The organism is Litorilinea aerophila, from assembly GCF_006569185.2.
GTDB classification, from domain to species: domain Bacteria; phylum Chloroflexota; class Anaerolineae; order Caldilineales; family Caldilineaceae; genus Litorilinea; species Litorilinea aerophila.
The window spans coordinates 1-57,475 of the sequence record NZ_VIGC02000030.1 but is presented as its reverse complement, the minus strand read 5'-3'; the positions used below and the strand labels follow the sequence as shown (position 1 = coordinate 57,475).

Genomic DNA, 57,475 nt, shown 5'->3' with positions numbered 1-57,475 from the left:
CCTGCTGGCCTTTCGCCGGGAGCTGGGCTACGGCTGGCCCCTCCGGGGGTTCCTGCTGCTGGTGGCCGGGGTGGCGGCCCTCAACATGCTGCCCCCGGCCTGGAGCCCCGGCCTGCTCCTCACGCCCGAGTTTCGCACCCAGACCGCGGCCATGGCGCTGTGCTTCGCGGCGCTGCTCTTCAGCCCCTTCTGGGCCCTCCTCCCCCAGGGGGTGACCGGAAGCCTGGTGGCCATCCTCCAGCTCGCGGCGGTGGTCTGGCCGGTGGCCGGCTTCCTGCGACTCCTGCCCCAGTTCAGCCTGCTGTACAACCATCCCCAAACGCCGGGTTGGGGCATGGGGGCCATGGTGGCGGGTCTGCTAGGCACGCTGGTGCTGACAGTTGTCCCACCGCTGGCGCGCCGGTTCGCCCGGCCTCATCAGATGGATGCAAGGGAAGGAGAGATGGATGCAACTGGGCGCAATGAATGACCCTCGCCGCAACCTGCTGGAGGAGATCCGGTGGATTGGTGAACAGGGCTTCGACTTCGTGGAACTGACCTTCCAGGCGCCGACCGCCGCGGTGGAGAGCCAGGATTGGTCTACGGTGGGGCGGGCCATCGCCGACGCCGGCCTGCAGGTACTGGCCCATGCCGCCCCGTACCTGCCCGTGGAAAACCCTTCGCCCCTGGTACGCCAGGCCGCGCTGGACGAGCTGCGACGGACCATCGACGCGGCCCAACGGGTGGGCGCCCGGCTCTGCACCGTCGGCTTCCGGGGTTGGCCGGCCTACATGTCCGAGGCCACCGGCTACGAGTACTGCCGGCAGCTCTTCAGCATCCTGGTGCGGCACGGCGCCGAGCAGGGGGTTCAGGTGGCCCTGGAGAACAGCCCCCAGAACCGCCATCAGCTCAAATATTTCCGGGAGATCTTCAGCCGGGTGCCGGACCTGGGCCTGACCTACGACATCGGCCATGGCAATGTGGAGACGGCCCGCAGTATGACCCGGGACTACCTCTTCGCCCTGGCAGACCGGCTCCGACACGTCCACCTGAGCGACAACGACGGCAGCGCCGACGACCACCTGCCCGTGGGCGCGCCCCGGGCCGGCGGCATCCACCTGGAGCGAGAACTGCAACACCTGCGCAGCTTCCGCTACGACGGCACCATCACCCTCCAGATCTTCGGTGACCGCCGCTGGCTGCTGGCCAGCGTGGCCCAGGTGCGGGAGGCCTGGGCAGCGGCAGAGTAGTACAGTATAGCGCCAATGCACCCGGTCGTAGGTCCGGCCTCCCGGCCGGACATGGGTGCCAAAAGAGCGTTCCTTGCACCTTTGCGCCTTTGCGTTCAAAAATGCCCTTTTTGCAGGGGAGTCATGCGTGACCTACGTACTGAGGGAGATCAGCCCCCGCCGGTGTCGAGCTGGCCCTCGGCGCCGATGGTCTCGTTGTTCTCCTCGCCGTTCTCCCCCCCCGGCACGTCGATGGGCGCTGTATCCGGCACAGGCGTGCTGCCGGGCGTGGGCACCGCCTCCACGGTGACGTTGGGTGGCCCGGTGGGGATGGGCTCGCAGCGCTCGCTGTCCTGCCGGTTGCTGTCCACCATGGCCGGCGCATCCCAGATGTTCTCCACCACAGCCCGGACCTTTTCCGGGTCAGCGATGATGAGCACAGAGGCGCCATTCTCGGTGGTGTAGCTCTGCAGCTCCTTGAGGGTGATACCCGCGGCGCGGACGTTGGCGGGATCCAGGCTGATACCGAAGCGAAGCAGGTCTAGAACTTCCAGCAAGGTGAGGTCGGTGGTGAAGGAATCCCGGAAGGCTAGCCAGAGCTCCGGCACCCGGGGCAGGAGGTTGGTCTGCAGCACCTGGTCCCGCAAGGCCCAGAGGAACTGACGCTGACGCCGGGCCCGGCCGATGTCGCTCTCCCGCAGGCGCAGGCGGACGAACCAGTAGGCTGTGTCGCCGTCCATGTGCACCTCACCCGCGGGCAGGGTGAAGTAGTCCCACGAGTTGGTGGTGAGGTTGAAGATAGGCTCGTAGAAGGGGCAATCCAGGTGGATGGTCACCCCACCTACAGCATCCACCACAGAGACGAAGCCATTCATCTCAAAGCGGATCCAGTGCCCGGTCTGGATACCCAGGGTGTTGCTCAACACGGTGGAGACCAGGGCCGGGCCGCCGCCGTCCACCTTCAGCACCTTCTCGCCGATGTAGTCCACCTGGTTGATGCGTCCCCAGCCGTAGCCGGGGATCTCGATGTAGAGATCCCGGGGGATGCTCAGGACGGCAGCCCGCTGCAGGCGTCGATCCAGGCCCACCACCATGATGGTATCGGTGCGCCAGTTGGTCCACCCATCCCGCCGGTCGGTGCCCAGGATCAGGTAATTGTCCGTCTCGCGCCAGTCGAAGGGCGGGCCGCCACCGGTCTCCAGGGGCGCTGAAGAGCGGCCCACGCCGGACCGGCGCAAGGCCAGGAAGGGGTTCACCGTGCGAGGGCCCACCGGCGGCATGGGGGCATCTTCGGCGTTCACCACGGTGATGGACGCGGCCAGGGCGCTGGTGGGTGTGGGCGTGGGAAAACCGACAAAGACCTTCTGCTGGCAGCCACTGAGCAAAAAAAGGACGCAAAATAGCAGTGACCCCAACAACCATGACGGCCTGTTCACACAAGTGCCTCCACGAATAGTCCACAAATAAAATAACCACAAATAATCGATGCTATTCTGGGTCGGCATCTGAGGATGCCGACCCCCCGTCACCATGGTTGCCTCTGTGCGGAGTGTGGATCACCCCCCTCACCCTCTGGCACGGTCCAGCGCCTCAAAGAGCGCCTGGCTCAGGGGGTAGTGCCACCGATGGCCCTCCCAGAATTCCTGGAGGTGCCGGTGGCCCCGCCGCTGGTAGCAGAGGGCCTGGTGGACCATTTCCAGCTTGTCCGCATCCTGCACCAGGCGGGCTTCCGGCGTGCTGGCTGCGGCGTACTCCTCCCAGAGTTGCAGATAGGCCGAGCCGTTGGGCAGGTCCTGTAAAAGCTCCTGGAAGATCTGGCGCTCGGCCGCCTGTTTGACCGCCGCCCCCAACACCTGGCTGCTGCGCCGGGGCAGGTCGGTCAGGACCGCCTCCGCCAGATCGTGGATCAGGGCCAGGCGCACCACCCGGTCCACCGCCAGGGGTTGGCTGAGCCCCTGGGCCCGCCAATCCGCGTTGATGGATTCGGCCAAAAAGAGGGCCAGGAGCGCGGTGGCATGGCTATGCTCGGCTACCGACTCCGGATCAGCCACGCCAGCCAGCAACCAGCCAGTCCGGGGCAATTGTTTGAGATGATTGGCCTGGTCCAGCAGGGTCAGGATGATGTCCGCAGTTGTTGCCACAGCACCCCCAACGCCTGGTTGCTGATGCGTACCAGGGTGTATTCGTCCTGGCCGCCGAAGGGGACGGAGGCCGTGGTGACGCCCCCGGGACCGGCCACGGCCAGCCAGGTCTTGCCCGGCGTGCGGCCGAAGACGCCTTCATCCGCCCCCGCCGTCCCCAGCCAGAGGAGCCCGTAGGTGGTTCCCGTGGCCTGGCGCAGGGCCTGGGCCACCGACTGGACCTGCGTCTCGCTCAGCTCCTGGGGCGCGGGCAACCCGGCCAGCACGCGCTGCACCGGTTCGGGCGTATCCGGGGCGCCGACCATCCAGGCGGCGCTCACCGGCTGGTAGCTTTCCAACCCGGTGGAGAGCCGACGGGCCAGGATGCCAGGGGGGTCACTCTCCAGCACCGCCACCGTGGCCCCCGCGGCCTGCAACAGGGAGACGACGGCCCGCTCAAAGGGTTCGTCGGGCGTGGTGCTGTAGATGAACTCGCCGATGCGCTCCCGGATGCGGGCCTCCAGGACGTCCAGCATGGCTTCGGCCTCGTCCGCCGTGGCAGCCCGGGCAGTGATGCGCACGTCCGCCTGCCCCATGTGCGCGGCCAGGCCCACCGTGGGATTGGCGCTGTCCATCAGATCCCGCAGCCGACTGTCGATGGCGCTTTCGCCAATGCCCACCGTGCGGAGGATCCGCCGCCGGATGATGCCGGTGTGGCCGCTGCGGGCCCGCAGGTAGGGCAGGACCGTCTCGGTCATGAGGTGCTTCATCTCCCGGGGGACGCCAGGCAGGGCGATGACGGTGCCCCGCTCTGTCTCCACGATGAAGCCGGGCGCGGTGCCCACCGGGTTTTCGATCAAAATGGCGCCGGCCGGGATGAGGGCCTGCTGCCGGTTGTTTTCGGTCATGGGGACGCCGAAACGGGCAAAGCGTTCCTGGAGGGCTGCCAGGGCCCCCTCGTGCAACACCAGGGGGCGCCCGGTGGCGTTGGCGATGGCCTGGCGGGTGATGTCGTCCGCCGTGGGCCCCAGGCCGCCGGTGACCAGGATCACATCGCTGCGGCTGAGGCCCAGCTCAATCACCCCCCGCAGGCGAGGTTCGTTGTCGCCCACGGTGGTCTTGTAGTAGAGGTTGACGCCAGCCTCCCGCAGCTGCTGCGCGATCCAGGCGGCGTTGGTGTCCACGATCTCCCCCAGCAGGATCTCCGTGCCGGTGGTGACGATTTCAGCCGACAGGGGAGCCCCTTCCGGGCGGTCGGCACTTCCGGACCGGGCAGAGGGGGAGTCGGCAGGCGTGGTGGCAGTGGACATACCCAAGTTTCTCGCTTATCTCGTGTCGCCTTACATCATGAGGGCGATCTGGCCCCGGAGGGACTTGATGCGGTCGGCGATGTCGGCCCGACCTTCCTGGCGCATCTCCGCTTCCAGGGGCGCCAGGCTGTCCAGAAACTCCCGGGTCAGGAGGGAGCGCTTTTCCTTGAGCAGACGGCGCACGGTGGCGTCGTCGGGCGCGGTCAACAGGTCGTTGAGGAGCTGGAGCTCCTCCGGCATGTTCTCCTGGAGGATCTCCAGGGCCAGCTCGTAGATCTGGCGCAGGCGGCGTGCGGCGGCCGTGGCCTTGTTGCGCTCCGCGGCCTGCAGGTTGGCGGCCAGAAGGGCCAGGAAGGTCTCATCCACCAGCTCCGCGTTTTCCCGCAGGACGGCCCGGGGATCCTGGGCCTGGAGCACCTCCTGGAGCAAGGCCTGGGCCTGCTGGGCGGCCGATTCCTGGCTTTGCTGCTGCTGGGCGACGATCTGCTGTTGGATCTCCAGGATGAACTGGCGCAGCTCTTCCAGCTGTTTGCGGGCTTCTGGATCCTGGGTGGCGTCGATGCGCTCCGAGAGGGCCATGAGGAACTGATAGTCCAGGAGCTGGCCGCCGGTAGCAAGGGCCAGGCTCCCCACCATCTGCTGGCCGTCGGGCTCCTGCCACGCTTCCAGCACAATGGAGAGCAGCTCGTTCCGGTTTTTCGCCCCCTGGATGCGCTCCAGGAGCTGGCGCACCCGCTGCTGGCGGGCCTTCACCTCCTGGCCAGCCGGGGTGGTCTCCAGCAGTTTTTCCCGCAGCTTCAGCAGGGCATTGGCCTGATCCATCTGCCCCTGGCCGCGCATGAGCAGGGTCAGTTGATCCAGCAGGGAGAAGAAATCCTGGTCGATCAGGTGGGCGCTGCGTTCCAGCGCAATTTCCAGGGCTTTATCGTCGTCCACCAGGCGGGAGAGGCGCTGGAGCAGTTCGGACTGGTCTCGCTGGCGGCGGAGCATCTCCGGGGTGACGCCTTCAAATTCCCACAGCTTCTCCACGAAGCTCTGCCAGTCGAGGAACTGGCGAGGCTGGAGGAGGTAGCCCTTGCGGGCCTCCGGCGGCAGCTTGCGCATGAGCGCCTGGGTGAGGTCGCCGATGGCCTTCTGGAGTTGCATGTCCTGCTGGTTGAGTTCCGCCGGCGCGTAGACACCCAGGAACTGATGTTCCGGGTCGTGGACCAGCAGTGGGGCCCCCAGCGCGCCGCCGGTGCCACAGTTGGGGCAGACGGCCACGTTGATCTGGCCGCTCAACAGGGGGGCCTTCAGCTCCGGGTTGGCGCCCAGGTCGATGATGGAAAAGACGGGTACCACGTACGGGGTGCCGCAAGAGGGACACTGGACCCGTGCGCCCTGGGGTGGAAAGAGCAGCTCGGGGCCACGGCCGGAGGGTTGCCGGCCGGGCTGGCTACCAGGCGAGGCACCTGGGGCCGTGGACCCCTGGGTCCCTGCCTCGGCGGGCTGTGTGTCTGGGGCCGGTGCCTCCGCGGGCTTTTCCTGGGTCCGCCGGCCATATCCCCGGGGTAATTCGATGCCGCCCTGGGGCTTCGGCTCTTTGTCCTGGCCTGGCAAAATAATTCCACTCATGGTCATTCCCTTGCTCTGTGTGATCCATACGCCAACATTCGCCCATTGTACCTTATTTTGCCGCGCCCCCCCAAAGCAGCCCGGGGGTGAATGGAGCAGCACGGCCATGGCCCGCTACAAACCGGATTGACAGGGGCAACTCCCCGCCGATATAATCAAGTGAAGGGGATGGGACTGCTCAGTTACCCAGCCCCATCCGCCGGATACCCCCCACTGCCCAAAGGAGCAAACCATGTCCGAGCAAGTGATCAAGGCCTGCATTGACCGAGCGCTGCCGGTTGAGCTGTTGGTGGATTTTATGCGCCGGTCGGTGGAGGAAAACCCCATCAACGCGCCCCAGATCCCGCCCGCCCGCACCCTGGCACCGACCGTGCGGCCGGACTTCCAGCCGGAGGCCCTGGCCGCGCTGACCGGCAAGCTGTGGAAACCCGGGCGGACGTTGCGGGTGCGTTTCCTGGACGGCGACCCGGTAGTCCAGGAGCGGCTGCAACCCTTCGCCCACATCTGGAGCCAGTACGCCAACATCAAGTTCGAATTTGGCGACGACCCCGACGCGGAGATCCGCATCTCCTTCCAACAAAAGGGCTCCTGGTCCTACATCGGCACCGACGCGCTGAGCATTCCCAAGAACCAGCCCACCATGAACTTTGGCTGGCTGACCCGCTCCACCCCCCTGGACGAATACTCCCGGGTGGTGACCCACGAGTTCGGCCACGCCCTGGGCTGCTACCACGAACACCAGAACCCGGCCACCAACATCCCCTGGAACAAGGAGGTAGTCTATCAGTATTACCAGGGCCCGCCGAACTTCTGGAACCGGCAACAGGTGGACGTGAATCTCTTCACCCGCTACAGCGCCACCATTTCCCAGTTCTCCGAGTTCGATCCCCAGTCCATCATGCTCTACCCCATCCCCAATGAATTCACCATCGGCGACTTCGAGGTGGGCTGGAACAAGGAGCTCTCCCAGACGGACAAGGATTTTGTGGCCATCCTCTATCCCTTCGAGCAAAAGCCAGAAAACGAGCTCACCATCGATGGGCCGGCAGTGGCCGCCGCCATCGGGGCGCCGGGGGAGATCGACACCTTCACCTTTGTGGTGACCGAAGGCGGCCGTTATCGGATGGAAACCGAAGGGCGGACCGATGTGGTGATGAGCCTCTTCGGGCCGGACGACGAAACCCATTTCATCGCCCAGGACGACGACAGCGGCCGCCGTCTCAACGCGCGCATCGTCCAGATGTTGGTGCCAGGCCGGTACACCCTGCGCATCCGCCACTTCAGCGCCCAGCGCACCGGCGAATACAAAGTCGGCGTCTATCGGGAGCCGGCATAGCCCAATGACTACGGACATCTTGAAGGTTTGCGTGGACAGGCGCCTGCCCCCGATTGCCGGGCCGGCGCCTCAAACCCGGGAGGCCCGGCTGGCCGCGGACCGCAACAAGCTCTGGCCTCCCCACCAGCGCACCCTCCACGTCCGCTTCCTGGACGGGGATGATCGGTTACACGAAAAGGTGGCGACCTTCGCCCAGGAATGGTGCAAGTACGCCAACGTTACCCTGGTCTTCGACGACGCCCCCGACGCCGTGCTGCGGGTCTCCTTCACCCCGGGGGGCTCCTGGTCCTTCATCGGCACCGATGCCCTGGATCCCCGCATTGGCCCCAATGATCCCACCATCAACCTGGGCTGGCTGACTCCCGCCACGCCCAACGACGAGGTCTCCCAGCTGGTCCTCCACGAATTCGGCCACGCCCTGGGTCTGATCCACGAGCATCAGAATCCGGCTGGCCGCATCCCCTGGAACCGGGAGGCCGTCTACGCCTTCTACGCGGGCCCGCCGAACTTCTGGAGCCGGGAAGAGGTGGATGTCAACATCTTCCAGGTCTACGACAGCACGGTCACCAACTACTCCCAGTTCGATCCCCAGTCCATCATGCTTTACCCCATTCCGCCCCAGTTTACCGACGGCGTCTTCCAGGTGGGGTGGAACAAGGTGCTCTCACCCATGGACAGGCAGTTCATCGGCGTCATCTACCCCCTCGACCACGCCCCGCCACCTGGCCAGCTGGTGGTGGATGGCCCGCCTGTGGATGCCACCCTGGTCACCCCGGGGGAAATCCACCGCTACACCCTGGTCATCGACCAGGCCGGCCGCTACCTGCTGGAAACCGAAGGCAGCACCGACGTCACCCTGGAGCTCTTGGACCTGGAAGGTCAGCGCCTGGCCCACGACGACGACAGCGGCTGGCTGCTCAACGCGCGCCTGGAGCAACCCCTCTCCCCCGGCACCTACCAGGTGCATGTCCGCCATTTCAGCGAGACAGGCACCGGACCCTATCGCCTGCGAGTACGCCGCCTTTGAAGGGTGTGCATTCCTCCGGCCCACCCCCACGAAAACCGGCACCCCGTCGTAGGCGCAGCTCGTAGCTGCGCTGCCGTCGCCCTCCCTTCACCCACCTGGGTTTGGCGACAGCGGGCGGCCGAGGGCCGCCCCTACGGAAACGGGTATCACGCCGTAGGTCCGGTCTCCTGGCCGGACAGAGCTCCCTGCGCCTCTGTCACGCAAGGATGCGTGACCTGCGCACCATCCACCCCGCCGTAGGTCCGGTCTCCTGGCCGGACAGGGGCCCCCTGCGCCTCTGTCACGCAAGGATGCGTGACCTACGTACCATGCACCCCGCCGTAGGTCCGGTCTCCTGGCCGGACAGGGGCCCCCTGCGCCTCTGTCACGCAAGGATGCGTGACCTGCGCACCATCCACCCCGTCGCAGGTCCGGTCTCCTGGCCGGACAGGGGTCCTTGCGCCTCTGTCACGCAAGGATGCGTGACCTGCGCACCATCCACCCCGTCGCAGGTCCGGTCTCCTGGCCGGACAGGGGCCCCCTGCGCCTCTGTCACGCATCCTGCGTGACCTACGTACCATGCACCCCACCGTAGGTCCGGTCTCCTGGCCGGACAGAGCTCCCTGCGCCTCTGTCACGCAAGGATGCGTGACCTGCGCACCGCGCACGACTTTATTCAGGGGCGGGACGGGCCGCCCTGGCCATGGCCGGCGAGAGGGACCAGAAGCGCACGACCACGGCCAGCAGCGCCACAGCTATGGCCAGGTACATGGTCGGCAGCCCGACCCACGTCCCCCCCGAGTAGGCCAGCAGTGGCCCCAGGGCAGAGCCCGCATCGCCGGTGGTGGTAAAGACGCCGATGAACAGGTGAGGCCGGGGCGCACCTGTGGCCGCGCCCGTCGCGGCCGCACTCATAACAATGTGCAGGGCACCGTCGCCCATGAGCGTCAGCAAGAGGGAAAAGATGGCCAGGGGCAGGGGCAGGAGAACGGCCCCGGCAATCCCCAGCAGCAGCACCCCGGCAATGGTCAACGCGGTGTTGGCCTGGCCAAAGCGGTCAGAGAGGGCCCCCACCCCCGGCCCCAGGGCCAGGTCCGTCAGCCAGCGGGTGCCGTGAAGCAGGCCGGTGACGGTGGCGACGCCCGCCCCCAAGAGCAATGCCCCGCCCTCCAATTCCATGCGACTGGCCAGGAAGAGGGAAGTGGTGGAGATCACCACGCCGCTGAGGAGATACTCGAAAAAGGCGGCCACGATCAGCCATCGCTGGGCCGGCAGCGCCAGGGCAAGCCCCAGGCTGGTCCGGACCTGGGCCAGGCGTCGCCCCAGAGCCGTCCCCGGGCTCACCGGGACAGGAGTAGCTGTCTGGGCGGGCGGCCGCCCCCGGGCCGGGGAAAAAGGCGGCCAGCGGAGCTGATAGGCCAGGGGGACCGCCAGCGCGGTGACGCCCGTGACCACCCACAGGGTGTTTCGATAGCCCACCAGGTCATACAGGTAGCCGCCGCCCAGAACGCTAACCGCGCTGCCCAGGCGCACCAGCCCCCAGAGCAGCCCCGTCAGGCGTCCCTTGGCGCTGGTGGGCCCCGACCAGACGGCCTGGTAGCCCCCCTGGCGCAGGGCCGACCAGGCTATGCCCCAGGCCATGCGCGCGGCCAGAAAGGCGGCGAAGCCCATCCCCAGCCCGTACACCCAGGTGGAGAGAAGGCCCACAGCCACGGCTGCCAGGAAGGGGCGGCGCGGCCCCATCCGCTCGTACAGGGTGCTGGCCCAGGTATTGGACGCCAGACGGACCAGCCGGTTGACGCTGAGGAGCAGGCCCACCAGGGGCAGGCCGATACCCAGGTTGGCCGCTTCCAAGGGCAGGATGCTGTAGAGCAGGGAATCGCCTAAAATGCAAAAGCCGATGGCGCCGCCCACGCCAGCCACCAGCCGTGTCGGGGGCCATGGTTGTTTCCTGTCTTCACCCACCCGTTGCCTCCTATCCATCCTACCTGGCGGACGCCTGTAGCCCTCGTCTCCTGTTCTCCTGTTTTCAGGTGGGCCTTGACATCCTGTCTGTGCTATAATCCGTGAAATCTGTTGACTGCTGACGATCCTGGATCCGTCGGCCAGCTGCGGCCCCAGTACACAAGCGATCTATCCAAAAGATCCCATCCCCAGGGCCGGCTGCAGCTGCCACATTGCGGGCGCCCACCCCACGGGAGGGCCTCCCGCAGGGGACCGGTGGGCGGCGTCTGGAGACGTCCGCACGCCAGAGGGATGCACCCCACACCCACAACCATAGACGAGGACTGAGAGATCCATGAGTAGCCACAGCGTCCTGTTGTTCTGGCGCCAGTTTGTCCACAACCAGACCCAGATCGGCGCCGTCCTACCCAGCTCCGCCGCGCTGGGGAAGGCCGCGACCGAGCGCATCGCCCGACATTCCGGCCCCATCCGGGTCCTGGAGGCCGGCCCCGGCACGGGTTCGTTCACGTGCGAACTGATCCCCCGCCTGCAGCCCGGCGACAGCCTGGACCTGGTGGAGCTGAGTTCACCCCTGACTGCTTTTCTCCACGCCCGGTTACAGCGGGAAGGGCTGCTTTCCCGCCCCGGCGTGGATGTGCGCCTGATCAACGGCAACCTGCTCCACTTTCCCCTGGCCACCCGCTACGACTTCATTGTCTTTAGCCTGCCCCTGAGCAACTTTCCGGCCGCCATGGTAGAATCCCTGCTCACCCTGATGATGGAGCACCTGAAACCCGGCGGTGTGTTCAGCTACGTGAAGTATGCGGTGCTGGGGGAACTAAAACGACGCCTCAGCATGGGCGCCGCCCGGGCAGATATGGACGCCCGCCAGGCCGTCATTGCCTCCTTTGCCGCCCGCTACCAGGTGGGCCGGCGGCTGGTCCTCCGCAACCTGCCGCCTGCCTGGGTTTACTACTGGCAGAAACCGTTAGCCACCCAGGAGACGACCCCATGACCGACCAGGAGAAACTTTCCAGCCCTCATCCGCTACACCTGTTGCTGCCCAGCACAGCCACCCTGGGCTCCCTGTTTCTGGGCATCGCCGCCATCACTGTTCTGGCCGACCAGCGCTTTGTGCTGGGCGCGCTGTTCATCCTGGCTGGTTCGGTGCTGGACGCGGTGGACGGCCAGCTAGCCCACCGGCTGAACGCCACCACCGACATCGGCAAACAGTTGGATTCCCTGGCCGACATGGTGACCTTCGGCGTGGCGCCCACTATCCTCATCTACTACCTGATGTTGGGCGTGGGCGTCCACCCTACCACGGCCATCTTCGCCTCGGTCATCTTTGCCCTGGCCGGCGCCTGTCGCCTGGCCCGCTACAACACCCAGCCCACCTGCCGCAGCGCGTTCTTCACCGGGATGCCCATCCCCGTGGCCAGCATGCTCCTCATCGCGGGCAGCTTCTGGCAACACTGGACCCTGAACCTGTGGTGGACCGTGGTGGTGGCGGTGGTTAGCTTCCTGATGGTGAGCCCCTTTCCCTATCCCAAGTTGAAACATGTGGCCACGGCTCCCATCCCCTGGCTTGCCGTGCCACTCCTGGCCGCAATCTGGGCCTGGATTTGGGGCGGCTGGCAGGTGGTTCCCTTCACCCTCCTTTCTCTGTACGCAGTCATGGGCCCTCTCTACGGTCTCCAGCAACGGGCCGAGAGGCGCCGCCAACAGATGGGGAGGGCCCGGTAATGGGACGGGCAATTCGAACAGCCTGGCGTGAAGTCCGGACCATCTTCCTGGGCCTGGCCATCCTGACAGGCGTGGGCCTGGCGACCCGGCAGAGATGGCTGGCGGCCCTGGGCGGACTGCTCTGGGCCTGGGTCTGCTACTTTTTCCGCGATCCCGACCGTACCCCCCAGGACTCGGACGAGGCGGTCATCCTGGCCGCAGCCGACGGCCGCATCCAGCGGATCGAGGTGGTGGAGGAGCCCCGCTTCTTTCAGGGGCCGGCCCGACGCATTGTCACCTTCCTCAGCCTGCTGGACGTCCACGTGCAGCGCAGCCCCTACACGGGGACGGTGCAGCAGATCCACTACCAGCCCGGCGCTTTTCTCCCGGCCTACCGGCCTGAAGCCGACGCCAATGAGGCCAACTTCATCGGCCTCTCCACCCCGCGTGGCCCCCTGGCCGTGGTTCAGATGACCGGTGTACTGGCCCGGCGCATTGTCTGCTGGCGCCAGCCGGGGGATACTCTGCAGCGGGGGGAACGGTTTGGGCTGATCCGCTTCGGCAGCCGGGTGGATCTCTACCTGCCCCTGGAGGCCGAGGTGTTCGTACAGGTGGGCCAGCAGGTCTATGGCGGCCAGACACCGGTGGCCCGCTGGCCGGGGAGCTGAGGCCGCAGGTCCGTTTCCATGCGGGGCCACCTTCGTGCGGTATGGAAACCGCACCTACCCACTGCGCCGTGCGGGCATCAGGCGGGGGCCATCTCCTCGGCCCATCCCAAACTGATGCGCCCCCGCTCAATTTCCACCCCCAGGATCTCCACCTGGAGCACGTCACCCACCTGCAACAGGGTGCCGAAGGGAATCTGGCTGCGGTGGAGCAGGCCGTCCTGCTTGACGCCGATGTCCACGAACGCGCCGAAGTCCACCACGTTGCGCACGGTGCCGGCCAGGCGCATCCCCGGCTGCAGGTCCTCCATGGTCAGGACGTCGCTGCGCAGGATGGGCTTGGGCAGATCTTCGCGGGGATCCCGGCCGGGTCGCACCAGTTGTTCAAAGATATCTGCCAGGGTGGGCTCACCGGTGCCCAGCTCGGCGGCCAGTTGGGCCAGGGGCACAGCAGACCGCAGCGCCTCGAGCCGCGCAGCCAGGGCGTCCGGCCCCTCCTGGGCCAGGGCGTCCAGGCTCAGGCCAGACCGGGCGAGCAGGGCCTCCGCCACGGGATAGCTTTCCGGATGGATGGCGCTGGCATCCAGGGGATGGCTGCCGGGTGCGCCGTTGGCGCGGATGCGCAGGAAACCGGCCGCCTGCTGGAAGGCCTTGGGGCCCAGGCCGGGCACCTGCAAAAGCGCCTGTCGGTTGGGGAACGGGCCATGCTCATCCCGGTAGGCCACGATGCGTTCAGCCAGCTTCGGGCCGATGCCGGCCACGTAGGTCAGCAGCGCGGGGGACGCGGTGTTGACATCCACGCCCACCTGGTTCACCACGCTCTCCACCACGCCATCCAGCGCCTGGGCCAGCGCCTTCTGGTCCACGTCATGCTGGTACATCCCCACGCCGATGGATTTCGGGTCGATCTTCACTAACTCAGCCAGGGGATCCTGGACCCGGCGGGCCAGGGAGACCGCGCTGCGCATACTCACATCCAGGTCGGGCAGCTCGGCCCGGGCCAGGGGGCTGGCGCTGTAGACGCTGGCGCCCGCCTCGTTGACCATCAGGTACTGGGGCCGGGTATCTCCATCCTCCGGCCAGGAACGGAGGAGCTCGGCCACCAGCAGCTCCGTCTCCCGGGAGGCGGTGCCGTTGCCCACGGCAAAGAGGGTGACCCGGTAGCGTCGGGCCAGCCCTGCCAGGATGGCCAGGGCCTCCTCCCGACGCTGCTGGGGCGGATGGGGATAGATGGTGGTGGTGTCCAGCACCTTGCCCGTGGGATCGACCACGGCCACCTTGCAGCCGGTGCGAAAGCCGGGGTCGATGGCCAGGACGGTCTGGCCGGCCAGGGGTGGCTGGCTGAGCAGGCTGCGGAGGTTGGCGGCGAAGATGCGGATGGCGTGGGCCTCTGCCATTTCGGTCAGGGTGCGCCGCACGTCCCGCTCGATGGCGGGCAGGAGCAGGCGTCGAGCCGCATCCTCGGCCGCAAGGAACAGGTGCTCAGCCAGGGGCGAACGGGGATCCGGGCGAAAGACGGCGGCAATGGCGGCGCGCCAGTCCGGCATTCCCCGAGGCGGGGGCACATCCAGGTTAACCCGCAGCACCTTCTGGGCCTCACCCCGGTTCAGGGCCAGGATCTGGTGGGGTCGCAGGCGATCTACCCGCAACTTGAAGTCGTAGTAGAGCCGATAGACCTCCCGGGGATCGTCGGCGCCGTCCACCTTGCCGGCCTGAAGGGTACCGGAGCGCAGGGCCTGGGCCCGGGTCATGCGGCGCACCTCTGGATGGTCGCTCATCACCTCGGCCACGATGTCCCGGGCCCCGGCCAGGGCCTCTTCCGGATCCGCCACCTGGTCGTTGACGTAGGGGGCAGCCAGTTCCGCAGCGGTGGCGCGACTCCGGGGTTGGGCCAGGATCTGGTCGGCCAGGGGCTGGAGGCCCTTCTCCCGGGCCATGCTGGCCCGGGTCCGGCGTTTGGGCCGGTAGGGCTGGTAGAGATCCTCCAGCGCGGTGAGGGTGTCCGCGGCCAGGAGCTGCTCATGGAGTTCGGGTGTCAACTGGCCCTGCTCCTGGATGGCGGCCACGATGGCGGCCCGGCGCTGCTCCAGCTTGCGCAGCCCGTCCAGCAGCTCGGCGATACGCCGGATCTGTTCTTCGTCCAGGCTGCCGGTGGCCTCCTTGCGGTAGCGGGCAATGAAGGGGAGGGTATTGCCGTCGTCCAGGAGTTGGATGGTCGCGGCCACCTGGGTCGGTTGGATCTTCAACTGGTTGGCGATAGTTTCTGCGAAATCAATCATGTTGCACAGCTTTTCTTGTATGTGTTCAGTCCTTTAACGCGCCGTTGGCGTCTGCCAGACGTCTGGAAATGCGCCCGGTGATCCGGCGGTGCATGGTTCACGCACTGGGTCGCAGGTCCGGTCTCCCGGCCGGACATGGGAGCCGGAGCGTTCCCTGTGCCCTTGTCCCGCAAGGATGCGTGACCTACGTCTGATCAGTTCTAAAAAAGAATCAATCGGCCGCACTCTGGACCGATAATTGGGCCAGGACGATGGCATCGCCCAGGTGGGCGCCGGCCTCATCGAAGACGGGCAGCCGCTCCTCGTTCTGGTCATACATGCCCACCAGCAGGCTGTAAGTACCCGGCGGCGCGTCGGCCGCCACGGCAATGGCGTAGCGATCTACCATGATATCGCCGGGCTGCCAGCGATCCGTGGGGAAACGTTCACAGCCGGGGACACCATCCCGCTGGCCCGCCTTGTGGAGGGTCTCCAGGTCGATGAGCTGGGTGAAAACCTTGTAGGGCTGCTGGGCGGGTCCCGTGGCCTGCCAGTAGAGGGTCAGATCCAGGCGGTCGCCCGGCGCCAGGCGCTCCTGGCTCAGGCTGTAGCCCCGCAGGAGGATGGCGTCGCCCAGGCGCAGGGCCAGGGGATGCTGGATGGCCGGGTTAGCCACAGGGCCGCTCTGCTCGAAGAGGGGACCACTCAGGTTCTGGTCGAAGTAGGCCTCGAAGTCGGCCACGTCGTACGTCTGGGGCGGCGAAGCGGGCGGCTGTCCCCGGCGGTAGATCTCCAGACGGGGCTCGCCGTTGACCGTCACCGTGCCCAACAGATGGTAACCCTCCCCCGCGGATGGCCGGGGCTTGGGCTCCACCAGCCCCCGGTTGGTGGGCTCGTTCTCAGGAGTGTAGATGTAGTAGACGTGATCCCGTTCACAGTCATTGCCGCCCCGGGTATACCAGCCGGCCACGCCCCGTTTGCCGTTGCGCGCGAAGGGACCGTCCAGCACGCCCTGGGCATAGAGCGCGCCCACCACCTTCCAGCCGTTCTTGAAGGGAAAGCCGAAGATGGCGTTCTGGCTGGGCTCGTCGTAGGAGACCCAGTAGCCCCGGGGGCGATTCTCCGCCCAGGTGCGCAACACCTCCACCCGGGTATGGGCAAAGTACCAGTACTCGTAGTTGCCAAACAGCAGGATGATCGCCCCGGCCAGCCCCGCGCCCACCATCTGGGCCGTGGGTTCGCCCAGCCGCCGGGCACTCCAATGCCAGAAGCGGGCCAGCCCCATGCCGGCCACCAGCGCCCAGGGGATGAAGAAGTTGTAGACGTGGGTGCGGGGCTTCTGCACAAAGAAGAGAGAGACCACCAGCGTCACCCCCAGCCAGAGCCAGAGCATCCGCTCCTCATCTTTCAGGCCGGGGGCCAGCCAGGCCAGGAAAAAGGCCACGGCAAAGGGTAGCCAGGTGTGGTCACGGCCGGCCACGGTCAGCCAGGTGGACGACCAGAGGGTCAGCCCCAACCCCAGGAGGACCAGCCCAATGCCGGCCCAACGTATCCAGCTCTGCCGGTAGCGCCAGAGGGCCGCCAGCAAGGAACCGGCGGCGGCGGCCATGAGCAGGGCCAGGTAGTAGGTGGAGCTGTAGATGGTGGTGCGGAAGAAGAAATCGTACAGATTGTTGTAGGGAAAGCCCGTACCCACCCGGTTGAAGAGGATCTCCTGATAGGTACGCTGGAAACGGGGATGCAGGGCAAAGGGCACGAAAAACAGGGCCAGGAGCCCCAGCCCCACCCCGAGGGCCAGCAGAAGGGGCCGCGCTTCCCTGGGCCGGAAGCCTTCCCGCCGCCAGAGGACGGAGAGCAGATAGATGCCGGGTACCACGGCAAAGAGGGCTTCGAAATGGGCCAGGATGCCCGTGGCCAGGCAGAGGGCGGCCAGCACCAGCCCACGACCCTGCAGCCGTCCCGCCTGCACCATGCGGTAGAGGAGCAGGACAGTGAGCACCACCATCAGGAAGACCACGCTCTGATACTGGACGATGCGGCCGAAGCCGATGAAATAGCCATCCAGTGCCAGGAGCATGGCAGCCAGCCACCCGGCCAGGGGCCCGAACAGGCGAGTTCCCAGCAGCATCAGGCCCACCAGGCCCACCACGCCGGCCACGCCAAAGGGCAGCCGGGCCGTGGCCTCGTTGATGCGCTGAACCGGCGCGTAGTGAAGCGCCGTCAACAGGATCTCGGCCGGCCCCTTGTCGTGGACGAAGAGGGCATCCTCTCGCCCCTGGATCATCTCGGCCGCGTGGGTCACCACGGTGACCTCGTCGTCCTGGAATTCGGCATAGCCCACGTCGGCCATGCGCAGGAAGGCGGCCACCGCCACCACCAGGCCCAGCCCCAGCCACCAGCGCCAGGTGACCTGACCGTCCAGGGTGGGGGTGGCATCCAGGTCCCGATGGGGAAGCCGCCATTTAGCCAGAAGGAGCAGCACCAGGAGCAGGTCAAAGGCCAGGAGCACCTGCCAGGGCTGCAGGCCACCGGGCAGATAGCCCAGCAGAAGCATGGTCAGGGTGGCCAGGGCATAGGCAACGCCCAGGCCCAAGACCCACTGCTCCAGCCGGGCGACCGGCCCGGCTGCTGCCCGTCCTTTCAGCCCATCCGCGAGCAGCCAGGCAGGCAACAGAATGGTGAGGGTGTAGGCCGCGGCAAAGCCCAGGGGCAGGGGAACGCTGACAAGGAGCAAACCATGGGTCGCGGCCCAGATGAGACCGAAGAGAGCAACAAACGTCCTGTTCCGAACCGACACGTCCGTTCACTTTCTGCCAACACAAAGGCGAGGCCCTGTGCCCCCTGCCCAGACTGAGGGGCGGGAAGCCGACAGCACGCCTCGCCCGATTATCGAATTGAATGCGCCCCATCCAGGGGCACTGGATAACAACCGCCCACGGGTACGCGCCCTGTCCTCACGGCACAATGAGGGTAGGGCAATAGGTGTTGCGCAACACCGCGGCGCTGACGCTGCCCAGGAGCGCTTCCGCCACATTGGAGCGGGCCAGGGCCCGGCTGCCCATGATGATCAGGTCCGCCTGGTGAACCCGGGCCGCCTCCAGGATCGCAGGGGCCGCCGGCCCGCGACGCACGTCCGCCACCGCGTGGATGCCTGCCTTTTCCAGGGCTTCTACGGCATCGGCGGCCACTTCATTGGCCACCTGTTCGAAGTGCGCCTCCAACTGGGCGTAGCTTTCGGTCCAGTCGTAGACTTCGGGGACCTCGTAGGCGTGCACCACCACGACCTGGGCGTCGCTGCGTCGGGCCATATGCTCGGTGTAGACCAGCAGCCGCTCCACCGCCGGTGAGCCGTCCACTGCCATGAGGATGGTTTTGAACATGGGCTTCTATCTCCGTAGGCCAGAACCATACGCTCGTTCCCTTTGGAAACCATTATAGCAGCAAGCGGGCCGATTGGACGCATGGCAAGGAGCGGTGTGGCCACATTCTCCACTATCGGATTCTCCACCGTTGACCAGGGGCATCTCTACCCCGTCATGAGAACCCCACCGTCGATGTTGATGGCCTGGCCAGTCATGGCCCGGGCGTCGTCGCTGGCCAGGTAGACGGCCAGGGGCGCCACTTCTTCCGGCTCCAGGCGGCGGCCCATGGGCGTCAGAGTGGCTTCCAGTTCCTCCACGGTTTTGCCCAGCCGCCGGGCGTCGTAGGCAATGCGCAGGTCGTTGACCAGGGTATGTACCGGCCCCGGGCAGATGGCGTTGACGGTAATGCCGTCTTTGACCACTTCCATGGCCAGGGTGCGGGTGAGCCCCAAGAGGCCGTGCTTGCTGGCCGCGTAGGCGGCGCCGTGCAGGGAGCCAATCTTGCCGTTGATGGAGGCGATGTTGATGATGCGGCCGTGGCGGCGCTGGAGCATGTCTGGCAGTACCCGCTTGCAAAAGAGGTAGGGAACGGTCAGGTTAACATATAGCAGCTTCTCCCAGAAGTCGTCGTCATACTCCACCACCGGCCGGGGATTGGCGCTGCTGCCCATGCCGGCATTGTTGACCAGGATCTCCACCGGCCCCAGCTCCTGCACCACGTGCCCATGCACCCGGTCCACCGCGCCCGGCTCGGCCAGGTCTGCCGGGAGCAGGGCACAGCGCACGCCCCTCGCGACGATCTCGTCCCGCAGGGATTCCAGCTCGTCCAGGGCGCGGCCGGTGATGCCCACATGGGCGCCCTCGTCCGCGAAAGCCAGGGCGATGGCCCGGCCGATCCCTTTGCTGGCGCCGGTGACCAGGGCGACTCGATCTTGTAATTTCATGGGTTTCCATCCTTTCGATCTGTATCGACATCGAGGGTCACTTGTCGATGTGCTGGCGCGCCATTATTTGCGCGCCATTATTTTTTGCAAGCGAAAATATTGTGGGGAGCGAAGACCGGGCATTAACGGAGGAGGACGTCGGCCAGCTCGGAGAAATCGGCAACCTCCAGGTCGGGCCGGAGATCGGTATCCTCGTAGGGCAGCCCGTAGCGATTGACGAAGGCGCCCCGAAATCCACAGGCCCGGGCCCCCACCACATCGAAAGAGTTGGCCGAGACCATGAGACATTGGCCCACCTCCAGGCCCAACTGGTGCGCGGCCCGCCGGTAGACGGCCGGGTGGGGCTTGAAGGCGCCGGCATGGGTGGCCGAGAGCACGGCGTCGAAGGGAAAGCGAACCCGATGCTGCACCAGATGCGCCAGGAACTCGGGATCCCCGTTGGAGAGCACCACCAAACGGAAGCGAGCATGGAGCCGTTCCAGCGCGGCGTTCACGTCTGGAAAGGGCGAAAGCTGCTGCCAGGCTGCCATGAGCTGGTCCACCTCCTCTGGGGCGGCAGCCACGCCATTGAGGGCCAGGGTGTAAACCAGGGCGCGGCGCACCGTCGCCAGGTAGCCGCTGTGGCCCAACATCATGATGGTATCCTGATACTGCTCCAGGCGCTGCCGCGCCCGCCACTGCGCCCAGAAGCGGTCGGCGTCCACCGCAGCTGCCCGCTGGCTGAGGAATGAGCCAATGGCGGGCTTGAGGCTGCCTCCCAGATCCAGGATGGTGCCGAAGAGGTCAAAAGTCAACGCCTGGATATTCGCCAGCTCAATCATTGGAATCCCTTTCTATGGCTATCCCGTCCATGGTGATCCCGTGCGGAGTGGGAAGGGGCAGCAGAAGGCCGCCCGGCGTCCTTACGAGTCCAGGCGAACGAACTTCTGCAGGCGGCCATCAGTCTGGACTTCACCCACGTAGAGATCCCCTCGGGAATCGGTCCAGATGCCGTGGGGACAGGCCCGGAACTCGCCCGGCCGCTCACTTTGGCATCGCCCGCCCCACTGGGCCAGGAGTTCACCTTCCAGGGTGTAGATGCTCACCTGTTGATCCAGCTCGGCCACATAGACCACGTCCTCATGGGGGTCGAAGTGGATGGTATCGGGATGGGCCAGGCCCGTCCACTGGTCCAGGAAGTTTCCCTCGGTGTCGAAAATCTGGATGCGGCAGTTGGTGCGGTCACAGACCCAAACCCGGTCATAGCGATCGACCCGGACGCAATGGGAAAGGGCGAACTGGCCGGGGCCATCCCCCCACTCCCCCCAGGACAGGAGCAGCCGGCCATCGGGCGAAAACTTGTGGACACGCGCGTTGCCATAGCCATCCGAGACAAAGAGCTCGCCGGTGGAGGCTACCGCCAGATCCGTCGGCAGCCGGAAAGGGTCGCCATCGGCGGCTCCCTGCTGGCCCGGGGTGCCCAGGGTCAGGAGGAGGCGCCCGTGCCGGTCGAACTTGTGGACGCAGTGGGTGTTGCGTTCGGTGCAGTAGACGTTGTCCTCGGCGTCAATGAAAATGCCATGGGCGTCCTGCAGAATGCCTTCTCCCCAGGAGTCCAGAAAATTGCCCTCCGTGTCAAAGATCACCAGGGGATGTTCGCTACGGGAATAGACGAAGACTCTGTCCCGGGAATCCACCGCCACCGCGGGGATCCAGCCCCAGGTCCACCCTTCGGGCAATTTGGCCCAATGCTCGATTACCTCGTAGGTGTATCTGCCAGCACCGAATGGCATGGTTGCCTCCTTGTTTTGTGAATTCTATCCCAGCATGATGGCCATGGACGTGGCCTCAGCGGGCTGAACGCCGCCAGAGGGCCTCGATGTCCCGGCGGGGTTGCCAGCCCAGGATGCGCTTCGCCTTGTCGTTGAGAAACTTTTGGTGGGGCATGTCGGTAAAAATGTAGAAGACTTCACAACGGGAGGGGAGCTGTTCCAGGGGGATCTCCAGGCCCAGGGGGAAGACCTCGGCGCCGTTCTGCCAGGAGACCGCGAACGGGCGGACCTCCCGGCCCAGCTCCAACTGCGCTGGATCCCGGAAGTTGTAGTAGAGGTAGGTCTGGACGTAAATGTCGTACTGCTCGGTGAAGACCCGGCAGATCTCCAGGCCCAGGGACTTGGTCAGCGCGTAGAGGTTGGTGCCCGGCTGGGGAGGGATGTCCGGCGAGATGGCATAATCGAAGAGTTCATAGGTGCGGCCGGCCACGGTGAAGTGGGGGCCGGTGTTGATGACCCGGCGGATGCCGTGGGCCACGGCGGCCTGCATCATGTTGTAGCAGCCCAGCGCGTTCACGTCGAAGGCCAGCTTGCGATGGGGGCGCAACACGGCCAGGTTGATGATGGCGTCCATGCCCTCGGCCGCCCGCATCACCTGGTCCGGGTCGGCAATGTCCACCATCTGGAACTCGCCCTCAAATTTCACGGGCGGCGGTTTGATATCGGTGACCCGCAGGTGGTAGCGGGGTGCCAGGAGAGGAATCACATAGGGGCCGAGCATGCCGGCCCCGCCCAGGATCAGAACGTTCATGGTGCCAACCTTTCCGATTACCCCCATCCATTCAGCTTTTTATAATCTCAGCTCCAGCCAGATATTGGTATCCAGCAGGTACATTTTGACGGGTAGGATCACATTCAACTGGGGTACATCCATCCGCCCGATGATGAGGCATTTCCAGGCCTCGCTGGGGCCGAAAACCCGTTGAAAACAGACCCTTCACCCGTCCGGATTGGGTGCAACAGGTGCGTAGAGCGGGCCGGAGACCTGCCGTGGGTGGCTGTGAAACCTGTGGATCAAATCGGCCAAGAGAATCATCACGACACTGGCTCGAACTGCACCCGGGGCGAGAAGCCCAGGACACGACGGGCCTCGTCGATAGGGAAGCGGCTGTGGGGACCATCGGCCTGGATGTGCAGGACCGTCCAGAGATCCAGGGACGCGTCCAGGGCCAGGGAGACAGCCTGGACCACATCGGCCATGTCCACCCACAGGGGGTCGAAGGGGGCGTCCGCCACCTCCGCCGCCCGCACAGGATGACCGATGCGCAGGACCGCCACTTGCAGCCGATGCTCCCGGGCAAACTCCCGACAGACATACTCGGCCAGGTGCCGACCCAACACCCGGGGCTCCGGCGTGGGCACCGGCCGCCACCGCTCGGTCACCAGATAGTCCGGATCGTAGCCGGCCATCACATCCAGCGAGCCCAGGTAGATCGCCCGTTTCACCCCCTCCTCCGCCGCGGCGGTGAGCAGGTTGTAGGTGCCCCGCATGGCAAAGTCCAGGTAGCTCGTATCTGAATCATCCGGCAGGGGTTCCACCAGATGGATGATGGCATCCATGCCCCGCACCAGCAGGTTGGTGGAGGCGTCGTGCCCCAGCGGGCTCAAGGCGAACTCGTACGGCGTGGACACCCAGGTCCGGTCGGTCAGGCGGAGGGAGTGGCCGTCGCTCAACCCGTCGGCCAGGGCCTGGGCCAGTTCTGAAGAAGCAGAAGTCAGGAGCAGGTTCATGGCTCTTATCACAGGATTGGGGAACGGAAGTTTCAGGATGGATCGACACGCAGCAGCAGACGAGCCCCCAGGGAGGGCTCGGGGACGATGAGCCAGCACGATTCTGCCTCAGGCGCCGGTTCCAGGGAGAAGCCCTGGGCCGCCAGCAGCTCCCGGGCGTGTTCCAGATTGGCGGCGGCCAGGGTAACGCTGAAGAGGCCTTCACCCAGAGCCTCCAACCGTGTGGCTGCTTCCCCGGCCCCACGGGGCGCCAACAGATCGATGGTGAAGTCGCCCAGGGCGAAGCGAAGCCCGTCTGCGGCCAGCGCCGGCACATCGCGGGTGCCGGCCAGACCCAGGCCTAGCTGGCGGCCGTAGAGCTGGCGGGCGGCATCCAGATCCCGGACCAGCACGGTCACCCCGGCAACCCGGGTCACGCCCAGGGGATGTTGGCCCGGCTGTTCCCACTGCAGGCGTTCGTCGTCCGGCAGCTCCCACTGGATGAAAAAGGGCCAGGGGCGCCGCCAGCCGGTGCCGCCGGGCAGGAGCAGGCGCCACTTCAACACCCGGCCGTCCGGCCGCGCCCGCTCCATGGTCAAGGGGCCATCCGCGGCCAGGCCGGTGGCCCGGAAGTGGGCGGCCAGCCCGTCGATATCGTCGGTAGCCAGGCAATAGCCCAGCATGCCGCCGCCATGGGCATCCAGAAATTCCACCAGGGTCGCGCGCCGGGGGCCTGCGGCCAGTACCTCGTCCCGGCTGTAGACGCCGATGAGCTCCAGGTAGTCCAGCCCAAAGCGGACAATGGCGTTGTGGCTGCCCAGGCCCGTGTGTCGCCCACCCGGGTAGACAGACAGGCCCAGGCGCCGGTACTGCGCCGCCGCGGCCTCCAGGTCGGCCACGGCGATCACCGCATGGTCAAATCGGGTGATCATGGATTACCGCCTACCCGAGGGTGAGTCCCATGACCTCGTCCGCGTAGGCGAAGAGGGCTGGCGCGCCGCCGGTGTGCACAAAGAGCACCGGCCGATCTGGAGGGAGCTTGCCGTTGCGGATGTGGTCGATGAGCGCGGCCATGGCCTTGCCGGTGTAGACCGGATCCAGCAGGATGCCTTCCAGCCGGGCCAGCAGGTGGATGGCCTTGAGGCCCGCTTCGGTGGGGATGCCATAGCGCTCGCCCACGTAGCTGTCGTCGTTGTCGAAGTCGTCCGAGGTGAACTGGATCTCCAGCCCCAGCCGTTGGGCCGCCTGGTTGGCCATCCGCGCCATGGCCGCGAAACGCTCGGGCATCCCCTGGAAGGGGGAGATCCCCCGCACATGGATGGGGCTCTCCAGGTAGGAAAGGCCCAACACCAGGCCCGCCTGGGTGGTATCCAGCGCGGCCACGTAGAGGTAGGCCGGTTCGATGCCCTGCTCTCGACACTGGCGCACGATTTCCAGCCCGGTCTCGGCGTAGGCGAGGGCATCCAGGTCCACGGTGTCGGCCTGGCGCGGCCAGTAGACCTGCTTGCCCTCCTGGCGCAGACGCTCCACCGTAGCCCGGATCACGGCCTGCTGGTGGGCGCGGTCGTTGTCCTCCAGGATGGCCACCTTGGCGCCAAAGAGACGCTGCAGGAAGTGGTTGCCCTGCACCTGGACGCGGTCAAATTCCCGCTCCGGCCGCAGGACCAGATACAGCTCCAGCCCCAGTTTGGCACAGGCGGCGGCCATCTGGCGGCAGTAGTTGGACTGGACGGCCGCGCCGGTGACAATGACTTCGGCGCCCTGGGCTTTGGCATGGGCCAGGCTGAACTCCAACATGCGGGTCTTGTTGCCACCGAAGGCCAGGCCGGTCAGGTCATCCCGCTTGATGTAGATGGGTGGACCGTTCAGGGCGGCACTCAGGCGGGGGAGGAACTCCAGGGGGGTGGGGCGCACGGCCAGCTCCACCCGGGGCAGGGTGGCCAGGGCCCGTTCCAGGGTTTCTTCGCGGTTGTGGGACATAGAGGGGCTCCATTTCCTCCCATAGCGGGGGCAGATCCATATCATACCGAATTGTCTTGCGAAATGGCACCCATGATTTCGCAGGCCTGGCATGGAAATGTGACCTGCGATGCCTCTCGATCAGACAATCGGTATCAGGGCCCACCGAAAGGGACCAACAGGTCGTTGAGCCTTTCGAGATGGGAAAGATATAAAACGTGAAACGCGGTGCGACCAGGCCGCCCGCGTTTCACGTTTCTGTCTATCTGCTCCGGTCGGGCCGGGGGAGCCGCCGGACAGCCTCGTGCCTATGCCAGCTGCAGCATGGCGGACGTGACTTTGGCCGGGTTCATGGGCAGCTCGGTCATGCGCACGCCCACAGCCCGGTAGATGGCATTGGCCAGGGCTGCGGCCGGCGGCACGATGGGCACCTCGCCCACGCCCCGCACGCCGTAGGGATGGGTGGGGTTGGGCACCTCCACCAGCACGCAGTCGATCATGGGCAGGTCCAGCGCGGTGGGCATGCGGTAGTCCAGCAGGGACGAGTTGAGGAGATGGCCTTCGGCGTCGTAGAAGTACTCCTCGTTCAACGCCCAGCCCACGCCCTGGGCCACGCCACCCTGGATCTGGCCTTCCACGTAGGCGGGATGGATGGCCCGGCCCACGTCCTGCACCGCAGTGTAGCGCAGGATGGTCACCTTGCCCGTCTCGGGATCCACCTCTACGTCCACAATGTGGGTGGCGAAGCCAGGGCCAGCGCCCCGGGCGGTGGTACCGTAGGCGGCTACGATGGGGCCAACGTGATCGTTCAACACCTTGGCCGCCTCGCTGAAGGTGAGCTTTTCATCGCCGTGGGAGAAGACGCCATCCGCGAAGTGGACGGCATCCACCTCCACATCCCAGTAGGAGGCCAGCCCTTCCCGCATCTGGTTGATGAGGCGCTTGCCCAGCTCGTAGGCCACCACGCCAGTCTTGAAGGTGACGCTGCTGCCGCCCGTGCCGCTGGTGAAGCCGATGGACTCGGTGTTGACCACCTTGGGGTTCACCTGCTCGGCGGGGATGCCCAGGGTTTCGGCCAGCTGCATGGCCATGGAGGTGCGGGTGCCGCCGATGTCGGTGGAGCCCTCGATCAGGTTGACGATGCCATCCGCGCCCACGTTCACCTCGGCGCAGCTCTGGCCGCCGCCATTGAACCAGAAGCCAGAGGCCACGCCCCGCCCACGGTACTTGCCCTCCAGGGGGGTCTTGTAGTGGGGGTGGTTCATGGCCGCTTCCACCGTCTCCAGGTAGCCGATACGGGCGTAGACAGGGCCGTCGGGGCGGCGGTCGCCTTCCACCGCGGCGTTGCGTCGGCGGAACTCCAGGGGATCGATGCCCAGCTTCTCGGCCAGCTCGTCGATGACCGTCTCCGAGGCGAAGGCCGCGTTGGTGCCGCCCGGCGCGCGGTAGGCGCCCGTCTGGGGCTTGTTGACCACCACGTCGTAGCCGTCGATCTGGACATTTTCCAGGCGATAGGGGGCCAGGATCACGCCACAGGCCGCGCCCACGGGTGAGCCGGGGAAGGCGCCGGCCTCGTAGATCAGCTCGGCCTGGGCCGCGGTGATCTTACCATCCTTGGTGGCGCCCATCTTGACCCGGATGTAGGAGCCGGAGGTGGGGCCGGTGGCCCGCAACACCTCGGTGCGGCTCAGGGCGATCTTGACCGGGCGATGGCCAGCCTTGCGAGAGAGCAGGGCCGCGGGCACGTCGGTGTAGGCGGTGAACTTGCCACCAAAACCGCCGCCGATCTCGGTGGGGTTGACCACCACCTTGCCCACGGGAAGGCCCAGCAGCTCGGCCACCTGTCCCCGGATCTGCCAGGGGCCCTGGGTGCTGGTGATGACTTCCACCCGGCCGTCCTCCTTGTAGATGACGGTGGAGGCCTGGGGTTCGATGTAGCCCTGGTGGACCATGGCGGTCTTGAATTCCCGCTCCACGATCACGTCGGCCTCGGCGAAGCCCTTCTCCAGGTCGCCCCGTTGGTGGCGGATGTGGGCGGCCACGTTGGTGGGCTTATCCCCTTTCTTGCCCAGCTCGTCGGTGCGCAGGTCCTCCAGCAGGATGGGCGCATCCTCCTTCATGGCCTCCTTGACGTCCAACACCGGGGGCAGGACCTCATAGTCCACCTCGATGAGCTTGAGGGCTTCTTCGGCCACGTGGGGGCTGTCCGCGGCCACGGCAGCGACCGCGTGGCCATGGTAGAGCACCTTGTCGTGGGCCAGGATGTTGGCCGCCAGGTAGCGCAGGTTGACCGCGTCCTCGCCCATCTCGGCGATCTTGTCGGCCACCTCGGCCATGTCGGCTGCAGTCACCACGGCATGGACGCCAGGGTAGGCCTCGGCCTTGCTGGTGTCGATCTTGCGGATACGGGCGTGGGCGTGGGGGCTGCGCAAGATCTTGCCGTAGAGGGTGTTGGGCAGATGGGGATCGTTGGCGTACAGGGCACGGCCGGTCACCTTGTCCACGCCATCATGGCGGATCGGCCGGGTGCCGATGACTTTGAACGCTTTGCCATTGGTGCTGTGGCCGTTCACCTGTTGAGTGCTGTCGGTCATTGGTTGAGCCTCCCTAGCAGTTGTATATCTTCAGAAAGTGGACGTCAGCCTGGCACGTCAAAAGCGACATGAAAAAACAGGCGTACAGAAGGGGTGGTCGGAGTGATTTAGGCTGGCTACAACAATAAAAGATTAGCACATTTTTTCCGTTTGGAAAAGTCCCACGCCCGGAGGGAAAACCATTTTTCGCCCGCTGGCCCCATCGGCTGGACGGCCCTCGCCTCCGGGCCAGGCATTTCCGGCAGTTCGTCGCTACGGCACGGGGGCAAACGGCGCGGCGTCGCTCATGGTGGGCCTGCTGGAAATAAACCTCACCGATGGCCTCGCGGATAAGTGCGCTCAAGGATTTACCCTGTTCTACAGAGAGCCGCGACAGGAGCTCGTACTGCTCCTCAGTCAACACCGCCTGGACACGTTTGGTGTAGACAGCCATCTTCTCCTCCTGTAGACAATGCCGCCGAATCTCTGTTGGGCATTTCAAACCTGGTAGCATCGCTCTTTCCTACCCAATGATACCACCCCGACAACAGCGCAGGCCATCCAGCCCTGATTTTGGGACTTGACAACCGTATCTGTTTGGTGTATATTCATAGTGTCCTAATTAATTAGGACACTATGAATATACACCAATGTCAGGATGCCCAGGGGAAGTGGAAAGAAAGAAGTGGACAGAAACAGGTGAAACCATGCGACTCCAAATCGAAACCAACAGCCATCTCCCCGTTTACGCGCAGCTCAAGGAACAGATCAAATTCCTGATCTTGAACGGCGAGTTGGCCCCGGGTACTCCCCTGCCCACCACCCGACAGCTGGCCGGCTTCCTGGGCATCAACCGCAACACGGTGCATCGGGCCTACCAGGAGCTTCAGCAGGAAGGGCTGATCCGATGCCAGCGTGGGCGAGACTGTGAAGTGGTGGAACGGCCGGGCGCCGTGGCCCAGCCCATCTCGGCCCGCCTCCTGGCCATCATCGACCAGGCCATCGAGCAGGCTGGCGAACTGGGCGTCACGCCCGACGACTTTGCCACCTACGTCTATGCCCGGGCCAGACAGCGTCAGGATGTACCAGTGGCCCGGCGGCTGGCCTTCGTGGAATGCCAGGAGCCCATCGCCGTGGCCATGGCCCAGGCCATCGAAGCGCGGCTTCAGGTGCCCGTAGCGCCCATCGTGCTGGAAGATTTGCACGATCCATCGGAGGAAACAGAAGCCCGACTCCAGGAAGCCCAGGTGGTGGCCACGACGTTCTTCCACATTCAGGAGGTGCGCCGGCTCCTGGCCGGGAGGGGGAAGGAGGTGGTGGCCATCGGCGTCAAGCCCCACCTGGACAAGCTGATCCAGATCGCCCAGCTCCCCAAGGGTACGCCGGCCGCCCTGGTCTGCCTGAGCGAATCGTGCGCGCTGGACATGGAACGTTCCCTGGGGAACGCGGGCATCCGGAACCTGGAGCCCACCCTCTGTGGTGTGGATGATCCCCAGAGGCTCTCCAGCGCCCTGCCGGCACATGGGGTGGTCATCGCCTCCGATTTCGTCGCCCACCAGGTCCAGCCCCTGCTGCAGCCAGAACAGCGGCTGATCACTCTGGACTATACCCAACTGGATGAGGGTGCGGTAGACCTTTTGCGCTCCGTCCTGCATGAAGGAACAGGCTCCCAAACAGGCTGAGCGGTCTCTCCCGTTTCCGTTGGATTCCGCCGGTCCGGCCCCCGGGCCAGGCATTTCCGGCAGTTCGTCAGGTCCGAATCACAACCCATATGGAGGCCCGACATGTTTTTGCTACCCAATCACCTGGGGCTATTGGCGGCGTTGCAAGAAGAGTACCAGAAGGAACGTCTGCGTGAGGCGGAACGGGAACGCCTGATCCGGGCCGTCGAACGGGCACAGCGTCCAGAGAGAGGGCCAGGTCTCAGCCGACGCATGGCCCACTGGACAGGCCAGCGTCTGGTCGGCTTGGGGCTCAGGCTGCAGCACTACGGCACGGGGGCACAGGTCGGCTGTCCACCCCTGGCCAAGGTTCCAGAACAGCCTTGACGCCACTGCAGAAACCACAGATGACACGGACACAGACAAAGCTGAAAACACATCCCGGTTGTTCCCGATTTCAACACAGCTTGGGCATCTTCAGATAGCGGGCCAGGCGGGATGGCGCCGCATCTGAGGATGCCCACACCGCCCATGGGCCACCACCGCAACGCGGAGTCGGCACCCTCAGATGCCGGGCCAGGGTAAATCTGTGTTCCTCTGTGGAATCTGTACATTCGGATTCGCTTCCGGGGAAGAGGAGGAAAAGTTTCATGAGCCCACTACACCGGCTGTCACTGCTCCTGGCCCATCCAAAAACCCGGCTCCTGGACGCCGAACAGCGGTTTTTCGATGGCCACGGACGTGGAGGGGCCTTCCAGGGGCAGCGGCTGGTCATCCCCCTGGGGTATTTTGCCCAACCCCAGGTGGAGGCCGCGTTGATTGACTGGCTGCGCGGGAGCGGCGCCCTCGACCTGGCCCAGTTGGAGGACCAGTGGAAGGCCGCTCCCTCCTGGGAAGAGCGGGTGGCCTTCTACCACAATCTGGCCACCTTCTTCTATCTGTTGGCCCATCCCGAGGCGTGCCGGGTATCCAGGAGGAGGTCCAGAGACGTGCATGAAAGCTTGAAGCCATAGGAGTTCGAGATCGTCGGTGCAAAATGTAGGGCCAGGGGCCTAGAGGGCTCCTCGCCCTATCCGGCGTGGGCTTGCTGCGCCCGCCCACGGCCGGCTACGGTTTCATGCAAAGCGACTCACCTTTTCTCCTGCTTGACGGCTTCTCCTGCTTGACGGCGAGAAAGTGGAGTTGTATATTCACGGCAAGCTGGTTAGGGCGTTGGGGCCTACGGTGAACATTCCGTAGATACCCCTGACTTGCAGTGGAGCCGATTATGTGCTGCGGATACCGATCCGCATAAGACCATCTACTCTTCGGTATATCCGGATCGATTTCCGGGCTCCACCTGATTTTGAGGGAGTTATACGGAAAGTTTCCACATAATCAATAGTTCAGCCGACCGCTTCGCGCTCGGCTGAACGGCGCGGCGGGCTTCGCCCGCTTGTCATAGTTACGAGCATCCGAGCATAGCAATGTCAAACATTACAATTTTTTTGGACACACCTATACTCAGGGAAGCCTTTGTCAAGAGAACAAACGGCATAAATTGGCGTCAAGATTACAAGTTGCCATCCAATGCCCATTTCATTACAGCCCACAAATGCGTTGCGGAGATGTACGGAATACTCAAAACGAGCATTCTTGATACGGAGCTGGCTTCTTATGGCCTCGTATCTCTCAAGCATCTCCGCGATATAATTTTCGATGGAGATGACTTCCTCAACATTTTCTGGCATCGCCAGGTGCTTGAGTCCTCACCCTCGGTACTGGCTCAATCAACCAGCACGGATGAGTACACAAGGAAACTTCAGATGCTCGCCAAATGGCGTACTGGATATGAGCAGGTCCGCTACGACTTCGACGAGTTTTTGAAGCGGGAATCTATTGAATATATACACTACGGTGTCCTATTTGCTCAACATGAGTGGCAGGCGAAGTTTGATGATTTGGCAATCGAGACATTGGTACCGTCAGAGGATTTGGAAATCGTCCTCGCTGCTTGGTTTGCTAAAGCGGATATATTCTTGACCAGAGATAATGGGCTAATCCGTTTCTCGTTTTCGTTACCGATTGAACCCGGAATCCCCCTCTTTTGTAGGCCAGAAGAACTTGAGCAGAAACTAACTGAGATGCGGCAAGGAGTGATTACATCCACTGGAAAATAGAAAAGGCGCGGGCTAACCGTTATGCTGATGCGACTTCCAAATAGCGCGAAGGCTTACATCCCAAGAACGAAGCTCACAGATTATCTTCTTTCAGAAACATACGCTGTCGGAAAAGCCAAGGAGCAGCAGAAAATGTTTCGAGAACTAGATACGGTCGTGTTGGCTCGGGATTTAGAAAAATATTCACTTCGCAAAGGCGATGTGGGAACGATAGTATATAGCTATGCTGAAGGAGAGGCTTTTGAAGTAGAGTTTGTTACGGGTGAAGGGAAAACCGTTGCTGTTGTCACTTTGAGTGCAACGGATATACGCCCCATAGGGGACGAAGAGATTCTGCACGTTCGGACGCTTATGCCTACAGCAGATTTGCCTGCCTGACAAGCGCTTGCAGCGGACGCGCGCTCCACTCGCGCCGCTGAAGCGCGCGCCATTGAGCCACATGGGCTGGGACGCCTCTCCCAGGCCGCGTGGCCTGCCACCGGCCACAGGCTTCCCTCTCTGCTCCCGTCTCAATTGACCGCCACTTATGCCAGGCCCTCCCCCCTTGTGCAACGTGCCCAATAACCGGGCCCGGATCTTGTCCATTTCGTTTAGGCAGGTAGACGCTTTCACCCTGTGTTATGTTAGAATGGGACAAGGCAGTCTTTATCTCATGCCGTCGGTGTTTGCACAATGCCCACCATCAAACATATAGGGCCGTACCGGTTCTTCTTCGTATCTCTAGACTATGGTGAGCCGCCACATATCCATGTTCAACGTGAGAAAATGGTGGCGAAATTCTGGTTGGATCCGGTTGCTCTGCAGAAAGCCGGTGGGTTCAAGGCAAAGGAGTTGAACCAGATTGCCAAACTGGTGCAGGAGCATCAAGATGAGTTCTTGGAGCGATGGTATGAATTCTTCGGTCGTTGAAATCCAGGAAGCCCGAGCGCGGCATGTTGAGATCGATGAGGAGATGCTCACCGTTGAATTGGTGGATGGGCGAGTGATCAGTGTGCCGCTGGCCTGGTATCCCCGTCTGTGGTACGGCACACCGGAGGAGCGAGCACATTTTGAGATCATTGGGGATGGGGCGATCATCCATTGGCCGGACCTGGATGAAGATTTGAGCGTGAGCGGCATTCTGGCCGGCAGGCGGTCTGGGGAAACGCCTGAGTCTCTGAAGAAGTGGCTAGAGGCTCGCGGCAAGCAGAGGAGCACAAGCGAGTAGCGTAAGAGACTGGACTTGGCGCTTTCCGGTGATGGTCCAAAGACCTGCCTAACACGGCATGCAGCGGCGGGGCGGCGCTGGCGCGATACGGTCGCTCACCAAAGCCGTGGCAAGCAAAGCCGCCCGTGACCGCGCGGGGCGAAGCCCCGTCCGCTGCATGCTCACGTTGGGCGGCATGTGCTGGGACGCCTCTCCTCAGGCTGCGCGGCTGAACTGGCGGGCGTGCCACGGGTAGAGTTTCTCTTAAACTTGCATCGCTATCGGGTGTTTTCCCTTGCGGCCGAGTTAGAGGAGCTGGAAGCAGCCCGTGGATATCGCGTGGACATCGCAATTAGCAATACCTCGCCGTTGTGCTTTATTTGTGCCGGGTCGGCTGATTGGCGTGGTTAGCACGATTTTTTTACCGAAGAGAAACCTTGGACCGATGATTGAAATCATCGGCTGACACACCACAAGTACGTTGAAACGCACTCAGCGCCCCAGGGTCGTGCCGGAGGGGTAGTCAGACCATCGACGCTTCTGTCGCCCCATCAGGGATGGTGGTACCGCTTCACCCATTCTGCCCCTTGCGACAATCGGATGATTCGCACAGTGGCCTGCCACCGGCCACAGGCTTCCCTCCATACTCCCCCTCTCAATGGACAGCCTCTTGTATCTGACCTCCCCCCCTTGTGCAACGTGCCCAATAACCGGGCCCGAATCTTGTCCATTTTCTCGGATGCAGCCCCTCGCTGATTGCTCTATACTGGCGGGATGTACAGATTCTATCCATTCTTCCATTCGAGCAGAGCACGAGCAAGGATCCACCCGAGCCCATGCTGCACGACGCCCTGAACGCCGCCGACGGAGCCATCCGGCTGCTGCAACTGCTGCACCTGGCCGACAGCGCCTTGCCCATCGGCGGGCAGGCCCACTCCTTCGGCCTGGAGACCCTCACCGCCACAACCCTGGTGACACCCCTGAACCTGGAGACGGCCCTGGGCGACTACCTGGAAGAGGCCGGCACCGTGGACGCCGTCTTCTGCCGGGGTGGCTACCGCCTGGCCGAAGGGCCGCCAGGGGCCACTTTCGCAGATGGCTGGTATCGGCTGAACGCCACCCGGGCCGCGTTGCAGCCCGCTCGGGAAAGCCGGGAGGCCAGCACAGCCCTGGCCAGGCGCTTCCTCTCCCTGGCCCAGGAACTCACCGGACACCCCCTCCTGGCCCAGGCCCTGGACGTGGCCCGACAGCAGGCGATCCCCCTGCAACATGCGGCCACGGTGGGCCTGGTGGGTGGGGCGTTGTCCCTGGGTGAGGATGCCACTGTCCTGGCCTACCTGCAGCAGAGCATGGCCGCCCTGGCCTCGGCAGCCCAGCGACTGCTGCCTGTGGGCCAACACCAGATGGCCGCCATCCTCTGGCGGCTCAAGCCGCGCATGGCCGCACTGGCCCAGGCCAGCCGCACGGCCCACTGGCAGCAGGGCGGATTCACCAGTTTCGCCCCCCTGCTGGAGGTGGCCGGCATGCGCCACCCCCGTCTGCCCGTGCGCCTGTTCATCAGCTGATTGCAACCATGGCATCCACCACACCCCGAACCTGCGGCGCCCTGGCGCTGCGGTTCTCCCGGCCAGAGCCCCAGAGTCCAACTCGCCTCCATGTCCAACGCCAGGAGCCCCCCCTGCGGGTGATACGTGCCTTTCCCATTGGCGAGCAGGGCGCCCTGGTGCATCTCCACAACGTCTCGGGCGGGGTGCTGGGCGGCGACCAATTGACCGTGGAGGTGACGGTGGAGCCGGGCGCCTACGCCCAGCTGACCACCACCGGTGCCACCCGACTCTATCGCCCCCGGCCCCACAGCCCGCCGGCCTGTCAGCACACCGACCTGCGGGTGGGCGCGGGGGGCATCCTGGAGTACCTGCCGGATCCCATCATCCCTTTCACCGCCGCCCGCTACCGCCAGCAGACCCACGTGCTCCTGGAGGCGGACGCCGGCTTCTTCGGGTGGGAGGTGGTGGCCCCGGGGCGAGAGGCCAGCGGCGAGCGTTTCGCCTACACCTGGCTGGAACTGGCCCTGACCATCGAAGCGGTCGAACCGGCGGACGAACAGACGGAGGCGTCCAGCGTGGAAGGCCGCCGTCCCATCGCGCTGGAACGGGCACGCCTGGAACCGGCCCCACGGCCACCCGCTTCTCCCATCCGGCTGGGACCCTATCTTCACTATGCGAATTTTTACGCCTGCCGGGTAGGTGTGCCCCACGAGCGTTGGCTGGCCCTGGAGGAAACCCTGGCCGATCTGGCCGATTCCTTGAGCCAGGAGGGGCGCTGCCTCTGGGGAGCCAGCACCCTGGCCGCCCACGGCGTGGCCGTTCGGGGCGTGGCCAGCCAGGGCCGCGATCTGCTCCAGGGCCTCCCCCGCTTCTGGCAGGAGGCCCGCCGCTTCCTCTACGGCTCGACCGGGGAGATGCCCCGCAAGCTGTACTGAACTTCCACGTCTTGAATGTCCGACAGGAGCATCACCATGCATCTGACGCCGCGTGAACAGGAAAAACTGCTCATCTTCGTGGCGGCCGAACTGGCCCGCAAACGCCAGGCCCGAGGCCTGAAACTCAACTACCCCGAGGCCGTGGCCATCCTCACGGCAGAAATTCTGGAAGCGGCCCGGGATGGCCGCACCGTGGCCGAAATCATGAGCTACGGCGCCACCATCCTGCGCCGGGAAGATGTGATGGACGGCGTGGCCGAGATGATCCACGAGGTACAGGTGGAGGCCACCTTCCCAGATGGCACCAAGCTGGTCACCGTCCACGATCCCATCCGCTGATGTCACCCAAAGGAGAGGGCAAACCATGATCCCAGGCGAAATCCTTGTGGACGAGCAGGCGGGCCCCATCCGGGCCAACGCCGGCCGGGACACCGTCACCGTGCTGGTGGCCCACACCGGCGACCGCCCCATCCAGGTGGGCAGCCACTTCCACTTCTTCGAGGTCAACCGGGCCCTGCGCTTCGACCGCCGGGCCGCCTACGGCATGCGCCTGAACATCCCGGCCGGCACCGCCGTCCGCTTCGAACCGGGCGACGTGAAGGAGGTCACCCTGACCTCCCTGGCCGGGGACCGGGTCGTGACCGGCTTCAACGGCCTGGTCCAGGGCCCACTGGACGACCCCGCCGTCCGGGCCGCCGCGCTGGCCAAGGCCGCCCAACGGGGTTTTCTCAATGATAGTCCTGAGTCCTGAGTCCACAGGCTAGACCCCAGACTTTGGACTCCGGACTTCGGACTCATTCATGAGGAGTAAAACACCATGACCCTGCAGATTCCACGGCAAACCTACGCGGACCTCTACGGCCCCACCACCGGCGACCGGGTGCGCCTGGCCGATTCAGCGCTGATCATCCAGGTGGAGCACGACTACACCGTCTACGGCGATGAAGTCACCTTCGGCGGCGGCAAGGTTATCCGGGATGGGATGGGGCAACGCAGCGCCGCCACGCGCGCGCAGGCCCTGGATCTAGTCATCACCAACGCCCTGATCCTGGACCACTGGGGCATCGTCAAAGGCGACATCGGCATCAAGGACGGCCGTATCGTCAAGGTGGGCAAGGCGGGGAACCCCGATACCATGGCGGGCGTGGATCCCGAGCTGGTCATCGGGCCATCCACCGAGGTCATCGCGGGGGAACACCTGATCGTCACCCCGGGGGCCATCGACAGCCACATCCATTTCATCTCCCCCCAGCAGGTCTACGAGGCTCTTTCCAATGGCATCACTACCATGTTGGGCGGCGGCACCGGCCCCGCCACGGGGACCAACGCCACCACCTGCACCCCCGGCGCCTGGAACCTGGCCCGCATGCTCCAGGCCGCCGAGGCCTGGCCGGTCAACTTCGGCTTCCTGGGCAAGGGCAACGCCGCGGATCCGGCGCCCCTGGCCGAACAGCTGGAGGCCGGCGCCTGCGGCCTCAAGCTCCACGAGGATTGGGGCACCACGCCCGCGGCCATCGACACCTGCCTGCGGGTGGCGGAGGAGTACGACGTCCAGGTGGCCATCCACACCGATACCCTGAACGAGGCCGGCTTTGTGGAGGACACCATCGCGGCCATCGCCGGCCGCACCATCCACACCTACCACACCGAAGGCGCGGGCGGCGGCCACGCGCCCGACATCATCCGCATCGCCGGCTACCCCTTCGTCCTGCCTTCATCCACCAACCCCACCCGCCCCTACACAGTCAACACCGTGGCCGAGCACCTGGACATGCTCATGGTCTGCCACCACCTCAACCCCCAGGTGCCGGAGGACGTGGCCTTCGCGGAGAGCCGCATCCGGGCCGAGACCATCGCCGCCGAGGACATCCTCCACGACCTGGGGGTGATCAGCATCATCGCCAGCGACTCCCAGGCCATGGGCCGGGTAGGCGAGGTGGTCACCCGCACCTGGCAGACGGCCCACAAGATGAAGGTCCAGCGGGGGCCTCTGGCACCGGACACGGACCGCCACGACAACTTCCGGGCCAAGCGCTACGTGGCCAAGTACACCATCAACCCGGCCATTGCCCACGGCATCGCCCACGAGGTGGGCTCCATCGAGCCGGGCAAGCTGGCCGACCTGGTGCTGTGGAAGCCGGCCTTCTTCGGCGCCAAGCCGGAGATGGTCATCAAGGGCGGCCTCATCGCCTGGAGCGTCATGGGGGACGCCAACGCCTCCATCCCCACGCCCCAGCCGGTCCTCTACCGGCCCATGTTCGGCAGCTTCGGCCAGGCCATTGCCCCCCTGAGTCTGACCTTCATGTCCCAGGCTGCGGTCGCGGCTGGCGTGCCCCAGGCCCTGGGCCTCCGCAAGCCGGTGGTGGCGGTGGCTCGCTGTCGGGGCATTGGCAAAGCCGACATGGTGCACAACGACGCCATGCCCGACATTCAAGTGGATCCAGAGACCTACGAAGTGCGGGTAGACGGCGAACTGCTGGCCTGCGAGCCGGCGGCCTCCCTGCCCCTGGCCCAGCGCTATTTCCTCTTTTGAGGCCCACAGAGATTTTTTCAACCACCGTAGGTCCGGTATGGAAACCGGACCTACGGTGCCTGAGGATGCTCCCTCCGCACCGGAGCCACCTTCGCGACGCGGGATCGGCGTCCTGCCCTGAAAAAATGGACCCCGGATGGGCAGGTCCGGTCTCCGGGCCGGACATCCGCACCCAGCGGAACCGGAACCCATGTCACGCAGGGATGCGTGACCTACGGCACCGGAGCCACCTTCGCGACGCGGGATCGGCGTCCTGCCCTGAAAAAATGGACCCCGGATGGGTAGGTCCGGGCTCCTGGCCGGACATCCGCACCCAGCGGAACCGGAACCCATGTCACGCAGGGATGCGTGACCTACGGCACTGGAGCCACCATCATGACGCGGCGTCGGCACCGCGGCCTTTTTTTCGTGCAGACCGCCCACACCACCGAGCATCACCCCACCACTCCAACCGCCATACCCATCGACCCCCTCGCTTAATTTGTGCATTTTGCACACAAGCTGCCAGATCCTTTCTGTAGGCCTTGACCAGTGTGCCCCGGCCCTGGATCGGCTATGCTGAGGGGCGTCCGGTTGGCTGGCCAGCGCTGGACGGCTTTCCACCATACCTGCTCAAAGCATTCCCATCGATCCTGATTTCATCGACAGAAGGCACCATCAGGATTCAGCTCAGAAATCACCATCAAAAAAGAAGGAGGAAGACTTGTCTGCCATGGAGCAACATCTGATACGCGCCGCCCTGGCCCGGAGACCTTCCGCCGGCCGGCTGGTGGCCCTGCTTCTGGTCATCGCCCTGCTGGTCAGCGCCTGCGGCGGCTCTTCTGCTTCCAACAACGCCGCCGAAAGCAGCCCGGCGGAAGCGGAACCGGCCGCCAGCACGCCGGCCGCGGCCGCCGAGTCCGCTGCCGGGGAGGGCGGCGACACCATCAAGGTGGGCATCCTCCACTCCCTGAGCGGCACCATGGCCATCAGCGAGGTCTCGGTCAAAGATGCCACCCTGCTGGCCATCCAGGAGATCAACGCCAACGGCGGTGTGCTGGGCAAACAGCTGGAGCCCATCATCGAGGATGGGGCCAGCGACTGGCCCACCTTCGCCGAGAAGGCCCGCAAGCTGATCCAGCAGGATGGCGTGGCGGTGGTCTTCGGCTGCTGGACCAGCGCCAGCCGCAAGGCGGTGTTGCCCGTTTTTGAAGAACTCAACGGGTTGCTCTTCTACCCGGTGCAGTACGAGGGCCTGGAGGCGTCGCCCAATATCTTCTACACCGGCGCTGAACCCACCCAGCAGATCATCCCGGGCGTGGACTATCTGGTGAACGAGCTGGGCGCCCAGAGCATCTACCTCCTGGGCTCCGACTACGTCTTTCCCCGCACGGCCAACCTGATCATCAAGGCCCAGCTGGAGCACCTGGGCGTGACCCTGGCCGGTGAGGAGTACGTGCCCCTGGGCGGCACCGAGTTCAGCACCATCATCAGCAAGATTCAAGAAGCCCAACCAGACGCCATCTTCAACACCCTCAACGGCGACAGCAACGTGGCCTTCTTCAAACAGTTCAAGGATGCCGGCTTCACTGCCGAGACCCTGCCGGTGATGTCGGTGAGCGTGGCCGAGGAAGAGGTGCGGGGCATCGGGCCAGAGAATATCGCCGGCCACTACACCGCCTGGAACTACTACCAGACCACCGACACGCCGGAAAATGAAGCCTTCGTGGCCGCCTACAAGGCCGCCTACGGGGAAGATCGGGTCACCAGCGACCCCATCGAAGCGGGCTACTTCGGCGTCTACCTGTGGAAGGAGATGGTGGAGAAGGCGGGCAGCGTGGCCGTGGACGACGTGCGGGCCGCCGCCCAGAGCGGCGAGATCACCTTCCAGGCGCCGGAAGGGCTGGTCAAGGTCGACCCGGAGAACCAGCACACCTGGAAGATTGTGCGCATCGGCAAGATCAACGAATCCGGCCTGATCGATGAGGTCTGGAGCTCGGGCGAGGCCGTCCGGCCAGATCCCTTCCTCCAGAACATCGAATGGGCTGCAGGGCTGGCCGAAGGGTTGAGCCAGTGATCCGCCCCAGAAGTTCCTAGTCTGGAGTCCGAAGTCCAGAGTCCGGAGTCTAGATTGACTTCGGACTCCGGACTTTGGACTGTAGACTCCGGACTTCTGCCGCACCACAGAGGAAGAAGGGGGAAATGGATTCATGGACGCATTGATACTCCAGGCTTTTAACGGCATCAGCCTGGGCTCGATTTTGTTGTTGGTTTCATTGGGGCTGGCCTTCGCCTTCGGCCTCATGAACGTCATCAACATGGCCCACGGGGAGTTTATCATGGTAGGCGCCTATGTGGCCTACGTCTTTCAGCTTTTGCTGGCGCCGGCCATGGGTGGCGTGGAGGCGGGTCTCTGGTTCCTGGCCGCCATTCCTGCGGCCTTCCTGGTAGCCGCGCTGTTGGGCGGGCTGATGGAAACCACCCTGGTACGCCACCTCTACGGCCGACCGCTGGACACCTTGCTGGCCACCTGGGGTGTCGGCCTGATCCTGCAGCAGGCGGCCCGCTCCATCTTTGGGGCGCCCAATGTCAACGTGGTCAGTCCGGCCTGGCTGAACGGCGGCGCCGATATCGGGGCCGGCTTCCTCCTCCCGTACAAGCGCATCTTCATCATCGGCCTGGTCCTCCTGGTCGTGGTTGCCATGTACCTCTATCTGTACCGCACCAGCCAGGGCCGGCGACTGCGGGCCGTCATGCAGAACCGGGAGATGGCCTCCTGTCTGGGGGTGCGCTCCCGCTGGGTGGATGCCACCACCTTTGCCCTGGGCACAGGGCTGGCCGGGGTGGCCGGCTGTGCGCTCACCCTCATCGGCCCCATCGGCCCGTCCCTGGGGACCTTCTACATTGTGGACGCCTTCATGGTGGTGGTCCTGGGTGGGGTCGGCAGCCTGCCGGGCACCATCCTGGCGGCCACGGCCATCGGCGTGACTAACACGGTGCTGGAGCTGGGCACCACGGCCACAGTGGGCAAGGTGCTGGTGCTGCTGGCCGTCATCGTCTTTTTACAGTGGAAGCCTTCGGGCCTGGCCGCGCTGCAGACCCGTTAACACATGCAAAGGAGCATTGGCACATGGACAAGAAGAAACTGGCACGGTTGATCGGCCAGTGGGGTAGCTTCACGGTCCTGATGCTGGTCCTGTTGGCGGCCCCGCTGTTCCTGTCGGACTTCCGCTTAATTCAGCTGGGCAAATTTCTGACCTTCGCCATCATCGCCCTGGGCCTGGACCTGATCTGGGGCTATGGCGGCATGTTGAGCCTGGGGCAGGGCCTCTTCTTCGGGCTGGGGGCCTATGGCTTTGCCATGTACCTGAAGCTGCAGGCCTCGGGCGGGAAGCTGCCAGACTTCATGTTCTGGAGCGGCCTGAAGGAGCTGCCCTGGTTCTGGGTGCCCTTCCAGTCGCCGGTCTTCGCCCTGGCTGCGGCCCTGCTCGTCCCCGGGCTCCTGGCCGGCATCCTGGGCTATTTTGTCTTCCGCAGCCGGGTGAAGGGCGTCTATTTTTCCATCATCACCCAGGCCCTTACCCTGTTGACCAGCATCTGGTTTGTGGGCCAGCAGGCCTACACCGGCGGTACCAACGGCATCACCAACCTGGGCAGCGCCCAGATCTTCGGCCACTCCCTGCAGAGCCCGCCGGTACAGCGGGGCTTCTACCTGGCCACCGTGGTGGCCCTGGCCGGCGTCTACCTCCTCTGCCGCTGGCTGACGGGGGCCCGCTTTGGCCGGCTGCTGGTGGCCCTGCGGGACAACGAGGAGCGGGTCCGGTTTCTGGGCTACGACCCGGTGCGGCTGAAGGTGGTGGTCTTCGTCCTCTCGGCCATGATCGCGGCCCTGGCCGGCATCCTCTTCGTGCCCCAGGTGGGGATCATCTCGCCCTCCAGCATGGGTGTGGTGCCTTCCATCGAGATGGTGGTCTGGGTGGCGGTGGGCGGCCGGGGAACCCTGCTGGGGGCCGTGGTGGGTGCGCTGCTGGTGAGCTATGGACGCAGCTACTTCAGCGAATCCTACCCGGACATCTGGCAGATCTTCCTGGGCGCGCTCTTCATCGGCAGCGTCCTCCTCTTCCCCCAGGGGATTGTGGGCAGCCTGGCGGCCTTGCCCCAGCGGGTGAAGGGGCTCCTCTCCCGGCGCCCGTCGCCGGCCGGCGGCGAGGCGGGCAACGAGCCCCTGATCCAGGTAACCGCCACCCACGCCGAAGGGAGATCGTGAGATGCCCCAGACGACCAACGCCAAAGCCATCCTGGAACTGGAAGAGGTGACAGTTAGCTTCGACGGCTTCAAGGCCCTGGACGGCCTGAACTTTCGCATGGCGTACGGCGAATTGCGCTTCGTCATCGGGCCCAACGGCGCGGGGAAGACCACCCTGCTGGACGTGCTGACCGGCAAGACCCGGCCCCAGCGGGGCACGGTCCTCTTCGATGGCCGGGTCAACGTGACCCGGACGCCAGAGCACGAGCTGGTGCGGCAGGGCATCGCGCGCAAGTTTCAGACGCCCACCATCTTCCCCAGCCTGACGGTCTACGAGAACCTGGAGGCGGCGGCCGGCTTTCGGGAGGGGGTGGTGGGCCTGATGGGGCGCCTGGATCCCGAGCGGCAGGAGCGGATCGAGGAGGTGCTGGAGCTGGTGGCCCTGCGTCCCCGGGCGGCTGTCCGGGCCGGGGTGCTGGCCCATGGGGAAAAGCAGTGGCTGGAGATGGCCATGTTGCTGGTGCAGGAGCCCAAGCTGCTTCTGCTGGACGAGCCGGTGGCGGGGATGACCCGGGCCGAGCGGAACCGTACTGGCGAACTGCTCCAGGCCATTGCCAGCCGCTGTTCGGTGCTGGTGGTGGAGCACGACATGGAGTTTGTGCGCAACTTCGCCAGCCGGGTCACCGTCCTGCACCTGGGGCGGCTACTCACCGAGGGGCCGGTGGCCCAGGTCCAGGCCGATCCCCGGGTGATCGAGGTGTACATCGGCCGCAGCTATCAGGCCGAGATCGCGGCGTGAGTTTGGGGGGAAGAAGATAGGAGGAGCACCAGGAAATCATGTTGGAGCTGCATCAAGTCTCGGTCAACTACGGGGAGAGCCCCATCCTGCGGGATATCCACCTGCAGGTGCCGTCGGGCCAGGTGGTCTGCCTGATGGGCCGCAACGGTGTGGGCAAGACCACCTTGATGAAAAGCATCATGGGATTGCTGAAGTTGCGCAGCGGTGATATCCATTTCGAAGGCGAGCGGGTGACCCACTGGCGGACCAGCCAGCGAGCCCGGGCTGGCTTCGGCTATGTGCCCCAGGGGCGGGGCATCTTCCCCTACCTGACCGTCTATGAAAATTTGCTCATGGGTTTCGAGGCCGCCGAAAACATGGGCCGGGAGGAACGAGAGGCGGCCCTGGAGGAAGTCTACTCCCTCTTCCCCGTGCTGAAGGAGATGCGCCACCGGGTGGCCGGCACCCTGAGCGGAGGCCAGCAACAACAGCTCGCCTTCGCCCGGGTGCTGATCCGCCGGCCCAAGTTACTCTTGCTGGACGAACCCACCGAAGGCATCCAGCCTTCCATCATGCTGGAGATCGAAGAGCTGATCCTGGCCCTCCGGGAACGGGGCGAAATGTCCATCCTGCTGGTGGAGCAGTTCCTGGACTTTGCCCTCAACGTGGGGAGCTATTTCTACGTCATGGAGACCGGGGCCATCGTGCTGGAGGGGGACGCCGGAAACTTCGACCGGGCAGCGGCCCGGGAGTATCTGGCGGTGTGAAGCCCCCCAGCCGATTCCATTCCGCCCCATCCATGCAGCAACTTGCACAATAGCAGCAATGAACCGACAGAAGCGAGGAAAAATGACCGACCCCATTCAACAACGGGCCATCCGCATCGGCATCGCCGGGCCGGTGGGCAGCGGCAAGACCGCCCTGGTGGAGTGCCTGTGCCGGGCCCTGAAGGACCGCTACAACCTGGCCGTGGTGACTAACGACATCTACACGAAGGAAGATGCCCTCTTTCTCCTGCGCCGGGGCGTCCTGGCCGAGGAACGGATCCGGGGCGTGGAGACGGGCGGCTGTCCCCATTCGGCCATCCGGGACGACGTCTCCATGAACCTGGAAGCCATTGTGGCCCTGGAGGAAAGCCTCGGCCCCCTGGACTTCATCCTGGTGGAGAGCGGCGGCGACAACCTGGCCGCTTCCTTCAGCCCGGAGCTGGTAGACGTCTGGATCTACGTGATCGACGTCTCCGGCGGCGACAAGATCCCCCGCAAGGGCGGGCCGGGCATCACCCGCTCCGACCTGTTGCTGATCAACAAGATCGACCTGGCCCCCCTGGTGGGCGCCTCCCTGGAAGTCATGGACCGGGACAGCCGCATCATGCGGGGGGAACGTCCGTTCCTCTTCACCAACCTGAAAGCCGGGCAGGGGCTGGATCAGGTGGTCCAGTGGGTGGAAGGGTTGCGCCATCAGCCCCTGCGCCGCCCCCGCATGGCCGATGGCCGCCTGGCCTTCACCGGCCCCCTCGAACACCACCATCACCACCATCACCCCGCCTGAACCCCTGGCGAGGTGGCTGCCTTCCCTCCAGCGGTAGGGACAGGTCTCCGTGCCCACAAATCCACGGCTTGGCTGGCTATCCCGACGGGCAGGCACGGGGACCTTATCCCCACAGGGCGTGACAGGGTTCAACCGTGCCTATGTGGGGCCCATATTTGCTCCATCTGCCACACATTCAGGGTGACCGCACCCGTTGCGTCGGGGCCGGCAATCAGCCGAATCCCGACGCTGTCGGGACGGGTGGGATAGACCCGCCCCATCAGGCAGACACGGTTGGCGAAGACCTCCACCACCGAACGATCCATGAAGATGCGAAGCTCCAACTCCTCTCCTGGCGCCAAGGCCAGGGGGGCGATCCGCATGGTAACCCACAGACATCACCTGGTTGCGCTCCGCGGTTTCGATGATGGTCTTGGTGCAGTCCTAGTGCTGGGTTAACACGTCCACCTCCTGGGCGATGAGGGAATTGGTCGCTTCGGCCTGCTGGCCCGGGTCACACCAGCTAGCCGTGAAGACCACGATGGTCTGGATGTCCGGGTTGACCGACTGGGCGCCCAGGGTGAAGGCGTTGATGTTCAGCAGGACCTGGGGGATGGGGAAGGAGACGATGTAGCCCAGTTTCCCGCTCTGGGTCATGCGACCGGCCGCCACGCCCGAAAGGTAGACCACCTCCCAGATGGTGCCAAAGTAAGTGCCCAGGTTCTCGGCCGTTTTGAGGCCGCCCTGGTGCTCGAAAATCACCTCCGGATGTCGTTTGGCTACCTCCAGGGCTGGGTCCAGGTGGCCGTAGGAGGTAGGAAACATGATGCGGGCACCGTTGCGGATCATGTTCTCCATGACCCGCTCTGCCTCTTGATTCTCTGGGACGTTCTCCGCCCGCAGGATTTCCAGCTCTGGAAAGGCCTGGGCGACCACCTCGCTGCCCAGGTAGGCCGCCTGGTTGTAGCCATAGTCGTCCCTGGGGCCGACGAAGATGAAGCCGATGGCGCTGCCGCCGACGCCAGGAGTGCTGCTGGCCTCCTGGTCGCCGGGGTTGGCAGCCGCAGCCCCCGGGGAGGTGGGGCCAGGGGCCGCGCACGCGCCCAGCACCAGGCTCAACAGGACCAGGGCTGTCAACGCCCACAGGGTGGACAAGCATGTTCTCCTGCTCGACATGGGTTTACTCCTCTCAGTGATGAATGAATAGGATTTGGTTCCAAGTGCCAGGTCAGAAAAGCCGACGGCACCGCACCGTAGGTCAGCAGGTCGTGCCGAAACAAAATTTCACCCAACCACGGCAGGTCGGCCAGCCCTGGAATGGGCACCGGGTTCAGGCCGCGGATCTGCTGTCCCACATAGGAGCGCCCAACGTCCCGGCCGCCAACAACGCCACCAGGGCAAGGGGCATCGGTAGCCTGTCCCCCCAACAGTGCGCCCAACGCGGCGGTGGCCAGCGCGCCCATGGCCATCTGGCCCCCTCTGCACCCACATTCACCAGCCGTGCCTGGGCCGGGAGCACGGTGGCCAGCCCGGTCAGCACGAAGGGTGTGGCCCGGAGCAACACCTCGCTGAGCCCATACCAGTCGCCCAGGGAGCTGAGGAGCATGGTCCGATAGGTTTCGACCGGATCCGCGCCCACGGCCAGCAGGAAGAAGATGAAGATGAAGATGAAGATGAACAAAGGGCCCAGGGCTAGGCCGCCCACATTGGAGACGGTGATGGTGCCGCCGGCGGTCTCCCCCGGGGCCAGCCGGCCGGCGTGGACCTTCTCGATGAGTTCCCGGCTCTCGCGAGCGATCTCGGTCAGGGACTTGCGGTCCGCGTAGTGGATGACCCGACGGATACCTGGGTCGTCCTGCTCAGGTCTTAACGATTGCCAGATATCCGCCGGGATTGACTAGATTAGCGCCCGACCAACGGCAGCCAGGACTGGTGAGGTGGTAAGGGTATGTTGATATCATCCAAACTGATGTGGCCCCAGCCATCGGTCGCGTTGTCGACGACTTCGAGATAGAGTTCTTGACCCACGTAGGCCGAGGCGTCCCAGTGTCTACGCTCGTATTGGGCCCGGAAGTACGAGTCGTAGAACTTGCCTGTCTCCTTGAAGAGGATCTTCTGATCCGACGCCCGCACCAGGGCCACATAGAGATTGTCCGGGTCGTAGCCGCCAGCGATCAGGAAGTCGATCTGGCCGTCCCCGGCAAGGGTGAAGGTCTGGGAACGCATCACCCCGGTTGCACCATCTCCACCGTTCTGATCGTTAAACCCCCACAGATGGCAACGATCTTGGCTGCCCCAGGCATGGGCCTGGCGGAAATCTCCTCCCCAACCCCAGTCATTGCGGGTCGTCACATTCGTGTTGGTGTAGGGGTTCCCAGAGACGATAGTCCATCCTGTGAGATCACAGGTCTGGAAGTCGCCATTGGGAAACTCGCCAACGACTTGGGCTTTCTTGGCCGGTGGATAGACGGATGGGACAAGAGAGCCGTAGGCCGAGCCCAGATTCCAAACGCTCAGGTTCGTCACCGTGACCGTTCCATTGGCCCAGATATGGACGCCCACTGCATCCGCAAGGGTGGGATAGATCCGCGTCGTGATGCTCTTACGCCCATTGGCGTAGGCTTCCACCATGGATCGATCGACGTAGACGTGCAGCGTAAACGACCCGTCGTCATTCAGCGTCAAGGGTCCACTGTGAATGCCCTTCCGCGGGTCGGGATCTAAGCTGGACCAGGTGCGATCCACGCTGAAGGTTCCTGTCACAGTTCGGTCCGTGCTGCTCGCTTCGAAGCCAAAGCGTGTGAACTCGCGTCCATCCTGACTTCGCCGCACGTCCACGCCGAAGCGTGTTGCGTTTCCGGGCTGCAAGGTCAGCAGGATCTCCTGCGTGTCTGTGAGCTGTCCGTGCGCGGCCAGAAGCGCAGCATTGGTGTCCGCGAGGGAGGTGTTCGTCAGCGAAACCACTTGACTCTGCCGGAGGCTGTGTAGCTCGTCGATGGGACGAATCCCCACCGTGTCGTCGGGCAGGAGTGAGAGCACCACTGGCAAGCCGGCGTTATGGGCCCAACCGGCAGCATAGTGGTCTTGTTCTGTGCGTCTATCCTGGGCGATGGTCCACAGGATCGTGCGGCCTTGACCGTCCACATGTCCGCTAGGCCCCGTGAAGTGCTCGCCATAATCCAGCAGTTTGGGTTCAGGGCTGTCCGGGATGAACTTGTAGGCGGTTGCATCCCAACGGCCAACCCAGTACCAGACATACTTGACATTGTAGGGACTGTAGCCATCAAACCAGGGGTTGATGAGGAAGATGTGTTTTTCTATGCCCTGGCTGTCCTTGCCCAGGGGAAGGAGAACAGGTAGCTCCCACACATGCCCCGTAGCCGGGTAACTTTTCACATCGCCGATGAACAGAGGTCCCCGGTAGGTCCAGTTGTAGAGGTCTGTGGAAGTGTAGAGCAGGGCTGTTCCACCGATGGGCGCCCCACCTCCTTGCTCACGAATACCCGAGCCAACCAGTTGGTACCAGATGGGTTTCCCATCCTGGCCCACTTCCTTCCAGACGAAGGGATCCCGGAACTGGCCGAACCAAACTTCGCCGGTAGGCGTTGGTAGGCCGGGCGTCTGCACCGTTACGGGCTGGTCGTACATGACCCAGCTCGTCAAGGGATTGGTGGCGGCCAACGGCGTCGCCAGCCCAGTACTCTGGTTCGGCGACTTGCTATCGTCGCCGGCGGTGAAGAAGAGCACCGGATTGCCATTGGCGTCGGTCGTCGCGCTGCCGGACCAAACCCCGTCCGGAGCGACGGAACCGGCTGTCGGCCGCAGGGCCGGCGGCAATTCGGTCCAGTGGACCATGTCCGTGCTTATGGCGTGTCCCCAATGGATCTGGTGCCAGTAGGGTCCCTGTGGATTCTTCTGGTAGAAGATGTGGTACATGCCGTTCCAGAAGATGGGCGCGTGGGGTTCATTCATCCAGTGTTCGGGCGGCATGAAGTGATACTGCGGCCGGTAGCGGTCGCCATCGAACCGGCTGCGCTGCGCTGCGGTGTCAGGCAAAGGCAGCGAACCGCCCAGGGCCGCTAAGGTGTCCGAATAAATCTGCCGGACGCCTGCTGTGTCTGAAATCTCCTTTGTGATGCGCAACTCATCGATCAGGCCGTTGAACATGTTAGCCGTAAAGACGCCATTGATGATGGCAGGGTAGGTCGCCCGACCGATAGCGAACGTCCCGTCGTGAGGTGTAATGGGCAACCCTTTCGGCGTATTGGTTTCGGCCACCAGTTCGCCGTTGCGATAGAGCTGCAACTTCCCGGCGGCGCCGTCAAACACACCGACCACAAAGGACCACTGGTCAAGAGGAAGTGCGTCCTTCCCCTCGGCCCGCACCGAGTACCAGTTCCCGCCAACGCCTACATCGAAACCAAGGGTTCCGTGCCGGTACATGCCTAAGACATAGCCTTCATTAGCTTTCTTGTTGTACTGACTCACGATGGCAGACGGCTGGCTCAAGTCGCCCCACTCATAGGAACGGGGCGCGACCCAGGCCTGGATCATGAGTTTGCTGCTCGGCGTGAAAATGGCCGAGGCGGGCCGCTCAATCCAGGTAGAGTACCCATCGAACAGCAGGGCCTTACCTTTTATGCCGTCCTTCCACAGGGGATCGCTGTCAGGCTTGAATTTGGCATCGTTGAACACATAATGGATCGTATCCGTCACGTTGGAGATCACTTCGGTTGTACGACTGCCTGCCCCCTCATCAAAGGGCCAGTACATTGGCGTCATGGGAATGTCTAACACACTCACCGTGCGAAACCCATCCACGTTGATGTGACCCCAGCCCCCGGTCGCCTTGTCCACCACCTTGAAATAGAGATTCTTGCCCAAGTAGGCGGACGCGTCCCACGTGACTCGGGTGTACGCTTCGCTGTCGGCAAAGGCCGTGTTGGTTGCCTTCATCAGTTCGGCGCCGTCCGATTCCCGAACCAGGGCGACGTACAAATTGTCGATATCATTCCCGCCGCCGATCAGGAAGCTCACTTCTCCCGTGCCGGCCAGGGTGAAGGTGGAAGAACGCATCTCGCCTGTGGGCGCGTCGCCTCCGTCCTTGGCGCCCCAGAAATGGTACGTCCCGTCAGGATTGAAGCAGCATCCCCAGCCCCAGTCCGTGGCATTGGTCACCCGAGCGTCGCTGAATGCGGTCCCGGTGATGACAGTCCACCCGGTCAGATCACCGGTCTCGAAGCTGGGATTCTCGATTTCGTTGCTGACCACTGGCTCGTAGACGTCGAAGCCGTCCACGTTGATGTGACCCCAGCCGCCGGTCGCGTTGTCGACGACCTTGATGTACACCTCTTCGCCCAGGTGAGCTGAAGCGTCCCAGGTCACCTTGCTGTACGCTTCGCTGTCGGCAAAGGCCGTGTTGGTCGCCTTCATGAGTTCGGTTCCGTCCGAAGCGCGCACAAGAGCGACATAGAGATTGTTAATGTCATTTCCGCCGCCGATCAGGAAACTGATCGCGCCTGTACCATCCAGACGGAAAGTGGACGATCGCATCTCGCCTGTGGGCGCGTCGCCTCCGTCCTTGGCGCCCCAGAAATGGTACGTCCCGTCAGGATTGAAGCAGCATCCCCAGCCCCAGTCCGTGGCATTGGTCACCCGAGCGTCGCTGAATGCGGTCCCAGTGATGACGGTCCACCCGGTCAGATCACCGGTCTCGAAGCTGGGATTCTCGATGTCATTGGGGATATAGGTGCGAAAGCCGTCCACGTTGATGTGGCCCCAGCCGCCGCTGGCATTGTCCACCACCTTGAAATAGAGTTCCTCGCCCAAATAGGCAGAGGCATTCCACTCCACCAGATTGAATGCCTCGCTGTCGGCAAAGTTGACATTGGTGGCTCGCATCAGTTCCTTGTCATCGGAGGCGCGCATCAACGCCACATACAGGTTGTTGATGTCGTTCCCGCCGCCGATCAAGAAGGTGATGCGGCCTGAACCCTCCAGGGTGAATACGGAGGAGTGCATTTCTCCCGTGGGTGCATCTCCCGTGTTCTGCGCGCCCCAGTAGAAATAGGTCCCGTCTGGATTGAAACAGCATCCCCAGCCCCAATCCGATGCGTTGGAGATGTGGGTGTTAGAAAACGCCGTCCCACTGACAATTGTCCAGCCGGTCAAGTCACCGGTCTCGAAGCTGGGGTTCACAATCTCGCGGGGCGCGGCTGCAGTCTCTGCCTGGTCTCCACTTCCCGCAGCAAAGCCAGAGACAACGGAAAGCATCAGCAGCAAGAGGAGCAAGACACTGAAGCGCAAGGCGCGAATCCATCGAAGCTTTCTGTCTTGCATATGCATTTCTCCCTGTGAAAAAAATCAGTAACAAACAAGTAATACGTATTAGCTAGACAACAAAGAGGGTGTTGGGGACCAGATGCCATACGTCCAGGGTGACCGGCCCGGTGGCTCCGGGGCCGGCAATCAGCCGGATTCCGACGCTGTCAGAGCGGGTGGGGTAAACTCGGCCCATCAGACAGGCGCGATTCGTAAAGATTTCCACCACCGACTGGTCCACGAAGATGCGGAGTTCCAATTCCTCGCCCGAAGCAAGGGCCAAAGGGGCGACCTGCACATTCTTGTCCACGTCTTCAGCCAGCGAGGAGTCATTCGTCTCCAGGTAGAGCTGAGCCAGTTCAGGCCGGTAGACGATCCGGGTCTCCTCGCTGCCGTCCGGTGCGGCCAACACCACGACGCCCACCTCACCAGTCGGTGGTGCAAACCTAGCGACAATCTCCAAGCTGCCGCCTGCAGTGTCCCAGCGGATCGCGTCCTCTGGAAGATGACCGGCAAACCGACGGTGCACCCGGCGCAGCTTGGTCAACTCCCGGGCCGGGGTCAAGCGTGGTTCGCCGTCCTCACCCAAAGTGAGTTCCAAAGGCAGGGAAAGAATCCCGGCCCAGCCGGCCTGTTGGCACGCGGCTTCACTGCGGCCTTCCTTCAGCCAGGCCCAGAGGATGTGACGTCCATCTGCCACCCGGGCCACGTGCGCGGCGTAGAAATAGCCGCCGTAGACCAGAATGCCCTGTTGCCGTGCATGCAGGCGGCCATCTCGATACGGTCCTGTGTAATGAACCACGTACAAGTGGTCCCTCGGGTTGGCCTGAACAGAAAAGATGAGGCTCCGCTGCTCGCCGAAATCGACGAGATTCGGGCACTCCCACATGGTCCCGGTCCAGAAGGGGTAGATCTGGCGAACGTCTCCCTCCAGAAAGGTTCCCATGTACTCCCACTGCCGCAAGTCGTCAGAGCGATAGTGCAAGATCACGCTGCCCTTGTTTTCGATCTTGGCGGCGATCAGCATTTCCCAGCGCCCGTTTTCTCGCCAGACGAAGGGATCCCGGAAGTGGCCGCCAGTTCGGTGGCGGATGTGAGCCGGCGGCTCGGCGATCACCGGGTTGGCCGGGTCCTTGCGCCAGGTCCTCATGTCCGAATCGCCGGTAGCCAGACAGACCACCTGGGGATGGACGCCTGTATGGACGCCTGTATAGACAAGGGTGGGCGTGCCATTGTCATCCACCGCACAGCCGGACCAACACCCTTCCTCATCGGGGCCGCCAGGGGTTGGGGCCAGTGCGATGGGCAGATGTTGCCAGTGGACTAGATCTTTGCTGACCGCGTGGCCCCAGTGAATATGCCCATGCCAGGGGCCTGCGGGGTTGTACTGGTAGAAAAGATGGTACTCGCCCCGCCACTGGATGAAGCCATTCGGATCATTCATCCAGTTGGCCGGCGGCAGAAAGTGGTAGCCGGGTCGGTGGGGGTCTCGCCGAACAAAGTCTCTTGCGTGCGCACGATTCGTCATATCCAAGATCGCCTCAATCATCGTTGTTGGCCGACGGAGGTGAGAAAGAGGAAGATACCGGCGCCTAAGATGGCTACAAAGAAACTGGCCCATGTAAAGTCCACAGGTGGAAAACGCATGACCAAGTTGGCGGCAAAGCCACCGGCCACTGCGCCAATGATGCCAACCACAAAAAACATCAGATAGCCGGTTCCGTTGCGTTGTCCCGTGAAGCGCACAATGACGACGCCTGCGACGATGCCTAGTAAAATCCAACTGACAATGCCCATGCGTTTACCCCTTAATGCCCGTGGAAGCAATGCTCTTGACGAATGCGCTCTGGAAGGCGAAGAAAAAGGCCAACACCGGAATGGTGATCATGGTGGAATAGGCCATCACCTGTCCCCACTGCACGTTTCGCTGGAAGAAGAACTGGAGGCCAACCATAACCGGTCGCAACTCATCGCTCTGGACGGTCATAATGGGCCACAGGAAGGAGTTCCAACTGCCAATGAAGGTCAGAATGGAAACTGTAGCGAAGACGGGCCCAGAGATCGGCACAAGAATCTTGTAGAAGATCTGGAAGCGATTGGCTCCATCCACCATGGCGGCCTCGTCCAATTCCTTAGGAATCTCCTGGAAGAATTGGTAGAACAGAAAGATAGAAAAGGCGCTGGCCACAAAGGGCACGAATTGTACATGATAAGTGTCCAGCCAGCCCTTGGTGATATGAATGCCGTCTGCGAAGGAGATGGAGGGCAGGTTGGCTACCAGGAGCAACAAGGGCATCACGGTCACCTGTCCAGGGACGATCAGCGTGGCAATGATGATGGCCAGAATCCGTCTCTGGCCAGGCCACTTCAGCCGAGAGAGAGCATAGGCGGCCAGGCTATTGACCGTCAGCGACAGCAAGATGGTTATAAACGCCAGCCCGGTCGAATTTAGAATGTATCGGAGAAAGTTGCTGTTCTCAAACACAAAGATGAAGTTGTCCAGGGAAACGTCCCCAACTGGAACGAAAGCTCGCCAGGAGCGCAGATCGGCAAAAATCGCCTGGTTGCTCGACTTGAACGCCGAGGCAAACATGAAGAGGAGCGGAAAGGTAAAATAGAACAGGAGGATCAGCAAAGGAATGTAGCGCAGCCCCAAGGCGAGCGCCTGCTGTGTACGTTTGGAAAACAGCGACGTTGATTTACGACGCGTAGCCGTCATGATCAACTCCCCCCTTCCATAGTCACTCGACGCTGAATGAAGTTAATGAACAGGATGATCAAAAAAAAGACCACCGCGATGGTCGAGGCATAGGCAATATCCTGCTCACGGAAGCCAACCCGGAACATGTGAAAAATCACCGTGCTGGTCGCGTTGTCCGGGCCACCATTGGTCATCACTAACACTTGATCGAACAACTGGAAGGCCGCAATGGTAATGATGATGAAGTTGAAGACCATGACGTTACGGAGCCCAGGAAGGGTGACATTCCAAAATTTTTGCCAGCCGTTGGCCCCATCGATCCCGGCTGCCTCGTAGAGATCCTCAGGGATCTGCTGTAGACCGGCCACGAAGAGCATCATCTGGAAGCCCGCCCCCTGCCATACGGACATGATGATGATTGCCCACATGGCTACACGTGGATCGCCCAGCCAGTTAATTGAGCCGATGGCGCCGAAAGTCAGGCTCCCCAGCATTTCGTTGATCAGTCCGTTGTTGACATCGTAGAGATAGCGCCATACAGTAGCCACCACCACCATGGAGGTCACCACCGGGGCGAAGAACATGGTGCGGAAGAAGTTCTGGCCTGGTATGCCCTGATTGACCATCACCGCCAGCAGCAAGCCGATGCCCGTCTGCAGGGGGATGACCACCAGGGCGAAGAAGAAGTTATTCACCAGGGAACGCATGAAAATGGGGTCCCCGGCTAGAATCACGTAGCGCGTGGTTCCCCAATCGATGTTGAACCATTCCCGCAGCCCCGCGTACTGAGGATAGTTCTCCGCATCTCGGGTGAATTCTCGGGAGCGGGGATAGACCAGGTTACCCTCTTCATCGCGCAAGAATTCCCCGCTGGCTTCATCAACCAGGGGTTCCAAGGGCAGGACGCTCAATTTCAGAAGGCGGGTGTAGTTGCGCAGCCCCACAAACTCGGTGGGATTGGGCGAAATAAGCCGTTGATTGGTGAAGCTGTACCAGATGCCGGCAAAGAACGGCCCGATCACGAACAGGGTAATGAGCAGAAAGGCCGCCCCGCCCATCGCCAGGCCCGGAATCAGATCAGAATTTGACTTCCCCTTCGCTGGCTTCTCTCGTAGTTCAGCCGCTGTTGTCGTCATTTTGTCCCCTCTCAATCTCCTTGGGGAATCTCATTCACTGCTGTCCCTCTGGGGGTGGGGCGAGAAGGCTCCCGCCCCACCTATCCGTCCACCACAGAGGAACACCAGTACAATTCAGCGGAAATACCGCTGCTGAAATCCGATTGATTTCTCACTTGCAGGGTGTACCGGTGGATTCCGCCGAGATTTGCTGGGGAGATTACTTGAATCCGTAGCCGCCGTTGTCCTCGATATCCTGGTTAATGGCGTCCACGGCATCGTCCAGGGCGTCCTGCACATTACCGCCATCCCGAATCTTCAGCAGAGCCTGCTCGAACTGGTTGGAGATGGTCAGGTAGCCCGGGGTCTCAGGCCGCACCACGGCAAACCGTTCGGCCATGTCATAGAAAATCTCGAAGCGCCCACCCGGCTTGTAATCCTCGGTCAGCGCCGCAGCAGCGCGAGTGGTGGGGATCAGGCTGGAGGCTTCAGACATTAGGGCGATATTTTCCGGCGACATGGTGGAGATGACGAACTCCACGGCGCCAGGGGTCGCCTCGGGCGAACAGTTGGTAGTCACGCCCATCTGCCAGGAGCCGGCGCCGATCTTGGGGCCGTGGCCGAAGTCGGGCGGGGGCAGGAAGAGGGCGTCGTCGCCGTAGGCGTCCACCACGGTTTGGGCAGCCCAGCTACCCGTGTACCACAGGGCGATGCGCCCCTGGAGGAAGCCCTGATCATCGGCGGGGGTGGCCGGCGCGTAACCTTCGCTGAAGAGGCTCTGGAACCATTCGCCGAAGGCCACGGCCTCGGGACCGTTGAGGACGCCCTCAGCAGTCAGATAGGTGGAGCGGTCGATCAGGTCACCGCCGAAGCTCTGCAGCCAGGGGCTGTAGGCATACGCCCACCACTCACCCGTGTACCCGGCGTTGACGTCCAGGGGATATTCGAATTCACCCGACGCTTTGAGCGCGTCGAGGGCCGCCATGAATTCATCTTTGGTCCACGGCTCATCCAGGGTCGGCACGCGGATGCCATATTGCTCCAGGACAGATTTGCGGGCAAAAATGTTGAGCGCGACATCGAACTGGCCGAGCGAGTAGATCTGACCGTTGTAGCGCCCCACATCCGCACTCAGGACACCCATCTCCGCCACGTCAGCTTCGGTGAGGGGAAGGGGCTGAATGTAGCCAGACCAGGCAAAATTGGGCACGGTGGGCGCGTCCAGGTCGATAATGCAGGGCAGGCTGCCCGCCACGGCGGCCGCGGCCACCGAGTCGTTGTAGGAGGCCTGGGGAAAGGCTTCGATGGTGATTTCGTACTGATCCTGAGAGGCGTTGTAACGATTCACCCACTCCTGAATCACAGCCAGTTCATCCGGATTGCCGGCGGAATGGGTCCATAGTCCCAACTGGACCTTTCCCGTTGTCTCGGCAGAGGATTCTTGGGGCGCAGCCTGGGGGGCAGTGGTTTCGGTCGCAGGCTCTGCCGCTGACTCGGCAGCGGGTTGAGCCGATTGGTTGGGTGTGGAGCAGCCTGCAATCAGCGCGGCGCCGATCAGCAAGCAGACGATGATCCACTGGGGAATCCGACGGAATTGCATAGATTGTTCCTCCATTGGTTGGAAAGATTGTAGGGTAACACACAACTAATACGTATTAGTTAGCAGCGAAAAATTTTTGTAACAAATCGATTTTCTCACCTCCTTTTCTGCCTTCTTTATGGCTTCTCTATGAACAGCAGAAAACTCTCTAGACCGACGCCCGTTCAATCAGGGGGCAGGTAATGGTATGTTGTATAGGAGGCTGGTTTGCAAATGTATCAGGTTGCTCGATCAAAGCCAGGAGATGGTTTACCGCCCATTGGCCCATCTCGTAATGGGGCAATGCCAGGGTAGTCAGGGGGGGGCGCAGCCGGGCGGCGATGCCCTCCTGGTTGTCAAAGCCGACAAGGGCCAATTCTTGGGGAATGGCAATACCCAGCTCAGCAGCGGCCTGATAGACCCCCATGGCCATACGGTCGTTGAAACAGAAGATGGCCGTGGGACGATCTGACCGCTGTAACAGTGCCAAGCCCGCTCGATATCCCCCAGGCACGTCTGAGACTTCGGCACGAACCAACGACACATCAAAGGGGATACCATGATCAGCCAAGGCGCTTTTATATCCCTCCAGGCGCCCATGGGTAGCAGGGATTGGATCGACATTGCTGATGTGGGCGATGCGGGTATGTCCCCTGGCGATCAGATACTCGGTGGCAACCCGACCGGCATTCACTTCATCCGGCACGACGCTGGGAAAGGATCCATCGGCTACATAGCAGTCCAACAGCACCGCAGGCACCTCACGCAAGCCCTCCGGCGGTGTAACCTGGCGATGATACATGGTGGCGTAAATGATGCCATCCACCTGCCTCTCCAACATCATCTCCACCGCCGCTTGCTCCATCTGCTTGTTGGCCCCGGTATTAACGAGCAAAATCAGCCGCTCAAATTGCCAGGCTGTGTCCTGCGCTCCCTGGATAATCTGGCCGGCAAAAGGCGTGGTGGCAATCTCATCGGAGATAAACCCGATGGTGTGGGTGCGCCGGTTGCGTAGCCCACGGGCAATGGCGTTGGGGCGATAGCCCAGCTCCCGAATTGCTTCCCAGACCCGCTCTTGCGTCTCCGCGGGGATGCCAGCATCAGCCACCTGATTGACCACAAAGGAGACGGTGGTCTGGGAGACGCCAGCAGCCCTGGCCACATCTTTCATAGAAGGTGGTTTATTGCGGGATCTCTTGCGAGAAGCCATGGTCGATTCTCTGGGGAGAAAGGCGACTAATTCGTATTAGTAATTCGTATTAGCCAAGATAATAACACAGAGAAATTCGCCTGTCAACACCCAATTTTGCGATTTTGTGTAGTGATCACCTATGGTTCGCTCATTTTTAGGATGGTTTGGCGGAATCGGCGCAGAGCCTGGCGTAGATCTCGGTAGAGAAGTCCAACAAGGCGAGGATGCGCTGTTGCACCTCAGACAGAGGGGTCAGATGACGATGGGTTCGGTGAGGCTCCTGAATCACCGTCAGGGTGATCTCCTGGAAGGCCTCCAGGAGACGCTCCGCCGTCGGCCGGGCTGTGGCTCGTGTGGGATTGCCGGCATACAACCCGGCCAGTGCCGCTCCTGTCGCAGCCAGGTTGCGGCGGACGACGAATTCCAGCAGCGTCAGCACGCGCAGGCCGATGGCCAGCAGCCGGATCA

Annotated in this window: 52 protein-coding genes and 2 pseudogenes (1 of these 54 cut by a window edge); 26 read left to right on the top strand and 28 right to left on the bottom strand. The window is 63.6% G+C overall.

Annotated features, from left to right (window positions below; all coding sequences use genetic code 11):
- Positions 1-469, top strand: the 3' portion of a protein-coding gene (locus FKZ61_RS19200; protein WP_141611760.1) for a hypothetical protein. It extends 233 nt beyond the left edge of the window; the window shows 469 of its 702 coding nt (coding positions 234-702); its start codon lies beyond the left edge, outside the window; the stop codon is at positions 467-469.
- Positions 447-1,229, top strand: coding sequence for a sugar phosphate isomerase/epimerase family protein (locus FKZ61_RS19195; RefSeq protein ID WP_170200022.1), 783 nt, complete (start codon positions 447-449; stop codon positions 1,227-1,229). Before FKZ61_RS19200 ends, FKZ61_RS19195 begins: the two co-directional genes overlap by 23 nt.
- 149 nt (positions 1,230-1,378) lie before the next feature.
- Here the strand turns inward: FKZ61_RS19195 and FKZ61_RS19190 are convergent, their stop codons facing one another.
- From FKZ61_RS19190 to FKZ61_RS19175, 4 genes are all read right to left on the bottom strand, one after another.
- Positions 1,379-2,644, bottom strand: a complete 1,266-nt coding sequence (locus tag FKZ61_RS19190) for an LCP family protein (protein ID WP_170200020.1) — start codon at positions 2,642-2,644, stop codon at positions 1,379-1,381.
- Between the two features lie 129 nt (positions 2,645-2,773).
- Positions 2,774-3,349, bottom strand: a complete 576-nt coding sequence (locus FKZ61_RS19185; protein ID WP_170200018.1) for an HD domain-containing protein — start codon at positions 3,347-3,349, stop codon at positions 2,774-2,776.
- Entirely contained in the window at positions 3,322-4,638 is a 1,317-nt protein-coding gene (locus tag FKZ61_RS19180; RefSeq protein WP_141611756.1) for a CinA family nicotinamide mononucleotide deamidase-related protein, read from the bottom strand. Before FKZ61_RS19180 ends, FKZ61_RS19185 begins: the two co-directional genes overlap by 28 nt.
- Positions 4,639-4,668: 30 nt before the next feature.
- On the bottom strand, positions 4,669-6,252 hold the full coding sequence (locus FKZ61_RS19175) for a CpXC domain-containing protein (RefSeq protein WP_170200016.1): 1,584 nt from the start codon (positions 6,250-6,252) through the stop codon (positions 4,669-4,671).
- 232 nt (positions 6,253-6,484) lie between these two features.
- Between FKZ61_RS19175 and FKZ61_RS19170 the strand changes: the two genes are divergently transcribed.
- Together FKZ61_RS19170 and FKZ61_RS19165 are read left to right on the top strand one after the other, a co-directional pair.
- A complete protein-coding gene (locus tag FKZ61_RS19170) occupies positions 6,485-7,588 on the top strand; it encodes a M12 family metallopeptidase (protein WP_141611754.1) in 1,104 nt (367 codons plus the stop codon).
- Positions 7,589-7,592: 4 nt separating this feature from the next.
- A complete protein-coding gene (locus FKZ61_RS19165; RefSeq protein WP_141611753.1) occupies positions 7,593-8,615 on the top strand; it encodes a zinc metalloprotease in 1,023 nt (340 codons plus the stop codon).
- A 651-nt stretch (positions 8,616-9,266) separates the two neighbouring features.
- Here FKZ61_RS19165 and FKZ61_RS19160 read toward each other — a convergent pair.
- Complete coding sequence (locus FKZ61_RS19160; RefSeq protein ID WP_170200014.1) at positions 9,267-10,559, bottom strand: MFS transporter; 1,293 nt, start codon at positions 10,557-10,559, stop codon at positions 9,267-9,269.
- A gap of 334 nt (positions 10,560-10,893) precedes the next feature.
- Between FKZ61_RS19160 and FKZ61_RS19155 the strand changes: the two genes are divergently transcribed.
- From FKZ61_RS19155 to FKZ61_RS19145, 3 genes are read left to right on the top strand one after another with little or no spacing between them, the layout of a single operon-like run.
- Positions 10,894-11,553, top strand: a complete 660-nt coding sequence (locus FKZ61_RS19155) for a class I SAM-dependent methyltransferase (RefSeq protein ID WP_141611751.1) — start codon at positions 10,894-10,896, stop codon at positions 11,551-11,553.
- On the top strand, positions 11,550-12,284 hold the full coding sequence (pssA, locus tag FKZ61_RS19150) for a CDP-diacylglycerol--serine O-phosphatidyltransferase (protein WP_141611750.1): 735 nt from the start codon (positions 11,550-11,552) through the stop codon (positions 12,282-12,284). The genes FKZ61_RS19155 and pssA overlap by 4 nt, the downstream gene beginning before the upstream one ends.
- Positions 12,284-12,931, top strand: a complete 648-nt coding sequence (locus FKZ61_RS19145; protein WP_141611749.1) for a phosphatidylserine decarboxylase — start codon at positions 12,284-12,286, stop codon at positions 12,929-12,931. Before pssA ends, FKZ61_RS19145 begins: the two co-directional genes overlap by 1 nt.
- A 77-nt stretch (positions 12,932-13,008) precedes the next feature.
- On the opposite strand, the gene FKZ61_RS19140 is transcribed toward FKZ61_RS19145, so the two are convergent.
- From FKZ61_RS19140 to FKZ61_RS19090, 11 genes are all read right to left on the bottom strand, one after another.
- Positions 13,009-15,207, bottom strand: coding sequence for a Tex family protein (locus tag FKZ61_RS19140; protein ID WP_141611748.1), 2,199 nt, complete (start codon positions 15,205-15,207; stop codon positions 13,009-13,011).
- Between the two features lie 211 nt (positions 15,208-15,418).
- The gene (locus FKZ61_RS19135; RefSeq protein ID WP_141611747.1) at positions 15,419-17,920 is read right to left on the bottom strand and encodes an ArnT family glycosyltransferase; all 2,502 of its coding nucleotides are present in this window, start codon (positions 17,918-17,920) and stop codon (positions 15,419-15,421) included.
- 220 nt (positions 17,921-18,140) lie between these two features.
- Entirely contained in the window at positions 18,141-18,566 is a 426-nt protein-coding gene (locus FKZ61_RS19130) for a universal stress protein (protein WP_141611746.1), read from the bottom strand.
- A 146-nt stretch (positions 18,567-18,712) separates the two neighbouring features.
- Positions 18,713-19,492: an SDR family NAD(P)-dependent oxidoreductase gene (locus FKZ61_RS19125; protein WP_141611745.1), complete on the bottom strand. Its 780-nt coding sequence runs from the start codon at positions 19,490-19,492 to the stop codon at positions 18,713-18,715.
- 122 nt (positions 19,493-19,614) lie between these two features.
- Entirely contained in the window at positions 19,615-20,313 is a 699-nt protein-coding gene (locus FKZ61_RS19120; protein WP_211358643.1) for a haloacid dehalogenase type II, read from the bottom strand.
- A gap of 81 nt (positions 20,314-20,394) precedes the next feature.
- Positions 20,395-21,264 carry a peptidyl-alpha-hydroxyglycine alpha-amidating lyase family protein gene (locus FKZ61_RS19115; protein WP_141611744.1) on the bottom strand — a complete coding sequence of 290 codons (870 nt, stop codon included), beginning with the start codon at positions 21,262-21,264 and terminating at the stop codon, positions 20,395-20,397.
- 55 nt (positions 21,265-21,319) lie between these two features.
- A complete protein-coding gene (locus FKZ61_RS19110) occupies positions 21,320-22,054 on the bottom strand; it encodes an NAD-dependent epimerase/dehydratase family protein (RefSeq protein WP_170200012.1) in 735 nt (244 codons plus the stop codon).
- Positions 22,055-22,338: 284 nt separating this feature from the next.
- On the bottom strand, positions 22,339-23,034 hold the full coding sequence (locus FKZ61_RS19105) for an NAD-dependent epimerase/dehydratase family protein (protein WP_141611742.1): 696 nt from the start codon (positions 23,032-23,034) through the stop codon (positions 22,339-22,341).
- 32 nt (positions 23,035-23,066) lie between these two features.
- Entirely contained in the window at positions 23,067-23,945 is an 879-nt protein-coding gene (locus tag FKZ61_RS19100; RefSeq protein WP_141611741.1) for a VOC family protein, read from the bottom strand.
- Positions 23,946-23,955: 10 nt separating this feature from the next.
- Positions 23,956-24,993: a D-cysteine desulfhydrase family protein gene (locus FKZ61_RS19095; protein WP_170200011.1), complete on the bottom strand. Its 1,038-nt coding sequence runs from the start codon at positions 24,991-24,993 to the stop codon at positions 23,956-23,958.
- Between the two features lie 287 nt (positions 24,994-25,280).
- The gene (locus FKZ61_RS19090; protein ID WP_141611739.1) at positions 25,281-27,566 is read right to left on the bottom strand and encodes a xanthine dehydrogenase family protein molybdopterin-binding subunit; all 2,286 of its coding nucleotides are present in this window, start codon (positions 27,564-27,566) and stop codon (positions 25,281-25,283) included.
- Between the two features lie 686 nt (positions 27,567-28,252).
- Between FKZ61_RS19090 and FKZ61_RS19085 the strand changes: the two genes are divergently transcribed.
- From FKZ61_RS19085 to ureG, 19 genes are all read left to right on the top strand, one after another.
- On the top strand, positions 28,253-29,227 hold the full coding sequence (locus FKZ61_RS19085; RefSeq protein ID WP_170200009.1) for a GntR family transcriptional regulator: 975 nt from the start codon (positions 28,253-28,255) through the stop codon (positions 29,225-29,227).
- Positions 29,228-29,329: 102 nt separating this feature from the next.
- On the top strand, positions 29,330-29,593 hold the full coding sequence (locus tag FKZ61_RS19080; RefSeq protein ID WP_141611737.1) for a hypothetical protein: 264 nt from the start codon (positions 29,330-29,332) through the stop codon (positions 29,591-29,593).
- Positions 29,594-29,856: 263 nt separating this feature from the next.
- A complete protein-coding gene (locus FKZ61_RS19075) occupies positions 29,857-30,219 on the top strand; it encodes a hypothetical protein (RefSeq protein WP_141611736.1) in 363 nt (120 codons plus the stop codon).
- A 453-nt stretch (positions 30,220-30,672) separates the two neighbouring features.
- Positions 30,673-31,365: a PIN domain-containing protein gene (locus FKZ61_RS19070; RefSeq protein WP_141611735.1), complete on the top strand. Its 693-nt coding sequence runs from the start codon at positions 30,673-30,675 to the stop codon at positions 31,363-31,365.
- A gap of 21 nt (positions 31,366-31,386) precedes the next feature.
- The gene (locus tag FKZ61_RS19065) at positions 31,387-31,743 is read left to right on the top strand and encodes a DUF4926 domain-containing protein (RefSeq protein WP_229964320.1); all 357 of its coding nucleotides are present in this window, start codon (positions 31,387-31,389) and stop codon (positions 31,741-31,743) included.
- A gap of 294 nt (positions 31,744-32,037) precedes the next feature.
- Complete coding sequence (locus FKZ61_RS19060) at positions 32,038-32,274, top strand: DUF4160 domain-containing protein (protein ID WP_141611734.1); 237 nt, start codon at positions 32,038-32,040, stop codon at positions 32,272-32,274.
- Positions 32,255-32,572, top strand: a complete 318-nt coding sequence (locus FKZ61_RS19055; RefSeq protein WP_141611733.1) for a DUF2442 domain-containing protein — start codon at positions 32,255-32,257, stop codon at positions 32,570-32,572. The genes FKZ61_RS19060 and FKZ61_RS19055 overlap by 20 nt, the downstream gene beginning before the upstream one ends.
- A gap of 177 nt (positions 32,573-32,749) precedes the next feature.
- Positions 32,750-32,962 carry a UPF0175 family protein gene (locus FKZ61_RS24525; protein ID WP_211358642.1) on the top strand — a complete coding sequence of 71 codons (213 nt, stop codon included), beginning with the start codon at positions 32,750-32,752 and terminating at the stop codon, positions 32,960-32,962.
- A gap of 425 nt (positions 32,963-33,387) precedes the next feature.
- Entirely contained in the window at positions 33,388-34,116 is a 729-nt protein-coding gene (locus FKZ61_RS19050) for an urease accessory protein UreF (RefSeq protein WP_141611732.1), read from the top strand.
- Positions 34,117-34,124: 8 nt separating this feature from the next.
- Positions 34,125-35,033: an urease accessory protein UreD gene (locus tag FKZ61_RS19045; RefSeq protein ID WP_141611731.1), complete on the top strand. Its 909-nt coding sequence runs from the start codon at positions 34,125-34,127 to the stop codon at positions 35,031-35,033.
- A 36-nt stretch (positions 35,034-35,069) separates the two neighbouring features.
- Positions 35,070-35,372 (top strand): urease subunit gamma, encoded by a 303-nt coding sequence (ureA, locus tag FKZ61_RS19040; RefSeq protein WP_141611730.1) that lies wholly within the window; start codon positions 35,070-35,072, stop codon positions 35,370-35,372.
- A 25-nt stretch (positions 35,373-35,397) separates the two neighbouring features.
- Positions 35,398-35,784 carry an urease subunit beta gene (locus FKZ61_RS19035; RefSeq protein ID WP_141611729.1) on the top strand — a complete coding sequence of 129 codons (387 nt, stop codon included), beginning with the start codon at positions 35,398-35,400 and terminating at the stop codon, positions 35,782-35,784.
- 66 nt (positions 35,785-35,850) lie between these two features.
- On the top strand, positions 35,851-37,566 hold the full coding sequence (gene ureC / locus FKZ61_RS19030; protein WP_141611728.1) for an urease subunit alpha: 1,716 nt from the start codon (positions 35,851-35,853) through the stop codon (positions 37,564-37,566).
- A 712-nt stretch (positions 37,567-38,278) separates the two neighbouring features.
- Positions 38,279-39,622 carry an urea ABC transporter substrate-binding protein gene (gene urtA, locus FKZ61_RS19025; RefSeq protein ID WP_141611727.1) on the top strand — a complete coding sequence of 448 codons (1,344 nt, stop codon included), beginning with the start codon at positions 38,279-38,281 and terminating at the stop codon, positions 39,620-39,622.
- Between the two features lie 133 nt (positions 39,623-39,755).
- Entirely contained in the window at positions 39,756-40,652 is an 897-nt protein-coding gene (gene urtB / locus FKZ61_RS19020; RefSeq protein ID WP_141611726.1) for an urea ABC transporter permease subunit UrtB, read from the top strand.
- Positions 40,653-40,675: 23 nt separating this feature from the next.
- On the top strand, positions 40,676-41,812 hold the full coding sequence (urtC, locus tag FKZ61_RS19015) for an urea ABC transporter permease subunit UrtC (RefSeq protein WP_141611725.1): 1,137 nt from the start codon (positions 40,676-40,678) through the stop codon (positions 41,810-41,812).
- A gap of 1 nt (position 41,813) precedes the next feature.
- Positions 41,814-42,590 (top strand): urea ABC transporter ATP-binding protein UrtD, encoded by a 777-nt coding sequence (urtD, locus tag FKZ61_RS19010; protein WP_141611724.1) that lies wholly within the window; start codon positions 41,814-41,816, stop codon positions 42,588-42,590.
- A gap of 38 nt (positions 42,591-42,628) precedes the next feature.
- Entirely contained in the window at positions 42,629-43,336 is a 708-nt protein-coding gene (gene urtE, locus FKZ61_RS19005) for an urea ABC transporter ATP-binding subunit UrtE (RefSeq protein ID WP_141611723.1), read from the top strand.
- 82 nt (positions 43,337-43,418) lie between these two features.
- Complete coding sequence (gene ureG, locus FKZ61_RS19000; protein ID WP_141611722.1) at positions 43,419-44,120, top strand: urease accessory protein UreG; 702 nt, start codon at positions 43,419-43,421, stop codon at positions 44,118-44,120.
- A gap of 128 nt (positions 44,121-44,248) precedes the next feature.
- Here the strand turns inward: ureG and FKZ61_RS18995 are convergent, their stop codons facing one another.
- The 12 genes and pseudogenes from FKZ61_RS18995 to FKZ61_RS18945 form a co-directional block, all read right to left on the bottom strand.
- Entirely contained in the window at positions 44,249-44,443 is a 195-nt protein-coding gene (locus FKZ61_RS18995) for a GH32 C-terminal domain-containing protein (protein ID WP_211358641.1), read from the bottom strand.
- Between the two features lie 100 nt (positions 44,444-44,543).
- Positions 44,544-45,254, bottom strand: coding sequence for a BMP family ABC transporter substrate-binding protein (locus FKZ61_RS18990; protein WP_211358640.1), 711 nt, complete (start codon positions 45,252-45,254; stop codon positions 44,544-44,546).
- A gap of 175 nt (positions 45,255-45,429) precedes the next feature.
- Positions 45,430-45,780, bottom strand: coding sequence for a hypothetical protein (locus tag FKZ61_RS18985; RefSeq protein WP_229964319.1), 351 nt, complete (start codon positions 45,778-45,780; stop codon positions 45,430-45,432).
- Between the two features lie 24 nt (positions 45,781-45,804).
- Positions 45,805-45,930: pseudogene (locus tag FKZ61_RS24520) on the bottom strand (2-oxo acid dehydrogenase subunit E2); the annotation flags it as partial.
- Between the two features lie 71 nt (positions 45,931-46,001).
- Positions 46,002-50,438, bottom strand: coding sequence for a GH32 C-terminal domain-containing protein (locus FKZ61_RS18980; protein WP_170200007.1), 4,437 nt, complete (start codon positions 50,436-50,438; stop codon positions 46,002-46,004).
- A gap of 52 nt (positions 50,439-50,490) precedes the next feature.
- On the bottom strand, positions 50,491-51,948 hold the full coding sequence (locus FKZ61_RS18975; protein WP_170200005.1) for a glycoside hydrolase family 32 protein: 1,458 nt from the start codon (positions 51,946-51,948) through the stop codon (positions 50,491-50,493).
- Between the two features lie 17 nt (positions 51,949-51,965).
- On the bottom strand, positions 51,966-52,217 hold the full coding sequence (locus tag FKZ61_RS18970) for a GlsB/YeaQ/YmgE family stress response membrane protein (RefSeq protein WP_141611719.1): 252 nt from the start codon (positions 52,215-52,217) through the stop codon (positions 51,966-51,968).
- Between the two features lie 4 nt (positions 52,218-52,221).
- Positions 52,222-53,139, bottom strand: a complete 918-nt coding sequence (locus FKZ61_RS18965; protein WP_141611718.1) for a carbohydrate ABC transporter permease — start codon at positions 53,137-53,139, stop codon at positions 52,222-52,224.
- Between the two features lie 2 nt (positions 53,140-53,141).
- A complete protein-coding gene (locus FKZ61_RS18960; protein WP_211358639.1) occupies positions 53,142-54,257 on the bottom strand; it encodes a carbohydrate ABC transporter permease in 1,116 nt (371 codons plus the stop codon).
- Between the two features lie 199 nt (positions 54,258-54,456).
- Positions 54,457-55,836, bottom strand: coding sequence for an extracellular solute-binding protein (locus FKZ61_RS18955; protein ID WP_170200003.1), 1,380 nt, complete (start codon positions 55,834-55,836; stop codon positions 54,457-54,459).
- Between the two features lie 148 nt (positions 55,837-55,984).
- Positions 55,985-57,025, bottom strand: coding sequence for a LacI family DNA-binding transcriptional regulator (locus FKZ61_RS18950; protein ID WP_141611716.1), 1,041 nt, complete (start codon positions 57,023-57,025; stop codon positions 55,985-55,987).
- A 136-nt stretch (positions 57,026-57,161) separates the two neighbouring features.
- Positions 57,162-57,475, bottom strand: a pseudogene (locus FKZ61_RS18945) (IS1634 family transposase); the annotation flags it as partial.

Coding starts and splice junctions, on each gene's coding strand:
- FKZ61_RS19195 (WP_170200022.1), top strand. CDS start 447: ATGCAACTGGGCGCAATGAATGACCCTCGCCGCAACCTGCTGGAGGAG.
- FKZ61_RS19180 (WP_141611756.1), bottom strand. CDS start 4,638: ATGTCCACTGCCACCACGCCTGCCGACTCCCCCTCTGCCCGGTCCGGA.
- FKZ61_RS19175 (WP_170200016.1), bottom strand. CDS start 6,252: ATGAGTGGAATTATTTTGCCAGGCCAGGACAAAGAGCCGAAGCCCCAG.
- FKZ61_RS19170 (WP_141611754.1), top strand. CDS start 6,485: ATGTCCGAGCAAGTGATCAAGGCCTGCATTGACCGAGCGCTGCCGGTT.
- FKZ61_RS19165 (WP_141611753.1), top strand. CDS start 7,593: ATGACTACGGACATCTTGAAGGTTTGCGTGGACAGGCGCCTGCCCCCG.
- FKZ61_RS19155 (WP_141611751.1), top strand. CDS start 10,894: ATGAGTAGCCACAGCGTCCTGTTGTTCTGGCGCCAGTTTGTCCACAAC.
- pssA (WP_141611750.1), top strand. CDS start 11,550: ATGACCGACCAGGAGAAACTTTCCAGCCCTCATCCGCTACACCTGTTG.
- FKZ61_RS19145 (WP_141611749.1), top strand. CDS start 12,284: ATGGGACGGGCAATTCGAACAGCCTGGCGTGAAGTCCGGACCATCTTC.
- FKZ61_RS19140 (WP_141611748.1), bottom strand. CDS start 15,207: ATGATTGATTTCGCAGAAACTATCGCCAACCAGTTGAAGATCCAACCG.
- FKZ61_RS19130 (WP_141611746.1), bottom strand. CDS start 18,566: ATGTTCAAAACCATCCTCATGGCAGTGGACGGCTCACCGGCGGTGGAG.
- FKZ61_RS19125 (WP_141611745.1), bottom strand. CDS start 19,492: ATGAAATTACAAGATCGAGTCGCCCTGGTCACCGGCGCCAGCAAAGGG.
- FKZ61_RS19120 (WP_211358643.1), bottom strand. CDS start 20,313: ATGATTGAGCTGGCGAATATCCAGGCGTTGACTTTTGACCTCTTCGGC.
- FKZ61_RS19115 (WP_141611744.1), bottom strand. CDS start 21,264: ATGCCATTCGGTGCTGGCAGATACACCTACGAGGTAATCGAGCATTGG.
- FKZ61_RS19110 (WP_170200012.1), bottom strand. CDS start 22,054: ATGAACGTTCTGATCCTGGGCGGGGCCGGCATGCTCGGCCCCTATGTG.
- FKZ61_RS19105 (WP_141611742.1), bottom strand. CDS start 23,034: ATGAACCTGCTCCTGACTTCTGCTTCTTCAGAACTGGCCCAGGCCCTG.
- FKZ61_RS19100 (WP_141611741.1), bottom strand. CDS start 23,945: ATGATCACCCGATTTGACCATGCGGTGATCGCCGTGGCCGACCTGGAG.
- FKZ61_RS19095 (WP_170200011.1), bottom strand. CDS start 24,993: ATGTCCCACAACCGCGAAGAAACCCTGGAACGGGCCCTGGCCACCCTG.
- FKZ61_RS19090 (WP_141611739.1), bottom strand. CDS start 27,566: ATGACCGACAGCACTCAACAGGTGAACGGCCACAGCACCAATGGCAAA.
- FKZ61_RS19085 (WP_170200009.1), top strand. CDS start 28,253: ATGCGACTCCAAATCGAAACCAACAGCCATCTCCCCGTTTACGCGCAG.
- FKZ61_RS19080 (WP_141611737.1), top strand. CDS start 29,330: ATGTTTTTGCTACCCAATCACCTGGGGCTATTGGCGGCGTTGCAAGAA.
- FKZ61_RS19075 (WP_141611736.1), top strand. CDS start 29,857: ATGAGCCCACTACACCGGCTGTCACTGCTCCTGGCCCATCCAAAAACC.
- FKZ61_RS19070 (WP_141611735.1), top strand. CDS start 30,673: ATGTCAAACATTACAATTTTTTTGGACACACCTATACTCAGGGAAGCC.
- FKZ61_RS19065 (WP_229964320.1), top strand. CDS start 31,387: ATGCTGATGCGACTTCCAAATAGCGCGAAGGCTTACATCCCAAGAACG.
- FKZ61_RS19060 (WP_141611734.1), top strand. CDS start 32,038: ATGCCCACCATCAAACATATAGGGCCGTACCGGTTCTTCTTCGTATCT.
- FKZ61_RS19055 (WP_141611733.1), top strand. CDS start 32,255: ATGAATTCTTCGGTCGTTGAAATCCAGGAAGCCCGAGCGCGGCATGTT.
- FKZ61_RS19050 (WP_141611732.1), top strand. CDS start 33,388: ATGCTGCACGACGCCCTGAACGCCGCCGACGGAGCCATCCGGCTGCTG.
- FKZ61_RS19045 (WP_141611731.1), top strand. CDS start 34,125: ATGGCATCCACCACACCCCGAACCTGCGGCGCCCTGGCGCTGCGGTTC.
- ureA (WP_141611730.1), top strand. CDS start 35,070: ATGCATCTGACGCCGCGTGAACAGGAAAAACTGCTCATCTTCGTGGCG.
- FKZ61_RS19035 (WP_141611729.1), top strand. CDS start 35,398: ATGATCCCAGGCGAAATCCTTGTGGACGAGCAGGCGGGCCCCATCCGG.
- ureC (WP_141611728.1), top strand. CDS start 35,851: ATGACCCTGCAGATTCCACGGCAAACCTACGCGGACCTCTACGGCCCC.
- urtA (WP_141611727.1), top strand. CDS start 38,279: ATGGAGCAACATCTGATACGCGCCGCCCTGGCCCGGAGACCTTCCGCC.
- urtB (WP_141611726.1), top strand. CDS start 39,756: ATGGACGCATTGATACTCCAGGCTTTTAACGGCATCAGCCTGGGCTCG.
- urtC (WP_141611725.1), top strand. CDS start 40,676: ATGGACAAGAAGAAACTGGCACGGTTGATCGGCCAGTGGGGTAGCTTC.
- urtD (WP_141611724.1), top strand. CDS start 41,814: ATGCCCCAGACGACCAACGCCAAAGCCATCCTGGAACTGGAAGAGGTG.
- urtE (WP_141611723.1), top strand. CDS start 42,629: ATGTTGGAGCTGCATCAAGTCTCGGTCAACTACGGGGAGAGCCCCATC.
- ureG (WP_141611722.1), top strand. CDS start 43,419: ATGACCGACCCCATTCAACAACGGGCCATCCGCATCGGCATCGCCGGG.
- FKZ61_RS18980 (WP_170200007.1), bottom strand. CDS start 50,438: ATGCAAGACAGAAAGCTTCGATGGATTCGCGCCTTGCGCTTCAGTGTC.
- FKZ61_RS18975 (WP_170200005.1), bottom strand. CDS start 51,948: ATGACGAATCGTGCGCACGCAAGAGACTTTGTTCGGCGAGACCCCCAC.
- FKZ61_RS18970 (WP_141611719.1), bottom strand. CDS start 52,217: ATGGGCATTGTCAGTTGGATTTTACTAGGCATCGTCGCAGGCGTCGTC.
- FKZ61_RS18965 (WP_141611718.1), bottom strand. CDS start 53,139: ATGACGGCTACGCGTCGTAAATCAACGTCGCTGTTTTCCAAACGTACA.
- FKZ61_RS18960 (WP_211358639.1), bottom strand. CDS start 54,257: ATGACGACAACAGCGGCTGAACTACGAGAGAAGCCAGCGAAGGGGAAG.
- FKZ61_RS18955 (WP_170200003.1), bottom strand. CDS start 55,836: ATGCAATTCCGTCGGATTCCCCAGTGGATCATCGTCTGCTTGCTGATC.
- FKZ61_RS18950 (WP_141611716.1), bottom strand. CDS start 57,025: ATGGCTTCTCGCAAGAGATCCCGCAATAAACCACCTTCTATGAAAGAT.